The 57671-nt window shown below is 72.4% G+C and carries 43 protein-coding genes and 1 pseudogene (2 of these 44 running past the window's edge); 19 read left to right on the forward strand and 25 right to left on the reverse strand.

Annotated elements, in window-relative coordinates:
* Positions 1–341, forward strand: partial view of a hydrogenase maturation protease gene (locus ACWCV3_RS10225; protein ID WP_451221207.1) — the 3' portion only. The gene continues 139 nt to the left of window position 1, outside the view; the window shows 341 of its 480 coding nt (coding positions 140–480); the start codon falls outside the window, past its left edge; it ends in the stop codon at positions 339–341.
* Between the two features lie 44 nt (positions 342–385).
* The gene (locus ACWCV3_RS10230; protein ID WP_451221210.1) at positions 386–1264 is read left to right on the forward strand and encodes a universal stress protein; all 879 of its coding nucleotides are present in this window, start codon (positions 386–388) and stop codon (positions 1262–1264) included.
* An 87-nt stretch (positions 1265–1351) separates the two neighbouring features.
* On the opposite strand, the gene ACWCV3_RS10235 is transcribed toward ACWCV3_RS10230, so the two are convergent.
* The 11 genes from ACWCV3_RS10235 to ACWCV3_RS10285 form a co-directional block, all read right to left on the reverse strand.
* Positions 1352–2230 carry a universal stress protein gene (locus ACWCV3_RS10235; RefSeq protein WP_451221213.1) on the reverse strand — a complete coding sequence of 293 codons (879 nt, stop codon included), beginning with the start codon at positions 2228–2230 and terminating at the stop codon, positions 1352–1354.
* On the reverse strand, positions 2214–2501 hold the full coding sequence (locus ACWCV3_RS10240; protein WP_451221216.1) for a DUF1918 domain-containing protein: 288 nt from the start codon (positions 2499–2501) through the stop codon (positions 2214–2216). Before ACWCV3_RS10240 ends, ACWCV3_RS10235 begins: the two co-directional genes overlap by 17 nt.
* A 225-nt stretch (positions 2502–2726) precedes the next feature.
* Entirely contained in the window at positions 2727–3371 is a 645-nt protein-coding gene (locus tag ACWCV3_RS10245; protein ID WP_451221219.1) for a V-type ATP synthase subunit D, read from the reverse strand.
* The gene (locus tag ACWCV3_RS10250) at positions 3368–4762 is read right to left on the reverse strand and encodes a V-type ATP synthase subunit B (RefSeq protein WP_451221221.1); all 1395 of its coding nucleotides are present in this window, start codon (positions 4760–4762) and stop codon (positions 3368–3370) included. The genes ACWCV3_RS10245 and ACWCV3_RS10250 overlap by 4 nt, the downstream gene beginning before the upstream one ends.
* On the reverse strand, positions 4759–6555 hold the full coding sequence (locus tag ACWCV3_RS10255; RefSeq protein ID WP_451221224.1) for a V-type ATP synthase subunit A: 1797 nt from the start codon (positions 6553–6555) through the stop codon (positions 4759–4761). The genes ACWCV3_RS10250 and ACWCV3_RS10255 overlap by 4 nt, the downstream gene beginning before the upstream one ends.
* On the reverse strand, positions 6552–7064 hold the full coding sequence (locus tag ACWCV3_RS10260) for a hypothetical protein (RefSeq protein ID WP_451221227.1): 513 nt from the start codon (positions 7062–7064) through the stop codon (positions 6552–6554). Before ACWCV3_RS10260 ends, ACWCV3_RS10255 begins: the two co-directional genes overlap by 4 nt.
* Positions 7061–7288 carry a V-type ATP synthase subunit F gene (locus ACWCV3_RS10265; protein WP_451221230.1) on the reverse strand — a complete coding sequence of 76 codons (228 nt, stop codon included), beginning with the start codon at positions 7286–7288 and terminating at the stop codon, positions 7061–7063. Before ACWCV3_RS10265 ends, ACWCV3_RS10260 begins: the two co-directional genes overlap by 4 nt.
* Before the next feature lie 2 nt (positions 7289–7290).
* Positions 7291–7704, reverse strand: a complete 414-nt coding sequence (locus tag ACWCV3_RS10270) for an ATP synthase subunit C (RefSeq protein WP_451221233.1) — start codon at positions 7702–7704, stop codon at positions 7291–7293.
* Complete coding sequence (locus ACWCV3_RS10275) at positions 7689–9131, reverse strand: V-type ATPase 116kDa subunit family protein (RefSeq protein ID WP_451221235.1); 1443 nt, start codon at positions 9129–9131, stop codon at positions 7689–7691. The genes ACWCV3_RS10270 and ACWCV3_RS10275 overlap by 16 nt, the downstream gene beginning before the upstream one ends.
* Positions 9118–10047 (reverse strand): hypothetical protein, encoded by a 930-nt coding sequence (locus ACWCV3_RS10280; RefSeq protein ID WP_451221238.1) that lies wholly within the window; start codon positions 10045–10047, stop codon positions 9118–9120. Before ACWCV3_RS10280 ends, ACWCV3_RS10275 begins: the two co-directional genes overlap by 14 nt.
* Positions 10044–10481 carry a hypothetical protein gene (locus tag ACWCV3_RS10285; RefSeq protein ID WP_451221241.1) on the reverse strand — a complete coding sequence of 146 codons (438 nt, stop codon included), beginning with the start codon at positions 10479–10481 and terminating at the stop codon, positions 10044–10046. The genes ACWCV3_RS10280 and ACWCV3_RS10285 overlap by 4 nt, the downstream gene beginning before the upstream one ends.
* 170 nt (positions 10482–10651) lie before the next feature.
* On the opposite strand from ACWCV3_RS10285, the gene ACWCV3_RS10290 reads away from it, so the two are divergent.
* Together ACWCV3_RS10290 and ACWCV3_RS10295 are read left to right on the forward strand one after the other, a co-directional pair.
* A complete protein-coding gene (locus tag ACWCV3_RS10290; RefSeq protein WP_451221244.1) occupies positions 10652–11521 on the forward strand; it encodes a CBS domain-containing protein in 870 nt (289 codons plus the stop codon).
* A 221-nt stretch (positions 11522–11742) separates the two neighbouring features.
* A complete protein-coding gene (locus ACWCV3_RS10295; protein ID WP_451221247.1) occupies positions 11743–12648 on the forward strand; it encodes a universal stress protein in 906 nt (301 codons plus the stop codon).
* Between the two features lie 218 nt (positions 12649–12866).
* Here the strand turns inward: ACWCV3_RS10295 and ACWCV3_RS10300 are convergent, their stop codons facing one another.
* From ACWCV3_RS10300 to ACWCV3_RS10310, 3 genes are all read right to left on the reverse strand, one after another.
* A complete protein-coding gene (locus ACWCV3_RS10300; protein WP_451221250.1) occupies positions 12867–23150 on the reverse strand; it encodes a hypothetical protein in 10284 nt (3427 codons plus the stop codon).
* Positions 23151–23186: 36 nt separating this feature from the next.
* A complete protein-coding gene (locus tag ACWCV3_RS10305) occupies positions 23187–23552 on the reverse strand; it encodes a hypothetical protein (RefSeq protein ID WP_451221252.1) in 366 nt (121 codons plus the stop codon).
* An 881-nt stretch (positions 23553–24433) separates the two neighbouring features.
* Entirely contained in the window at positions 24434–27739 is a 3306-nt protein-coding gene (locus tag ACWCV3_RS10310) for a right-handed parallel beta-helix repeat-containing protein (RefSeq protein ID WP_451221255.1), read from the reverse strand.
* Positions 27740–27974: 235 nt separating this feature from the next.
* Here ACWCV3_RS10310 and ACWCV3_RS10315 point away from each other — a divergent pair, with 235 nt between their 5' ends.
* The 5 genes and pseudogenes from ACWCV3_RS10315 to ACWCV3_RS10335 form a co-directional block, all read left to right on the forward strand.
* The gene (locus ACWCV3_RS10315) at positions 27975–29177 is read left to right on the forward strand and encodes a S8 family serine peptidase (RefSeq protein ID WP_451221258.1); all 1203 of its coding nucleotides are present in this window, start codon (positions 27975–27977) and stop codon (positions 29175–29177) included.
* Positions 29178–29346: 169 nt separating this feature from the next.
* Positions 29347–30123 carry a type VII secretion system-associated protein gene (locus ACWCV3_RS10320; protein WP_451221261.1) on the forward strand — a complete coding sequence of 259 codons (777 nt, stop codon included), beginning with the start codon at positions 29347–29349 and terminating at the stop codon, positions 30121–30123.
* Complete coding sequence (locus ACWCV3_RS10325; RefSeq protein ID WP_451221264.1) at positions 30120–33662, forward strand: hypothetical protein; 3543 nt, start codon at positions 30120–30122, stop codon at positions 33660–33662. Before ACWCV3_RS10320 ends, ACWCV3_RS10325 begins: the two co-directional genes overlap by 4 nt.
* A gap of 687 nt (positions 33663–34349) precedes the next feature.
* Positions 34350–35162, forward strand: coding sequence for an RICIN domain-containing protein (locus ACWCV3_RS10330; RefSeq protein ID WP_451221267.1), 813 nt, complete (start codon positions 34350–34352; stop codon positions 35160–35162).
* A 353-nt stretch (positions 35163–35515) separates the two neighbouring features.
* Positions 35516–35737 (forward strand): annotated as a pseudogene (locus ACWCV3_RS10335) (Tn3 family transposase); the annotation flags it as partial.
* A 132-nt stretch (positions 35738–35869) separates the two neighbouring features.
* Here ACWCV3_RS10335 and ACWCV3_RS10340 read toward each other — a convergent pair.
* Positions 35870–36910: a helix-turn-helix transcriptional regulator gene (locus ACWCV3_RS10340; protein ID WP_451221270.1), complete on the reverse strand. Its 1041-nt coding sequence runs from the start codon at positions 36908–36910 to the stop codon at positions 35870–35872.
* 299 nt (positions 36911–37209) lie between these two features.
* On the opposite strand from ACWCV3_RS10340, the gene ACWCV3_RS10345 reads away from it, so the two are divergent.
* The 6 genes from ACWCV3_RS10345 to ACWCV3_RS10370 all read left to right on the forward strand — a co-directional run bounded on the left by ACWCV3_RS10345 (position 37210) and on the right by ACWCV3_RS10370 (position 45221).
* Positions 37210–38583: an ATP-grasp domain-containing protein gene (locus ACWCV3_RS10345; protein WP_451221273.1), complete on the forward strand. Its 1374-nt coding sequence runs from the start codon at positions 37210–37212 to the stop codon at positions 38581–38583.
* Positions 38580–40592 (forward strand): PEP/pyruvate-binding domain-containing protein, encoded by a 2013-nt coding sequence (locus ACWCV3_RS10350; protein ID WP_451221276.1) that lies wholly within the window; start codon positions 38580–38582, stop codon positions 40590–40592. The genes ACWCV3_RS10345 and ACWCV3_RS10350 overlap by 4 nt, the downstream gene beginning before the upstream one ends.
* Positions 40589–41965, forward strand: a complete 1377-nt coding sequence (locus tag ACWCV3_RS10355; protein ID WP_451221279.1) for an MFS transporter — start codon at positions 40589–40591, stop codon at positions 41963–41965. The genes ACWCV3_RS10350 and ACWCV3_RS10355 overlap by 4 nt, the downstream gene beginning before the upstream one ends.
* 421 nt (positions 41966–42386) lie before the next feature.
* Complete coding sequence (locus tag ACWCV3_RS10360; protein ID WP_451221282.1) at positions 42387–44027, forward strand: M4 family metallopeptidase; 1641 nt, start codon at positions 42387–42389, stop codon at positions 44025–44027.
* Between the two features lie 229 nt (positions 44028–44256).
* Positions 44257–44433 (forward strand): hypothetical protein, encoded by a 177-nt coding sequence (locus ACWCV3_RS10365; protein ID WP_451221285.1) that lies wholly within the window; start codon positions 44257–44259, stop codon positions 44431–44433.
* Positions 44434–44468: 35 nt separating this feature from the next.
* A complete protein-coding gene (locus ACWCV3_RS10370; protein WP_451221288.1) occupies positions 44469–45221 on the forward strand; it encodes a hypothetical protein in 753 nt (250 codons plus the stop codon).
* 15 nt (positions 45222–45236) lie between these two features.
* On the opposite strand, the gene ACWCV3_RS10375 is transcribed toward ACWCV3_RS10370, so the two are convergent.
* The 4 genes from ACWCV3_RS10375 to ACWCV3_RS10390 all read right to left on the reverse strand — a co-directional run bounded on the left by ACWCV3_RS10375 (position 45237) and on the right by ACWCV3_RS10390 (position 49644).
* Positions 45237–45809, reverse strand: a complete 573-nt coding sequence (locus ACWCV3_RS10375) for a hypothetical protein (protein WP_451221506.1) — start codon at positions 45807–45809, stop codon at positions 45237–45239.
* Positions 45810–46386: 577 nt separating this feature from the next.
* Positions 46387–47493 carry a PP2C family protein-serine/threonine phosphatase gene (locus ACWCV3_RS10380; protein WP_451221291.1) on the reverse strand — a complete coding sequence of 369 codons (1107 nt, stop codon included), beginning with the start codon at positions 47491–47493 and terminating at the stop codon, positions 46387–46389.
* An 880-nt stretch (positions 47494–48373) separates the two neighbouring features.
* The gene (locus tag ACWCV3_RS10385; protein ID WP_451221294.1) at positions 48374–49222 is read right to left on the reverse strand and encodes an NmrA family NAD(P)-binding protein; all 849 of its coding nucleotides are present in this window, start codon (positions 49220–49222) and stop codon (positions 48374–48376) included.
* The gene (locus tag ACWCV3_RS10390) at positions 49219–49644 is read right to left on the reverse strand and encodes a nuclear transport factor 2 family protein (RefSeq protein WP_451221297.1); all 426 of its coding nucleotides are present in this window, start codon (positions 49642–49644) and stop codon (positions 49219–49221) included. Before ACWCV3_RS10390 ends, ACWCV3_RS10385 begins: the two co-directional genes overlap by 4 nt.
* Before the next feature lie 89 nt (positions 49645–49733).
* Here ACWCV3_RS10390 and ACWCV3_RS10395 point away from each other — a divergent pair, with 89 nt between their 5' ends.
* Complete coding sequence (locus ACWCV3_RS10395; protein WP_451221300.1) at positions 49734–50324, forward strand: TetR/AcrR family transcriptional regulator; 591 nt, start codon at positions 49734–49736, stop codon at positions 50322–50324.
* Here the strand turns inward: ACWCV3_RS10395 and ACWCV3_RS10400 are convergent.
* The gene (locus ACWCV3_RS10400) at positions 50293–50691 is read right to left on the reverse strand and encodes a transposase (protein WP_451221303.1); all 399 of its coding nucleotides are present in this window, start codon (positions 50689–50691) and stop codon (positions 50293–50295) included. The two genes, ACWCV3_RS10395 and ACWCV3_RS10400, sit on opposite strands and share 32 nt — an antisense overlap.
* 247 nt (positions 50692–50938) lie before the next feature.
* On the opposite strand from ACWCV3_RS10400, the gene ACWCV3_RS10405 reads away from it, so the two are divergent.
* A complete protein-coding gene (locus ACWCV3_RS10405; RefSeq protein ID WP_451221306.1) occupies positions 50939–51544 on the forward strand; it encodes a hypothetical protein in 606 nt (201 codons plus the stop codon).
* Positions 51545–51911: 367 nt separating this feature from the next.
* Here the strand turns inward: ACWCV3_RS10405 and ACWCV3_RS10410 are convergent, their stop codons facing one another.
* On the reverse strand, positions 51912–52166 hold the full coding sequence (locus tag ACWCV3_RS10410; protein WP_451221309.1) for a transposase: 255 nt from the start codon (positions 52164–52166) through the stop codon (positions 51912–51914).
* Positions 52167–52277: 111 nt separating this feature from the next.
* Positions 52278–52649: a hypothetical protein gene (locus ACWCV3_RS10415; protein ID WP_451221312.1), complete on the reverse strand. Its 372-nt coding sequence runs from the start codon at positions 52647–52649 to the stop codon at positions 52278–52280.
* A gap of 453 nt (positions 52650–53102) precedes the next feature.
* Here ACWCV3_RS10415 and ACWCV3_RS10420 point away from each other — a divergent pair, with 453 nt between their 5' ends.
* Complete coding sequence (locus ACWCV3_RS10420) at positions 53103–54524, forward strand: cation:proton antiporter (protein ID WP_451221315.1); 1422 nt, start codon at positions 53103–53105, stop codon at positions 54522–54524.
* A 139-nt stretch (positions 54525–54663) separates the two neighbouring features.
* Here ACWCV3_RS10420 and ACWCV3_RS10425 read toward each other — a convergent pair whose 3' ends face one another.
* The 3 genes from ACWCV3_RS10425 to ACWCV3_RS10435 all read right to left on the reverse strand — a co-directional run bounded on the left by ACWCV3_RS10425 (position 54664) and on the right by ACWCV3_RS10435 (position 57358).
* Entirely contained in the window at positions 54664–54849 is a 186-nt protein-coding gene (locus ACWCV3_RS10425; protein ID WP_451221318.1) for a helix-turn-helix domain-containing protein, read from the reverse strand.
* 40 nt (positions 54850–54889) lie between these two features.
* Positions 54890–55297: a hypothetical protein gene (locus ACWCV3_RS10430; RefSeq protein WP_451221321.1), complete on the reverse strand. Its 408-nt coding sequence runs from the start codon at positions 55295–55297 to the stop codon at positions 54890–54892.
* 108 nt (positions 55298–55405) lie between these two features.
* Entirely contained in the window at positions 55406–57358 is a 1953-nt protein-coding gene (locus ACWCV3_RS10435) for an amino acid transporter (RefSeq protein ID WP_451221324.1), read from the reverse strand.
* 309 nt (positions 57359–57667) lie between these two features.
* Here ACWCV3_RS10435 and ACWCV3_RS10440 point away from each other — a divergent pair, with 309 nt between their 5' ends.
* On the forward strand, positions 57668–57671 hold the 5' end (the start) of the coding sequence (locus ACWCV3_RS10440) for an ATP-binding protein (protein WP_451221327.1). 2492 nt of this gene lie beyond the right edge of the window; the window shows 4 of its 2496 coding nt (coding positions 1–4); its start codon is at positions 57668–57670; its stop codon lies beyond the right edge, outside the window.

Raw genomic sequence — 57671 nt, forward strand, 5'->3', positions numbered from 1 at the left:
GGATGGTCGACCTGTGGCGCGGTGCCGACACGGTGGTCGTGGTGGAAGCGCTCCGCGCACGGCCGAGCCGGCCGGGAGAGCTGCACACCCTCACCGCGGCGGAAGCGGCCGCCCGGACAGCGGGTGCGGCGAGTACGCACGCGCTCGGCCTCGGGGAGTGCCTCGCCCTGGCGGAGGCCCTCGACCAGCTGCCGCCGAGCCTGGTGGTGCACGCCATGGAGGTGGCCGACGTCGAACTCGGCGCGCGCCTGAGCGAGGCGGTACGGGCGGCGCTCCCGGAACTGGCCGACCGGGTCGCCGCCTCCGTGCGGCAGGCGTACGGGCCGGATGACGGGCGGTAGCGGGACCTCAGGTACCCCGGCACCCGGGAAAGGCGGTGGGGACGATGACACTCCCTCTGGTGGTGGGCGTCGACGGATCGGAGGTGTCTCTGGCGGCGGTCGACTGGGCCGTGGACGAGGCCGTGCGCCACGGTGCTCAGATGAGGCTCGTGTACGCCTCCCTGTGGGAGCGCTACGAGGCGGGCCCTCCTCCGGTGGGCCCGGGGCGCTCCTCCGAGCGGCTGCCGGCCGAGCACGTCGTCGCCTCGGCGGCCGATCGCGCCGTACGGCGCAACCCGGATGTCGAGGTCACCACCGCCGTCCTCCCGGAGGAGCCGGTCACCGCCCTCGTTCACGAGGGCGGCCAAGCGTCCGCGCTGGTGACGGGTTCGCGTGGCCGGGGCGAGGTGAAGGGACTGCTTCTCGGGTCGGTCGGTCTGGCCGTGTCGGCTCGGGCGCACTGCCCGGTGATCGTCGTCCGGGGTGATCCGGCTGGGCTCGCCGGCACGCGTGCGCGGATCCTGCTGGGCGTCGGCGACGCCGACGACACGAGTACCGAGGCCGTGCGGTTCGCGTTCCGGGAGGCCGAGGTGCGCGGCTGTGTCCTCGACGTGGTCCATGCCTGGCGCAGGCCCGCCTTCGACAGGCACGGCAACCGGACACGCGCCGAAGGGCCGGCGGACCCGTACGACGGGAGTGCCCCAGCGGTCGTGGACGCCCGGCTCAGGGCCGCGATCGCCGAGCGCCCACATGTCCGGACGCGCCCGGCGACGCCGGAGGGACCGGCCGCCAGGGTCCTCGTGGACCGGTCGGCCGCCGCCGACCTGGTGATCGTCGGGGCCCGGCGCCGGACGGGCGCCTTGGGTCTGCGGCTCGGCCGCGTGAGCCACGCACTCCTGCACCATGCCCGGTGTCCGGTCGCGATCGTGCCCGAACGGCGGTGACGTCGGCCGGCTCGCCGCCGTCCAGCCAGGTGGCGCCCGACGGGGGCAGCCCTGCGTGAGCGAGCGGGTTCCCCTCGTACCCCGGGTTCACTCGCGGGTCGGTACGGCGATGACGGGGCAGCGGGCGTGGTTCAGCACGCCCTGGCTGACCGAGCCCAGCAGCATGCCGGTGAACCCGCCGCGGCCCCGGGTCCCCACCACCAGGCCCAACGCGTGCGCCGAGGCGTCGGTGAGCACCTGGACGGGGTGCCCGGCGAGCACCTCGTGGTGCAGGTCCACCTCGGGAAAGCGGTCCTTGCGTCCCGCCACGATCTCCGAGAGGAGCCGCCGGCACTCCTGCTGCGGCTGGTGCCCCTCGAAGACCCTCAGCGGCCCGGGCTCCAGGACGAGCAGAGCCCGCAGCCGGGCGCCGCGCAGGGCCGCCTCCTCGAACGCCACGTCGACCACGGCGGCGGAGTGCTCACCGCCGTCCACGCCTACGACGAAGAACGCCGGCTCCTCGGTGACATGTTCCGGCTCGGGGACGACCACCAGGGGACAGTGCGTACGGGCCATCACCGGCAGGGCGACCGACGCGGAGCCGAACACCTCCTGCTTCCGGCTCAGGTGCCGCGATCCCAGTACGACGGCGGTGGCGTCGCGGCTCTGCTCGCGCAGCACCCACACCGGGTCGCCCTCCGCGAGCAGCGCGTCGACCTCGAGCCGCGGGTGCCGGGCCGAGACGAAGTCCACGGCCTGCCCCAGCACCTGCCGGCCCGTCTCGTGCAGAGCCTCGTTCCACTCCTCCCAGGACGGCGGGACTTCCCGCCCCCGGTAGCCCCGCGTGGGCACGCCCTCCACGTGGACCGCGCGCAACGGCAGCCGTCTGCGCACGGCCTCGTCCGCCGCCCAGGCCAGAGCCATCCGGTGGACGGGATCCGGATCGACACCCACCACGATCGGCCGTCCATCACCGGGCCCGGACATGCCCGCCTCCGCTCGCCAGGTGCCGGACACACGCATCGGAGCCCGGGGAGTACGGGGCCACCCGTCCGCCCTCGGCCCATCGCACGTCGTAGGGCGGGCTCCCGTGGTGATGGTGGAGTCCGACGATCCCGCCGTGCCGTGCGACGGCCCCGGCCGTGGTCCCGCTCGCCACGATCTCGTCGCCCGTTCGGGCGCGCACCCAGGCGCCCGCGACCCCTGGGCCTGCGTACGTGACGGCCTGCGTCCTCCTCGCTGGTGCCGGAGCGGACATCGCCCTACCTCCTTGTGCGCGGTGGCGCGGAAGAATGCCGCCGCCACTTCCATGGAAGGCGCGGGCGGCGCCTGGCTGCCAGGGGCCATTGGTCCCCACCGGAGGCCTGCCGACCCCTGCGCCCCGGCACGGTCCGGCCGTCGTCTTCGACGAGCCGGTGAGGCGCGGGGCGCAGCGTGCCGCCCTGGACGCCACGGCCGTCCGGTGCCAGGTATGGTTCAGCAGCTACGTCGACGAGCCGGGCCCGTGGGACCGGTCCGCGCGATCGGCGGCCCAGCGGCGCCGGACCGCTTCCTCGTGCTCCACCTCCTCCAACGCCAGTTCCACAGCACTCAGTTCGGCCTGAAGACGCGGGATCCAGTGTCTGCGCAGGGCACGGACGCGCCGCCGTGTCCGTTCGGCCTCGGCGGCCAGCAGATCGGCGGCTGCCTGACGAGCGGCGAGCTCCGCCGCCGCGCGGACCGCGGCGCGGTAGGCCGTTTCGGCGTGAGCGAGCGCGGTGTTGGAGGGGGTCGGTTCCGCCGGGGAGCGTACCGGCGTCGTGCACTCCACCGCCGCCGGGTGGCGTACGCCCATCAGCGCGGCCCACCGGACCTCGACGCGAGCTTTGTCAGCGGGCGCCGCCTCGGCCAGAGCGCCTTCGCCTGAGAGCAGCACCCCGCGCAACAGCCAGGTCTCCGCGTCGGCCAGCTTCTCCTCCCAGACCCGGCGCGCGTCCTCGGCGGCCCGGCGTGCCGTCGCTTCGCGGTCCAGCAGGAGCCGGAGCTTGCGTTCGAGCAGGCCCGCTCCGCGAAGCGCCGTGGCGAGACCGCGGCGCAACCGGAGGCGCCCGGCGCGCCCGGTCGCGACGCCGCGTTTCCTCGGACTCATCCCCGCTCCTCGTGCCGGGATGGAGCGTGGGCGTCGAGCAGGTCGGCCGGAAGCATGCCGAGTTGGCTGCGCGGCAGGGTCAGCAGCACCTCCCAGGCCCGGTCCAGGGAATCGCCCAAGGAGCGGTTCTCGTGGGCGGACTGTGCCAGAAAGCGGTCCCGGAAGGCGTCCTGGAGGTCCAGGTGGCGCAGATCGGTCGGACTGAGCGCGGCGCGGCCGATCAGGTCGGCCAGTTCCGCGACCTGCCGGGACCGGGCCAGCGCTGCGATCAGCTGTGCGGCGACGGCCGGATGATCGGCGCGGGTGCGTCCCGCCCCGGTTCCCCTGCGCATCAGGCGCGACAGCGAGGCCAGCGGATCGACGGGCGGGTAGGTGCCGGTCGCCTGTACGTCGGCGGACAGTACGATCTGTCCTTCGGTGATGTAGCCGGTGAGGTCGGGGACGGGGTGCGTGATGTCGCCCGCCGGCATGGTGAGGACCGGCAGGACGGTCACCGACCCCGGGCGGTCCCTGATTCTGCCGCAGCGTTCGTAGAGAGAGGCCAGATCGCTGTAGAGGTAGCCGGGGTAGGCACGCCGTGCCGGTATCTCGCCACGTGCGGCGGACACCTCGCGCAGCGCCTCCGAGTAGGCCGTCATGTCCGTCATCACCACCAGAACGTGGCGGCCCCGGGCGAACGCCAGGTGCTCGGCGACGGTCAGGGCGAGTCGCGGAGTGAGCAGCCGCTCGATCACCGGGTCGTCGGCGGTGTTGAGGAACAGGACGAGTTCTCGTGCCGCGGAACGCGCGGCCAGCCCGTCGCGGACGAACGCCGTGTCGGCGTGGGTGAGCCCCAGTCCGGCGAACACGACGGCGAACGGCTCACCCCCACAGGTCGCCTGGGCCGCGATCTGCACGGCCAGTTCCAGGTGCGGCAGCCCGGCGGCCGAGAACACCGGCAGTTTCTGCCCCCGCACCAGCGTCGTCAGTACATCCACCGCGCCGACCCCGGTGAGCACCGCCTCGCTCGGCGGTTCCCGGCGGACCGGATTGATCGGCACGCCGCCGACCGCCTCGTACGACCCGCCGAGCACCGGTGGTCCGCCGTCGGCCGGTTCGCCGCGCCCGTTGCACACCCGCCCCAGCCACCCGGAGCCGACCTGCATCCGCATCGGCGACCCCGAGAACGCGACACGGGTGCCGGCGCGGTTCATGCCGGCCGTGTCCTCCAGTACCTGCACGACCGCGAGGTCGCGGTCCACCTCCAGGACCAGTCCGTGGCGCCGTTCACCGGAGGCCAGCACGATCGTGGCGGACTCGTCCCAGCCCACCCCGCTCACCCCTTCGACCACCACGAGCGGACCACGCAGTTCGCGCACGCCCGTGTACTCGACCTCCACCGGGCCGCTCACGCCGTCTCCCGGAGCCGGGCCAGCACGGTGTCGCGAGCCGCGGTCACGGGGGCTGTCTCCGCGGGGCCCGCCACCTCGCGTGCCCGCAGCAACGGGCCGAAGTCGACCGCCTCGACTACCTCGGCCCGGGTGCCTGCGTCCACCACCTCCAGGCAACGGTCGATCACGGCCAGCACGGCATCCACCAGAGCGGCCGTCTTCGCCGGGGCGCTGTAGGTGTCGGCCGGGGACAGCGCGCTCTGCTGGATCACGGCCTCGCGCAGCAGCCGTCCGGCGAGCACACTGATCCGTTCCCCGGGCGGCAGGGCGGTGATCCCGACCAGCTCGACGAGGGCGGCCAGCCGGTCCGCCTCCGCCAGCTGACGTGCGACGCGTGCGCGGCGCTCGGCCCACCCGGGGTCACCGGCGCGGGCGTGTGCGACCGACAGCGCGGACGCGTCCCGGGAGAACGACTCCGACCAGGACACGGCCGGATAGTGCCGTGCGTAGGCGAGATCGCGGTCCAGGCTCCACAGGCACCGCACGAACCGTTCGGTGTGCGCGGTGACGGGCTCGGTGCGGTCGCCCCCCGGTGGGGACACGGCCCCGATGACCGTGACGGACCCCGTCGTGCCGCCCAGCGTACGAACGGCCGCCGCCCGCTCGTAGAACGCGGCCAGTCGGGAGGCGAGCGAAGCCGGGTACCCCTCCTCGGCGGGCAGTTCGCCCATGCGGGACGCGAACTCGCGCAGCGCCTCCGCCCACCGGGAGGTCGAGTCGGCGATGAGGACGACGTCGAGGCCCATGTCGCGGAAGTACTCCGCCACGGTCGCGCCCGTGTGGACACTCGCCTCGCGTGCCATCATCGGCATGTTCGAGGTGTTCGCGATCGTCACGGTCCGCTCCGCCAGCCGGCCACCGGTCCGTGGGTCGGCCAGCTCCGCCAACTCCTCGATGACGTCCGCCATCTCGTTGCCGCGCTCGCCGCAGCCGACGTACACGATCACGTCCGCGTCGCACCACTTGGCGATCTGCTGGAGCAGCATGGTCTTGCCGGTGCCGAAACCGCCGGGGACGGCGGCCGTGCTGCCGCGGGCCACGGGGAAGAGCAGGTCGACGGCACGCTGCCCGGTGTTCAGCGGCGCGTCCGCCGGAAGGCGCCGCCCGACCGGCCGCGGCTTGCGCACCGGCCACGACTGAGCCATGCGCACTTCCTCCCCGCCCACGACGGCGAGCGGGGTGTTCGACGCGTACGCGCCCGCCGACGCGATCCGTGTCACCTCGCCCGACAGGTCCGGGGGCACCAGAAGCCGCAACGGGGCACCGGCGCCGATGTCGCCGAGGACGTCACCCGGCCCTACCGGTTCCCCTCGCATCACCCGGGGTGTGAACGGCCACACGGCCGCCTCGGTGGCCGTCGGCCCGCTCGTCGTCAGAAGATCTCCCGCACCCGCAAGTGGGCGCAGAAGGCCGTCGAACACGCCACCGAGCAGATCCGGGCCCAGCCGCACCGCCAGCGGCCGCCCCTGGGGCTCCGCCGGGTGTCCGGGTGCCAACCCGCCGGTGTACTCGTAAGCCTGGACGGAGGCGGTGTCCCCGTGGATGGCGACCACCTCGCCCAGCAGGCCGGCGCGGCCCAGCAGGACGAGATCGTGCATGGCGACCGTGGGCGGGCAGGCGATCTCCACGAGGGAGGCGGCCACCCGGACGACGCGGAGGCGGTCACCCCTGCCGGAGGCCGGGGCATCGGCTTCGGCGCGGGCACGTGCGGCCGCGCCGGTCCGGTCCGGTCCTGGGCCGCCAGGAGTGATCACGGCGGCCACCAGAGGGTCTCGGCCCGCTGCCCCAACCGGGCCAGGGCGCCGTCGGCAAGGGTGTCCGCGGACAGATCGACCCGGCGGCCGGGCACTTCTGCCGTCACCCCGCCCTGCTCGGCGGCCCTGACGTCAGCCTCCGCACCCAGCGTGGCCCGTGCCAGGTCCGCGAGGTGTGACCGGGCGAGTGCACCCTGCCGGTTCAGCGCCCGCCGTACGCCCGCGCGGATCCCGCTCCTGAGCGCCGAGTAGACCTCGGCGCGCATCGCGAGTTCCGTCTCCCAGGCGTCCTGTGCGGCCCGCAGCCTTTCCCGGTCGGCCTCCTCGGCACCGTCCGCCTCGCCGAGCCGGCGGGCCCGCGCGAGCACGGTCTCCGCCGCGGTGCGGGCCGCGAGCAGGGTGTCCGCCGCGTCGGCGCGCGCATGGTCCAGGGTGGCGTCGGCAGCGGCTCGTGCCGCACGCAGCAGCTGGGCGCGGACGGGGTCCAGCTCGTCGACCGGCCCGGTCACGCGGGCATCACCACCGTCAGCGGACGGGCCGGGGCCGGCGCCGTCACCGCGTCCCCCAGTGCATCGGCGGCCTCGGCGGTGAGGATCACCAGGCCGACCGTGCCGGGCAGCGTCCGCCAGGCCCTGCGAACGGCGTCCGGGTCCTCCGCCACGACAACACCGACCCCGGCCAGCGCGAGTCCGCACACGCCGGTCCGCGCGCCGATGGCGGCCACCGTACCCATCGTCAGGCCTTTCCGATCAGCAGGATCGCGACGACGAGCCCGTAGACGGCGATGCCCTCCGCGAGTCCGACGATCACCATCGCCCGGCCGAACATCTCCGGTCGCTCGCTCAGCGCGGCCAGCGCCGCGGCCCCCGTGTAGGCGACCGCTATCGCTGCTCCTATCGACGCGCCGGCCACCGCGATGGCCGCACCGATCAAGGCGGATCCGTTGACACCACCGGACGAGGCGGCCCGAGCCGAAGCCTGCGCGGGCCCTGTCAGCGCCGTGCCGAGGACGACCAGGGCGCCCCCCAGCAGGGCGAGGTCCGTGGCCAGGAGCCAGCGGAAGGCGTGTCTGATCCGGCGCCGCCGCAGCAGTCGGACGGCACCGAGCACCAGGACCAGGAGCGGCAGGACGATCAGCCAGGTGAGCATGGGATCACCTTCGCAGCGGAGTCGGCAGGTTCGGCCGGGGGAACATGCCACGGACGGAACGGACGGCCCTCGGTCTCGAAGAGCCGGGAGAAGAGTTCGTAGAACTCCAGCCGCAGGGCCTGCACGCCCGCCACCACAGCCTCCAGACCGAGGGAGACGGCCGTGCCCGCGCCGAACAGCACAGCGGCGCCCGCGACACCGGCGGCGCCGCCCCCCGACAGAGCCGTGGTGCCGCGCCACACGAGGTCGGCGAGCGCGGCGTGGGTGAGGCCGAACGCCGCGAGCCGGGCGAACGACAGGGTGTTGGTGCCGGTGCGCACGACGACGTCGAACAGCCGTACCACCGTCTCGGCCACTCCGGCGCCACCGCCCGCCGTGGCCCGGAACAGGCCGGACGCCACCAGCGCCAGCCCGGCCGCCGCGCACGCGGCCCCGGCCGGCACCAGGGCCCCCCGGTGCGCGAACAGGCCTGCCACGGCCAGCGCCAGCCCCAGATAGAACAGCAGGCCGGCACAGCCGGATGCCTCGTACAGACCCACGGCCCAGCCGTTCTCCCGTACGCGGTTCACCGCGCCCGCGGCATGGGCGAGCACCAGCAGCCCCGCCCCGAGGACGACCGAGGCGGCCAGCAGCCGAGCGGGCTCCTCCAGCGGGTTCAGCCAGAGCACCGGCAGCAGCCCGGTCGGCCCGAAGAACTCGCCGTAGACGGCGCCCGCGACCATGGCGGCGACTCCCGCGCCCGCCAGGAACGGCCACAGCCGGGCCAGACGCGCCAAGGGCCGGGGCCGCCCCAGGCGCAGCGCGAGCGCGCCGAGCACCAGCAGCGCACCGTGCCCCACGTCACCGAACATGATCCCGAACATCACGACATAGGTCAGGCCCGCCGGCCACGAGGGGTCGAGATCCGCGTAGGCCGGTGTGCCGTAAGCCGACACCAGGGGGGTGAAGGAGGCGGCCCGGCCCGGGCGCAGCAGCGTCGGCGGATCCGTGCCGCGCGGCAGGGGCAACGGCAGCAGCGCGCCGCCCGCCGCGGCCAGTCGGTCCGCGACCCGCGGTACCTCGTCGACGGGGCACCATCCGGCCAGCGCGGCCACCTCCCCCTGACGTACGGCGCCCTGCGCCCGCTCCTCCAGCTGGGCCTCCCCGGTGAGCAGGGCGACCCGGCGCCCGTGGTCGGGCATGTCGAGGTCGGGTGGTCCGACGGCCAGCAGAGCCGGGGCGGCGGTCTCGGACCCGGACGCCGTTCCCTGCCCACGCAGCCGCTGCAACCGCACGGCCGCCGCCCCCGGAGGCGCCTCCTCGGCGCGGTCCAGCTCCACGCAGCCTTCCTCGGCGATCCGCACCAGCGCGTCCCGCAGGCCCGCCTGGGGTACGACCACCGCCACGCGGCGCATCCGGACCGGTGTCATCGCCTCAGGCCAGGGCATCGAAGGCCCCTCCGGGCCGTCCACCCCGTGCCGCGGACTCCAGCGCGGCCCGCACCAGCCAGGCGTCCGCGGACAGCACGCCGACCGCGCCGACGACGACCGCGGGCCCGTACCGGCCCTGCCGCAGCATCGCCGCGCCCTCGGCCTGCACCGTGCGCCACCAGCGGGCCTCTGCCCGCCACAGCTCACCGGGCTCGTCGACGTCCGCCAGGACCCACCGGGCGGCCGAGGGGACGCTGTCGCGGAACTCCCGGTAGGACGAGGCGCCCGGCGCCCGAGTCCCGAGCAGTCGCGCCGCACCGAGACGCGCGGACTCCGTGAGGGAGCGGCGGTGCACGAAGAGTTCCCGCGCGGTCAGCAGGACCGCACGTCCCTGAGCCCAGCGACGCGCGGGCGGGACGGACACGGCGGTCCGCCGCGCCGCGGCCATGCGCATGCCGGTGACCAGGGCCCACGGGGTGTCACCGCCCGGGTCGCCCCAGGGGGAGGCGGCGAGCGCCGCCCGAAGTTCCGCGGGCGTCCCGGCACGCTCCAGGACGCGCCAAGCCGTCTCCAGGGCGCCCAGCCGGTACGGCTCCGGTGCCTCGGTGCGCCCGCCTTCCCGTGCCGGCAGCCGGGACAGCACGTTGGCGATCTCGAATCCCGACGCGAGCGGAACCATCAGGCGGGCGCCGCCGCGCGGCAGCCATCCGGCCAGCACCCGCATATGCCACAGGAGGCCGGCGGCCACAGCCCGCTGAGCGGCGGAAAGGCCCGCGGTCGTCCGCGTGCAGCGCGCGTACGGCGTCGTGGCGAGGCACCGCAGGGCGTCCTCGAGCGTCGGACCGCGCGCGATCTCACGTGCCCCCTCGGTGCCCGGATACCGTGCGACGAGGGCTCGCGCCCGTACCGCCCCGGCGACCCAGCCGGCACTCACGGCTCCTTCACCGTCCCGCTCGCCGGTCTCATGGCATCGGCCACGGCGAGGTCCACCAGGTGCGGCATGCGTTCCCCTGCCCGCTCGCGGATCGCCGAGGCCGTGCGGTCCCCGGCCGCCCGCACCGCGGCGGCCTCCTGCCCGGCCGCCCGGAGGAGGGGCTCCGCGGCCTGCCGGCGGATCACCGGAGCCTGCTCCCGCGCGTCCGCCTCGATCTGTTCCGCTTCGCGTACGGCGTTCAGGCGAAGGGCCCGCGCCGCCTCCTCCGCGCCGTCCCGGATCCGCGCCACCTGCTGCTGAACGTCAGTCAGCCGAGCAAGGGCGGGCTCCAGTTCCGCGGCGCGCTCAGCCGAGCGGTCGGCAGGCACGCCGGTCGCGGACGCCCCCGGCGTCCCCGCCGGACGAAACCGCTCCAGGAAGTCCCTCAGCGTCATCGGCAGCCTCCTGCCGGTCTGTCGGTGCTCCTCCAGTTTCACCGTTCCCGGCCCACCCCGCACCGGATAGGGACCCTACGTCGTGCCACCAGGGCCGTTCGGCCTCTTCGCCCGGGCGCCCGGAACGCGAGACTGGGAGAGGGGCGACTCGACAGAGTCTGGAGGCCGCTGTGAACGCGCACGAGAACCTCCGCGCGGGCGCCGACGCCCGGCAGGGTGTGACCGCACGTGCCTGGAGTCCGGGCGAGACCGCTCGACAGGACATGCTGCTCCGCTACCTGGCCGCGGTCGCCTCGGCAGCGGCCGAGCACTCCGGCGGTACGGCCGCGCGCACGCACACCGAGGAGAGGGCACCCTCGGCCGGCACGCCCGCGCCCCGGCCGGACCTCCCGCAGGAACCCGTCACGCCACTGGTCCGGGACGTGATGGACGTGCCCGCCGCCACCCTCCGCGAGGACCAGGCGTATCGCGACATCGCCCGGCTGCTCGCCCGCGAGCAGGTGGGCGCGCTCCCGGTCGTGGACGCCGAGGACCATGTCGTCGGCGTCGTCTCGGAGTCCGATCTGCTGGCCAAAGTCGCGTTCGAGGCCTCCGGCCACCGGCCCGGACGCGTCGGCAGACTGCGGGAACGGCGGATGCACGACAAGGCTCGCGGCGAGACGGCCGCCGACCTGATGACGAGTCCCGCGATCACGGTACTGCCGGGCACGACGGTGGCCGAGGCCGCCTGGCTCGCCGCCTTGTCCCGGGTGAAGCGCATGCCCGTCACCGACCGCGACGGCCGACTCGTGGGCGTCGTGCGGCGTGACGCGTTGTTGCAGGCGCTGATGCGGGATGATTCCGGTATCCGGGCGGAAGCCCAGGCCCGGCTCGAAGCCTGCTGTCCGCCGGCCGACCGGGAGGGTGTGGCCGTCACCGTGCACGACGGGGTCGTGGAGCTGACCGGGAGACTGCCGTCGGTGACGATGGCCCGGCTGGTGGCCGAGGTCGAGGAGATCGCCGACGTCGTAGAGGTGAAGAACCTGCTCAGTGCCGACTGAGTTCGCGAGGACGGCCGCCCGGACCCGTCGCCGCACCTATGAGTTCCGCCGGCGGCCGTGAGGGTGCCGTCAGGGGCCACGCCACGCGGGGGCGGGTGTCCTGTGCGGTCAACGGGCCACGCGGGGTCGGTCGGGACATGATGGGGCCGGGTGGCCCCTGACTGCCTCGGCACCACCGCACCACGCTGGTGTCGGAACCCTCGTCCCGGGAGGTGGAGATCATGCCCCGTACCGTCACCGTGGGTGTCGACGACTCGCCCGAGAGCCGGGCCGCGGCCGAGTGGGCGGCGCGAGAGGCGCTGCTGCGCGGTCTGCCCCTGAAGATCATGTACATCTCGGAGCCGACTCCCAGGTTCGTGGCCAGGACACCGCTGCTGGACCCCGACGCCTACCGCCAGTGGGCGGAGCGGATGACGAGCGAGTCCGCCGACGGCATCCGGCTTCGCCACCCGGGCATCGAGGTGATCACCGAGCAGCTGACCGGGACCCCGGCCGACATCCTGTGCGAGGCGGCGGGTTTCGCCGAGCTGCTGGTCCTCGGCTCGCGGGGCCTCGGCGGGCTGGAGGGGTTCTTGGTGGGCTCGGTGAGCCTGGGCGTGGTCGCCCGCGCCGAGCGGCCGGTGGTGCTGGTACGGGCGGGAGAGCACGCCGCCGACGAGCACGAGAGGCACCCGGCGGGCATGCGGTCCGCTGCGGCACCCTTCCGGCCCGTCGTGCTGGGGCTCGACACCGACCGGATGGACGACACCTTGCTGGAGTTCGCCTTCGACGCCGCGGCACGGCGCGAAACCACCCTGCGGGTCGTCCACGCCTGGCCCGAGCCCCCGGCCTCCTTCCACCACTTCGCCCGCGACGCCGAACTCAACGACTCCCTCGAACGCGGGCAGGCCGCTCTCCTGAGCAAGGTGCTGCGGCCTTGGCGGCAGAGGTTCCCCGACGTCGAGGTGATCGAGGCGAGCCGGTGCGGAAGCGCCGCTCAGGTCCTCGTCAACGACTCCCGTGACGCCTCCCTCGTGGTGGTCGGCCGACACATCCGCACCGGGTCGTTCGGTACCCGGATCGGCCATGTCGTCCATTCCGCCCTGCACCACGTCGCCGCGCCCGTCGCGGTCGTCGCCCACAGCTGACCTCCGCTCCGGAGCACGGTCAGCCGTGAGCGCGTCAGCCGCACAAGCGCCGGCGGGGCGCGCGGCCGAGAGCTGACCGACCGTCAGCCGGGTGGCGCAGGCTCGGCGTCAGTCCGCCCCGGGCCCGGACGCCCACCCGCCCGGGCTCAGGCGAGCCGGACGCGAAGCTTCTCGATCGGCTCCCCGGCGGCAACGCGTCAGCCCGCACTCGTGGACGATCACGGTCGGCTCGGACAGGAGGACATCCGGCCCGACGAGGCCGTAAGCGATGCTGAAGTGCAAGACTGCTCCGTGAATGTGGGGGACTTGCCCCGGTGCGCACGGAGGAGCCGGTGCTGCTCAGGGGTCAGGTCGACCTCCCCAACGGGGATCTTGTCACCGAGCAGGGCCGCGTGGGTGGCCTGGGACAGAGTGGGCGTCACTCCGATGATGCCGAGTTCCGTGAGCGTGACCAGTCCCTCCACCGGTGTCACGGGCGGGGGAACCGGGGCCCCGGACGTGGTGGCCGCGCCGGAAGTGCGTGGAGGGGCCGGCGGGTCCTGTTCCGGCTCCGGCTCACCGGTCACCGGCATGCGCCTCGGACCGTCTGACCTGGCCCCGGTCCTCGGCACGCCGGAGACGGACCCGACCGTCCCGTCCGCCGGATCGGCCCCTTCCCCCGTGGGCTGTGCCGGCCCACCTGACTTCGCGGAGGGCGCCTTGGTCTCCCCACCGGACTCGTCCGTCACCTCCACCACCGCCTTCGGTACCGCGAGCTGGTAGTGGCGGCCGACCAGGCTCAGCACGACACGCGGCCTCGGCCCTCCTGCCCGTACGCCCAGGGAGCCCGCCAGGTGTCCGGTCGGGTCGGACGGGCCCGGCCCGAAGTCCTGGAAGCGCCCCTCGCCGTCGACGACCGTGATGTCCACGTCGAACGTCCGGGCGGCCAGCACCGGCAGCAGGTCCGCGGCCCCGTGGTCCCAGCCCGCCTCGCCCTGCGCGTCCCCCGGGCGCATCAGCTGGGCGACGGCCAGCGCGGCGCGGGCCTCGGGGCCCAAGCTCACGGAGTGCGGCATCAGACCGCTCAGTCCGTCGAACTCGCGTCCTTCGGGGGTCCCTTCGCCCAGCGGTCCGGACCCGCGCAGCCCCGCCCCGGTTGCTTCGGCGTCGCTGAACGTGTCGGTCTCGTCCGGGGCGACGGAGTCGAGCAGGTCCGCGTCCGACGGGTCCGTGAGCCGGGCTGCGAGCGCCCGCCGCGTCGTGTCCACCGCTGCTCGCCGGTCCGCGATGTCCACCCCCAGATCGGTGAGCAGGTACGGCGCGGTCCTGCTCAGCCCCTCCACGAGGGCGTGCAGGAAGGCGTCCCCGTCCTTCGGCACGTCGTGCAACGCATACGTGACGTGATCGGGCGAGATCAGCCGGGCGCCGTCACCGCTGCCGGCCCTTGTGTACACCGCCGGCCGGGGCGCGGCCTGCGGCCGGGGCGGCCGAGGAGCGGCGGTCGGCTTCCGGTGGCTCACGGCCGGCGGCCTGGGCCGTCCCGTGAGACGGGCCAGACCCTCGGCTGTCGCCGCCTCCTGGTGCCAGCGGGTGAGCTGGTCGGTGGCCGCACGCACCCGGTGGTACTCGGCTGCCGCGGTCTCCGCCGTCGTCCTCAGCGCGTCGAGAAGAGCGCGCCGGTCGTCGAAGGCGCTGACGGCGGCATCGCGCCGGGCGGTGGCCGCCGCGACCCGGCGCGCCGCCGCGGCCACCGCCTCCTCCGCCTTCACCACCTCACGGCCGGCCTCCTCCGCGGGTCCCCGCAGGACGGCGGCCCGGGCCTCGACGGACCGCAGTTCCTCCTCGGCCGCGGCAAGCGACCGCCGGCCCTCGGCGATCTGCTCCCGCAGCAACTCCGCCCAGCCGTCGTGAGCGGCCTCACCGGCGGACTCCACAGCCGCCGCGAGGTCGCCCCGTGCCGCTTCGACCTGGTTGCGCACCTCGTCCCGGCGGGCTGTCGCCGCGGCCAGGGCGTCGCGGGGCGCCCGGGCGGCCCGGAGGGCTGCCTCCAGGCGCCGACCCTCACCCTCGGCGGATGCCTGCGCGTCCGCGAAGGCGATCCGCGTGGCGTCCCGCTCCTCCTTCAGGCCGATCGCCGGGCGCCGTTTCTTCCAGTACGCCTTGTCCGCGTCGACCCACACCTTGCTCGCCGCGGCGACGGCGTCCCACGCGGCGGACACCCGGGCGGGGAAGTTCGTGTCGTCGATCAGCCCGAGTTCCCTGGCGACGTCGTCCCTGACCCAGGCCAGGGCGTACGCCTGGGAGCTCACGGCCTTCGGCCCGGGCCGGACGTGGCCGAAGGTCCCGCCGACGAAGCGGCCCACCCGGGTGTCCTTGATACCCCGTCGTACGTCGGCGACGCTCAGCCACGAGGTGGGGACGGCGAACAGGAACACCCGCCCCGTCTTGGGCTTGGTGTTGACGGAGGTCAACTGGTCCGCCGAGGAGGGCAGAGCCTCACCCTCGGCGGCGTACGGCCCCGTGCCCGAACCGCCCAGCTGGTGGAGGCCCGTCTTGTCGGAGCTGATGAGCACGCCCGCCCCGAGCGCCGAGTCCTGGGTGTTCTCCCCGCCCACGGACGCCGCGGCACCTGCCCCGGTCCGCCGGAGTACCTCCATCTTCTTGCCGTCGGCGACGGTCAGCAGCCGGGCACGGCTGAAGTCGGGCTTGGCGTACAGGTCGAGCTGAGCCCGCTCGTCGCCGGCGATGTTCTTCTCGCTCAGCCCCGGGACGCCGTAACCCTGCGGGCTGGTCGCCCGGTGGAAGTACGCCGTCAGAGCGGCGTTGCCGGTCGCGTCTTCCAGCGCCTGGGCCGATCCGGTGCCCAGCCGGGTCAGCCCGGTGTCCCCGGCCCGGCGCGGCGCGTCGGGCCCGTCCACGGAGAACCCCGCGTCGTAGGAGAGAGCGAGCGCGTAGGTGTTCGCGACCTGGATGTCGGCGAGACCGACTATACGGCGCACGTCGAAGCCGTTCTCGGGGAAGTGGAAGGGCTTCAGCGCACCGTCCCCGTGCGGTGTTTCGGGCCCCGGCGCGTACGTCGGGGGTTCCTGCCGGGGTGCGGCGAGTCCGGTCAGTCCGGGCGCCTCCAGCAGTCCGTCGTCCGGACCGGTCTCGGGCACCATCAGACTCATCGGGACGTGCTCGCGCAGCGTCCCGGCGGGGCCCTCCTCGGTGAGGACCTGCTTCCCGCGGAACCGGTCGAACCCGGCTCGCACCGCGCCCCGTTGTCCGGAGGGCGGATCGTCGGCCTCCAGCGTGATCCGCAGGGTGTAGGGCGTCGCGATCTCCGCGTACGGTTCTGTCGAGGCCACCCGGAACGCGGTCGAAGTCGATTCGGTACGGCTCTCGCCGCTGGTCTTCCGCCCGGAGCCGGTCTCCGCGAATGCGGGGCCCGCGGCCACCGCCGTGGCGTTCTCCGTGTGGACCGCCTCACCGACGAGGTATCCGAACTCGGCGCCCGTCGTGGACTCCGCGACCTCGGTGACGGTCTCGATCGCCCGCCGGTTCTCCTCCATCTCCACACTGTGGTCCAGCATCGTGAACTCGGCTTTTCCCGGCACGAGTTGAACCCTGATCCGGACGAGCCGCCTCCCCAGGCGGACGCTGTGCCAGCCCCACGCCCCGGTGCGGGCCGGGACCGACGTCCCGCCGCCCGTCATCTCCTTGTCCAGGGCGCGCATGACCCGGGACGAGACCAGGGTGCGTACGCGTTCCAGGCCCGCGTCGTCGAGACCGAGCTTGGCCACCCGCCGCTCGAACGCGGCCAGTACTGCGGACGGGTCCAGCGCGTTGACGGCGTACGTACCGAAACCGTTGTCCCCGAGCCATGGTTGCGGGGCCCAGCGCTCACGGGTGTAACGCGGCACCTCCCCCATGCCGTCGTCGATCAGCCCCACCAGGTGCGCGCTCTTCTCCGGCACGTGGGCCAGCCAGCCGTCGGGCACACTCGCCATCCGCCCGGCCGCCGAGGCCAGCCAGCCGGGAACGAGGGGCCGGCCCACGGCGGCGGAGCCCAGCAGGCTGGACGCCAGCGCCAGCCAGTGCTCGGCGGTGCCCGACACCAGCACCTGGTGGCCGAAGCCCTTGCGGTTCATGTCATGGACGAAAGAGCGGCTCACCGTCCTGCTCCTCTGCTCGGACCGCGACCAGGGGCTGGCGACCAGCCCGTACGTGCCCAGCAGCCCGGGCCCGGCCGCGTGGGAGCGGGCGTAGACCAGCTGTCCGCCGGTGAAGAAGGTACGGGCCCTGGTGAGCTTCCCCGCCGACTGGCCGCTGCCGCCGAGCACCATCTCCGTGTCCATCGGCACCGCTCCGGTCAGCGCCCGGATGCCGTCCACCGCCATGAGGTGCCGGAAGGTCGCCCAGAGGGTGGCGTAGGGGCCCTTGCCCATCAGCCCCGACGCACTCCAGCCCAGCGGCCCGGAACTCTGGTCGAAGTTGGCCGTCAGGTACTGGGCCTGGAAAGCCCGGAGCACGGCTTCCCGGGTGGGCGCCCCCTCCTCGGTGAGCTGCCATGCCCCGCCCGACCCGGAGGTCATGACCTGACCGAGCGCCGCAAGGAGTGCGGGGGAGGCAACCACACCGACGGTCAGAAACGGATGGTTCTGCAGCTCCCGGAACATCCGCGAGCCCCGGCCGTCCGGTGTGACCGGGCCCGCTTCGCCCACCAGGTCGGCGGCGCGCACCAGGCTGCCGGGCCGGGACAGGTCGCCCAGGGCCAGCGCTCGTGCCCGCTCGGGCCGCAGGACACGCACCGGCTGCGTGGCAACGGCCGCGTACGGGTCGGCCGTCCCTCCGCCGTGCGGGTTCACGGCGGGGGCGTGCGAACCGGGGATGCTGATGAGCACCTGCCCCCTCCGTGGTCCGCCACCGACCGCGCGCCCACCGGACGTGGTGCCGATGAGCACGTCCCTCGGCTGCCGGAAGACGAACGGCTGGGTCCCCAGAAGTCCCAGCGTCGCGGTCCCGCGCAGCAGGCCGCGGAAGCGCCAGTACCCGCCGCGGTCCACGGTGAGCGAAAGGTCGTAGCGGTACAGGTGCGAAGGTCCGGCAGTCACCGCCATCGGCTCGTATGCGACCGTCGCACCGAAACCGGTCTCCTCGTCGGCCTGCCATCCCGCGCGCACACCCGCACTCGGCCCGCCGGCGTTGTGCGGGGCACCGATGTCGTCAGCCAACGGGTCACGAAACGCGATCAGCCCCTCGACCCCCAACTCCCCGAGGCGCTTGGCGCCCTTCTGCCCGTCCACCCGCTCCACACCGACCGAGCTGTAGCGCAGCCTGAAGTCGTCCTGTATGCCGACGAAACGACGGTTGGTCAGCTCCCCCCGCAGCCATATGTACCGGTGGCCCTGCCCTATCCGGCCGGGTTCCTCGAAACGGACCCGGATCCCGGTGGTGGTCAGCGCCTCCAGGTTCCCGGCCATGCTCCGGTGCGACAGCGCGGCGAGCACCTCGAGGGTGTTGGCCAGTGCCGTGCGATACGCGTCGTCGCTGCGCCACAGTGAGGACACCGGAGGAGCGCCGGCGTCCGCCCCCGACGGGCCCAGCAGGGCCGCCGTCCGCTCCCGCCAGGTCCTGCGCTCCGGGGGCGCCAACTGGTCGAGCCGTGCGACGAGTCCGGGACAGGCCGCCGCGAGCGCCGTCAGCACCTCGTCGGCGAACGTGTCCAGAAGGGTGCGGGGCTGTCCCGCCGGGCCCGGCTCGCCCGTCCTCCTACCGTCGGCGAAGGTGAACTCCTCGACCCGGTGCATGCCCAGGGTGGGCGGCCGGTCCCGGGTCAGGTACGCGGGGGCGAACGGCTCGGGCACCCCTGCCCGCAGCGCCCGCCGCAGTCCGTCGTCCCACCCGGCCAGCCGCCGCGCCTCCGTGCGGGTCATCCTGTCGACGCTCCATGTGTGGAACCGCCCTGCCCGTCCGGTGCTGCCGCTGAGCTGGACGTGGACCGTCTTGCGCACCAGGTACAGACCGGTGGGATCGCCCTTGACCTGGCCGGCCGACTTGACCGCGCCCGAGCCGCCGAGTCCCGCGGTGCGCGACACGGAGAAGAGATAGCGGAACGCCCCGCCGAACTGGAGCCGGAGGTTCAGGACACCGTCCGCCAGGTCGAAGAGGTTGAAGGCCGGGCCCGCGGCCCCGTCGATGCCGATCGCCGCCGTCTTCTGAAGACTGCGCTCGTTGCGCACCGACAGGGTGTTGATGTCGCGTATCTCGGCGTCGGCGGTCTCGGTGATCAGTGTCGCCCGCCCCGGTACGACGTCGACGACGAACACACCGAGAGGCGTACGGGCCTTGTCGTCGGCGAACAGCGGGACGGTGGTGACGCGGCCTCTGGACAGGACCTGACTCTGCCGTTGAAAACTCAACGAGGAGAAGAAAGAGTTGAGTTCACCGTAGGCGGTGCTGCCCGGCGTCACTCCGATCTCGGCAGCGGCCCAGTCCCGCATCCGTGAGACGGGCCCGAACCCCTCCGTCCGCACCAGCCGGTAGGACGATTGCCGGTCGAGCTCCAGGGAGCGGGGGATCCGCCCGGGGGCGGCCTTCGTCTTCGTCACGCTGTCCGGCAGCCGTACGGACAGCCCGTCCCGCATCGCGAATCCGTAGACGGCGGGCGAGGTGTCGGTCACGGTCCGGCCCTGTGCGTCGGTCACCCGCAGCTCGTAGTACACGTGGTCGAGGTAGACCCGGGAGCCGTCCAGCGAGCGGGTCTCCGTCTGGGTCGTGCCCTGCTCGGTCTGCCCGTACGCCACCCGGTCGGTCCAGCCCAGCCGTAGACCTATCCGTCCGAAGCCGCTGAACGCCACCGCCCCCACCGGTCCGACGGGCCCGCCCAGGGCCAGCTGGGTCACCGACTGCATGGTCTTGCTCTGCCCCGCCGCCCCGACCGACCGGTGCATCCCGTCCACCTTCACAGGGCTGCCGTACGTATCGGTGTACTGCTCCCACTCCCCGTAGTGGCGTACGGTGAGCGCCAGCATGCGCACACTGCCGTCCTCGGCCGTATAGGGAAAGACACGTCCGTCCCCGGCCAGCGTCTTGGGCTCGTGCGTCAACGCGTACGCGACGTCGTCCATCAGTGCGGATCCGGCTGGGCGGCCCTTCTTCGACGGTGCCGGACGAACGGTGTCGCCGTCCTGCGACAACACGCGGCCGATCTCTGCCAGTGCCTGCTGCTCGCCGCGCAGGACGACGTCGCTGTGCCCGAAGGTCATGCCGCCCAGAACCAGGGGGAGCGGAACGTCGGACGGCGCGTCCGTGAGGAGTTCCACGACGTCGTCGATGTAGGCGGGCATCCGGGTGCCGTTGCCGAAGTCGACCGGCTCCCGCCGCCCGCCGAGCGGCCGGGGCATGTCCCGGTCCAGGACGGGTGGCCTGGTGCCGGGCAGGACGGGGGCGTAGGGTTCCGCACCGGCCGCGGCTGGCCGCACGGCGGACGGGGCGCCGGCGACGGCCGGGGCGCCGGCGACGGCCGGGGTGAGGGCCGCGGTGGAGGCGGCGGGGGCTGGGCCCGGGGCCGGGGCCGCGGCCGGTGCCGAGGGTGTGGAGCCGGTGGTGGTGGGCCGGACAGCCGGCGGGTCCCCGATGTGTGCCGCGATCAAATCCAGGTGACGCCCACGCAGGCCGTCCTGGGCGAGCCCTTCGGGTGCGGGACGCCGGTAGTCCCCCATAAGGCTTCCCCGGACGTCCGGGCGGTGAGGTGCGACGGCGTGCCGGGACTCGTCGCGCAGACCGAGCATGTGCGCGATCTCGTGCGCGTAGTCGACGGCATCCCCGTCCGCCCACCACTGGGACCGCGTCATCTGCCGGTCGCGGCCGACGAGGCGGACGTTGAGACCGTACGGGTGCGGATCGTGCTCGACCTGCTCCACGCTCACATGCAGCAGGTCGCCGTTCGGCAGCCGGTGACCGGGAGCGTTGAACAGCGCCTCGACCCCGTCGAGGACCTTGTCCCACACGCCCTGCGGCAGCCCGCCGGAACCGCCGACGCCGACCTGAACCGTCAGGTCGGCGAAAAGTTCGCCGCCTGCCTCGAAACGTCGCACGTCGAACTTCGACTGCACCACGAACTGGGTCGTGTGGCCGGGCCGTCGCGGGTCGGGAGGCGTCGACAGCGGATCGACCCAGGTGGACGAGCGTGTGTCCGGTACCGCGCCGGCACGCGCCGCCTCCCAGGCGGGTGACCCTGGGACTCCGGGCCCGTCGGACCCGGCCACGCGGGCCATGCCGACGACCTCCGGACCGTCCGGTGCCCCGGCCCCCGTTGGCTCCTGCTGCTCGGCGGACCGGATGCCCGGCGACGACGGTGCGGTAGGGGCCGACGAAGGAGCGGATGCGCCCGGGCCGGATACGGGTGCGGCGGCCTGCGGAGCCGTGGACGACGTGGGAACGGGGGAGGGCGGGCCCGGCGCGCCCGCGGCCGATGCGGGTGGATCCGGCGGCGGCGGTGCCACGACCGCGGCGGCTTCCGGGAACTCGGGCGGTGCGTGTGCCGGAGCGCGGTCAGGTCCGTACGCCGCCGTCGGGACACCGGCGGTCCCCGGAGCGTCGGTTCCGGCGCGGGCGGTGTGGGAGGCGGGGGCCCCGCTGCCGGTGGTCCCGGAACGGGCTGCCTCGGAACCCATGGCCTCGAAGCGGGCCGGGAGCTCCTGACCGGGGCCATCGGCCGGACCCGTCCGGTTTGCGTCGGGGGCTCTGCCCACGGGCGAAGCGGAAGCGGGCGGGAGCGAACCTGCCGGGGATGACAAGGCCGGGGCAGATGGGGCCGGTGAGACGACGGGAGAGGACGGCGCCGCCGTGCGCGGCACGGTGGTCACCTGTCCCGACGGCTCGCCGCCGAACACGACGTCTGCGCCCTCACCGTTCAGCTCTCTCGCCTCGGCCGACCACTCCGGGCCCGCGACTGCCGCGCCTCGCCCGGCAGCAGGTGGCCGTGCCGCCTCCGGGGCCGACGGTATGCCGGCGTCCACCGGCCACGAAGCGGGCGCATCTGCCTCGGAGTCCCCCGCCGTCCCTGTCGCCTGACCCGAGGTGGCCGGGACAAGCGGCGGCAGCTCGGTCCGCTGCGCGGCCGGACCTGAACCCGGCACTCGACCCCCCTGCGGAGCCGTGTCCCACATTGCGCTTCGGGCGCCGCCCGACTGCACCGGGGCCGGGGCCGGGGCTGTGACGGGCGTCGGGCCCGGCCCGCGGGCCGTCTGCGGATACGCCGACGGGGGCGAGGACATCGCCGCGGGTGGCGTGGACGCCGTGGCGACCGTGGGTGTGGTGGCTGCCGTGGCAGGCCCGGCCGGGGCCGGCGGTGGGGTGCCCGCCAGGGACTGGAAGGCAGGCGGCGCCATCGGTGAAGACATCGGGGCAGCCACGGGCACGGTGGCCGCGGACACCGTGGGCAGGGGCAGACCGTTCCCTCTGACGGTGCCGGGACCCACTCCGGGCCCGGCGGACGGCGGCACCGTACGCGTGCCCGGCGCACCGCCACCGTCGGCAGCGCCCGTTCGCGGCGGATCGTTGAGCTCGCCGGGAGCCACCGCCGGGGCGAGGAACTTGTTGTTCAGCCGGAGTGCCGCTCCGCCGATCGCCGACTCGGCGTACATGCCGAACACCCCACTGGTGCCGGACCCCACGAAAGCCTCCCAGGTGAACTCCCACGTCCCGTCGAAGGCTCCGGTGACCAGTACCTCCGCAAGGCTTTCACCGAGACCCGAGACGACGAAGGCCGCGGGGACGTCGTAGACGTCGTTGAGTCCCCCGGAGACGGCGGGATGCCACTTCGTGACGTCTGTGTTCGGATGGCCGACGGAGGGGCCGCCACCGTTCCTGAACCAGTTCCTGAACGTGTTCGAGGCGCGTCCCAGGACGCTCTCGAATACATCCCCGAGAGCACCGAACGCCGCAGCCTCACCGACATCGCGCCAGTCGACGCCCGGCGGTTTGCGACCCGGCGGGTTGATCGCGATCTGGGCGAGCTTGACCGTCAGCGTCCGGATCGCCTCAGCGAAGGCCTCGCTGAGCGCGGGCGCGAGATGGGTCATCCGCAGCAGCCGGTCGATGATCATCAACAGGGCCAGCCGGCTGCGGGCCCGCGCCAGCGCCATCTGGGAGACCGACGTACCGCCGGTGAAGAAAGCCAAGGCGGCCAGCACGGTGAGCTCGATCAGGAGCATGACGACCTCGGCGATGATCTCCCACTTCGACTCCTGGATCTTCATCGAGTAGTCGATCTGACCGCGCGCCATGTCATCCAGCTGGTCGACGAATCCCTGCAGCCGGTCGGTGCCTCCGTCGTTCGTCAGCAGGGACAGACCCTGGGTGTAGCCGCGTGCGACGTCCTGCGGAAGCGCCCGGCCGGCGTTGCGGACCGACTGGTTCACGGCGTCACGCAGTTCCAGCACGCGTTTCGCCAGGTCGAGGTAGAGCTCTCGGCTGTCCCAGGCCAGGTTCTCCCTGGCCTGTACCGGCATCTCACCGAGCAGGACCCAGAGCATCTTCCTGACGTCATCAGGAAAATCGATCTCCCGCACTCAGTGCTTCCCCTGCCCACCAGTGGCCTCGGGGCGCTCGTGGACTCTTCTCCCGTGGGCCTCGATCCGGTCGGTGGCGTCGGAGCGGGTGCTCTCGATGTTCTCCAGATTGGTGAGCGTCGCCGAGACCAGCGCGTCCAGTGCCTCGTACAGTTCCTGGACGATGTCCGCGCAGTACGTGTTGTTCCGCTGGTACTGCGGACGCACCTGGCGAGCGAAGTCGTCCGTCCAGCCGGGCCACGGCGTGTAGGCGCTCTCGTGGTGCCGGAAGTCCTGGACCATTCGCCTCGCCAGAGCGGGCAGGCTCTTCATCTCCTCGATACTGCGCCGCAGACCGCTCGGATCCGCCTCGTACACCGCGCTCACGCCCGGCGCCCCCTCCGGGACACCGGCGCCCCGGGCCGCCCACCATCATGGAGGCCACCCGGACAACCTGCTGCGCGACCGGTGCCCGACCGGCCGTGGGTGGGCAGGCACGGCATCGTGAGATCGACCGTCCGTGTGCACGCACGGACGGTCAGGCGGTGTGGTCCGGCCAGCTGTCTGACGGTCATGGGCCCTCTCCTCCCGGAGCCGTGTGCGCCCGGACAGACATCGCCGACCGAGGTGCAGGTGAAACGGATCGTAAGCAGACAAGCCCCCCTCCGGCGGCTTCCCGGGCGGTGTGCGGGCCGACCCTCGGCCAGGATTCACGGGCGCGCCCCGGGCCGTTGTCCGGCCGTTCATCACTCCCGGCCCATGCTTGAGTCGCACCCCTGTCTGCTCACCCCTGCACGCGGTTCTCCGCAGAGCACGCGCCCGCTGCGCCCCGGCACCCCTCGGGACGGCCGACGACCGGCGTGCTCCGGCCGAGGCCGGCCGGGCGTCATCCCCGCACTGCGGAACCAGCCGCACCACCCAGACCGACGCTCACTCCCACATGTGCCGCGACCGCTCGAACACTCAGCTTCGCCGCCATGTCCTGGGCGATCACCTCAGCTGCGGCGTGCAAGATCCTCTGGCGCGTTCCCTTGCCACGCTCTTCTCCTGCTCCTCGGGCCCCCTCGGCGGGCCGGCTTGCGTCCCGCGATTCGGCATCGCCCGAACACCTGAGCCCGCTCACGCCGCCGCGCACGGTCGGGTCTCCGGCCGCGGCCCTACCCCGTGCTTCGGGGCGAGAGGTGGCGCCCGCACCCGCCGGCCCCGGCGGCGAACCGTGCCGGTGTGGGATCGGACCGCTCCCGCACCGGCAGGCACAGCCCGGCCCGTCAGCGGGGTAGCGCCGCCACCTCCGGGGGCAGGTCCTCCGCAACCAGCAGCCGCAGGTCGTCCAGGCCTGGCGCGGACATCGCGCTGATCCGTCCCGCCTGGCGGGTCATCATCCCCTCCAGGATCTGGCGAGCCGTACGCGCGTTGCCGAAGGAATGGTCGCGCGGCAGGGCGTCCAGATAGCCGCGCAGTGCGGCCATCGCCTCCGGGGAGCAGTCGTAGCCGTAATCGGTGGCCTGCTTGGACAGGATCTCCAGCAGGTCGTCCGTCGAGTAGTTCTCGAACTCCACCGTCCGCGAGAACCGCGAGGCCAGGCCCGGGTTGGAGTCGAGGAAGCGGCGCATCTCCCGGGTGTAGCCGGCGGCGATGACGACGACCTCGTCGCGGTGGTCCTCCATCAGTTTCAGCAGGGTGTCGACGGCCTCCCGGCCGAAGTCCGATGTCGCGCCCTCCGGGGTGAGCGTGTACGCCTCGTCGACGAACAGCACGCCCCCCAGGGCCCGCTCGAACGCCTCCTTGGTGAGCTGGGCCGTGTGGCCCACGTAGCGGCCGACCAGGTCGGCGCGGGCGACCTCGACCAGCTGGCCCTTGGGCAGGACGCCGAGGGAGCGCAGCAGATCCGCGTACAGGCGCGCGATGGTGGTCTTACCCGTACCGGGTGGCCCCGAGAAAATGAGGTGGTTGCTGATCCTCGGGGTGGGCAGCCCGGCGGCCTTGCGCTGTTTCGCCGCCCTGAGCATGTTCACCAGAGCGGACACCTCGTTCTTGACTGCCGTGAGGCCGATCATGGCGTGCAGCTCGGCGAGCAGTTCCTCGGAGCCGGGACCGTTGTCGGCCGGGGTGCTCTCCGTCGCCACGTCCTCGGGCAGCAGGAGAGTGAGGTCGCTCTCCGCCGGGTTCGTCATGGAGGCGAGGCGGGAGGCCTGCCGGTCCACCATCTCCTCGAACACCCGCCGTGCGGCACGGCCGTTGCCGAACGTGGCGTCGCGCGGCATGCGTGCGTAGTGCAGGGCGAGCGCGTCCAGGGTCCGGGGGTCGAGTGCGTAGCGGTGCCCCGCGCACATGTTCTCGGTGATCGTCACCAGTTCGTCGACCGAGTAGTTGGCGAACTCGATGGTGCGGGTGAAGCGGGAGGCCAGGCCGGGGTTGGAGGAGAGGAACGAGTTCATCTCGTCCGTGTAGCCGGCGGCGATGACGGCCACGTCCTCGCGGTGGTCCTCCATCAGCTTCAGCAGCGTGTCGACCGCCTCCCGGCCGAAGTCGGCGCCGGAGCCCTTGCTGTCGGAGAGCAGTGTGTACGCCTCGTCGATGAACAGCACCCCGCCGAGGGCCTTGTTGAACGCCTCGGTCGTCTTGATGGCCGTGCCGCCGATGACCTGCGCGACCAGGTCGGCCCGGGAGACCTCCACCAGGTGCCCGGAGCGCAGGACGCCCAGATCCGCCAGGATCCCTCCGTACAGCCGGGCCACCGTGGTCTTACCGGTGCCGGGCGGACCCGAGAAGACCAGGTGGCGGCTCATCTGGGGGACGGGCATGCCCAGCTGGGCGCGGCGCTGGTTCAGCTGGTTGAGGTTGACGAGGGTCCGGACCTGGCTCTTCACCTCGGTCAGGCCGACCAGCGACTCCAGCTCCTCCAGCGGCCCCTCGGGCTCCTTGGCCGCGTCGCCGGACCCGCCGGTCGCCACGTCCGGCGGGAGGGTGTCGCCCCACGCGTCCGGGGCCACGTTGCCGGTGCTGTTGAGGTTCTCGACCGTGAGCCGTTCGTTCACCCTCGTCTGTCTGAGGCCCGCGCCGCGGTTGTCGCGGACGGCACAGTCCGTGACGGTGACGGGCTCGGCGGTGTCGATCCGTACGCCGTCGCCGACGCTGCCGATGACCTGGGAGGAGGTGAGGGTGGCGCGGGCGCCGTTGGCGAGGAGCACCCCGTGGGCACCGCAGTCGGTGATGTGGACCCGCAGCGCGAAGAGCTCGCCGCCGTCGTCCACCATGACTCCGCCGGCCGTGGGCGACTCGATACGGCAGTCCCGGAGGGTGGCGCGGCCCTCAGGGCCGACGGAGACGGTGGCATCGGCCGCCGCCCGCATGACCGTGTCGCGGATGTCGGGGTTGCCGCCCGAGACGACGCGTACCGCGGAGCCGCCCGCCCGGTCGATCTCGCAGTGCTCCAGCCTGCCGCGCCCGTCCTCGGCGACCTCGACGCCGTGGCCGCCCGGCGAGGTGATCCGCGCGCGGCGCAGCAGTGGATCGGCGCCGGCGTGTATCCGTATGCCGGTGCCGGCCGCGTCCTTGACCAGCAGGTCGTCGAATTCCGCCGCCGACTCCTCCTCCAGCAGCACGGCGCCGCTCGCGTCCGCGCAGTCGCGTACCGCGCAGCCGGTCAGGAAGGGCGCGCTGGAGCTGACCACGCGGATGGCGGGCGCCGCGGAGGTGTCGAACTCGCAGTCCTGGAAGGTGCCCCTGGACCGCTCGGTGACGGTGAGGCCACTGCCCTTGGTGCGTGAGGTACGGCAGTGCAGGAACTCGGGGTCGGCGCTCGCGGCCAGCATGATGCCGGGGCCCTTGGTGTCGCTGACCGTGACGCGCTCCAGCACCGGGCGGCCGGAGCTGGTGATGTAGACACCGACCGACGTGTCGTGCACGGAGGTGCGCACGACCCGGGTGCCGCTGCGGCCCTCCAGGGCGATGGACGGCTTGTCCGTGCCGGAGATGTCGCAGTCCTCGACCAGGCCCTGCGCCTCGTCGGAGGTCAGCACGCCGTTGGCGCGGGCGTCGCGGATCCGGCAGTCCCGTACGGTCGCCCGGGCCTCCGCGCCGATGACGACGCCGGAGGTGCCGAGGTTCTCGATGAGACAGCCCGCGATGATGCTGCCGGTGGGCGCGGAGTCCACGACACCGGCGCCCTTGGGGTTGCTGACCCGGCAGTCGCGCATGGCCACCGAACCCGACTCGCGGGCCAGGACGGCGGTCCAGCCGGAGCCGATGACCGTGCAGCCGTCCATCGCGACCTGGCCGCGCGGCGCGTCGACCACGGGCAGGTCCTCGCTCCCGCCCCGCAGGGTCAGGTCGGTGAGCATGACGGCGTCGGCTACGAGGACGACGGCGGTGCCCCGGCGGGGGCAGATGTCGACACTGCCGGGCTCGCCGTCGGCGACGATGGTGACCCGGGTCCTGACCGTGAGGTTCTCCGGGTAGCGACCGGGTTGGACCCGGATCACCGCACCCGTGCGTGCCATGTCCAGGGCATCACCGATCGTTCGGAAACTGTCCGATTGTCCAGATCCGACTCTGAGCAACTGCCGTGACACGCTCGCTCCTTCTCCTTGTGGTGCCGCCGTCGCGCGCCTCTCCCACCGAGGGGACCGACAGGGGACTGTTCCGCGTCCGGGGTACGTACGGCTGTGCGCACGCGACGAAGGCTACGGGACCGGTGCGGCGATGTTCCAGGAGGGACCGATGAGTTGGGCCGGTAGCGCGCGAACGTCCCGTTACGTCGGCCGAGGTCACGGCCCGCTCGGCACACCGTCGGAGACGACGCCTATCATGCGCGCCATGCCCCCTGCCCTAGTTGCTCACCACAGCCGCCGCCCCTGGGCCCCGGCTGTGACCATTCCCCTGCTGGTGACCGCGATCGCGACTTCGCTGGGCGTCGTCGGGGCCGCGCCCGCCGCCGCCGACCCCGTGGGGCTGCCGGTCGTGCGCTCCGTCCTGGCGGAGGGCGAAACCTGCGCCTCGGTGTCCAGCGAGAAGGCCACGGCCGAGCCCTGGGCGCTGGGCGCTCTGGGCGCGGCCCGCGCCCGGCCGCTCTCCCAGGGGGAGGGGACGACGGTCGCGGTCGTGGACACGGGGGTGGCCGAGGCGGCGCCCGCGCTGTCGGGGCGGGTGACTGCGATCGGACCGGCCGGCGAGGACTGCGTCGGGCACGGCACGTTCGCGGCCGGCCTGATCGCGGCGACGCCCGGCGACGACGGGGGTCCCTCGGGGCTGGCGCCGCGGGCCCGGATCCTGGCCGTACGGGGCACGGGTGAGCGCGGCGGGAGCACGGTGGGCCAGGTCGCCGACGCGATCCGCCTGGCGGCGGACGAGGGCGCCGGCGTCATCTACGTCGCCGCGGCCCTGGACAGCGGCAAGGCGCAGCTGACGGAGGCGGTCGCGTACGCGAGGGCCAAGGACGCGCTGGTGGTGGCTCCGCTGGCGCCGGACGCGCTGGAGCGGAACGCGGAGCCGGCGCCCTGGTACTGGCCGGCGGCGGCGCCGGGCGTGCTGGCCGTGACGGACTACGGCCCCGACGGCGGCCGGCCGTCCGACGCCCCTCTGGTGAGCGGCGCGGACCTGGCAGCGCCCGGTGACGCGGTGGTGAGCATCGGCCCGAAGGGGCCGGGCCACTTCATCGGCTCGGGCGCCTCGTTCGCCGCCGCGCACGTCGCGGGGGCGGCGGCACTGGTGCGGGCGCGCTATCCGGAGCTGAAGGCCGCGGAGGTCTCGCGCCGCCTGACCGAGGCGGCGTATCCGGCGGCGCCGCCGCGGCTCGACCCGTACGGCGCGCTGACGGCCGTCCTGACGGACGCCAGGGGCACGGCGCCCCGGCCGGAACGGGCGGTGGTCCCGGCCCCGCCCGCGACACAGCCGCGCACCCGGGCTCTGGTGGTGGCGGGCGTGGGCGCAGGGCTGGTGCTCCTGGTGGCGGCGGGCGCCGTGGTCATCCCGCGCGGCCGGGCTCGGAACTGGCGCCCGGCGGGCAGCTGACGGGCCGCGGGGGTGCCGCCCGTACGACGGCCTCCGGGGCTCCGGGACCGGGCGGCGGTCGGCGGCGTGGGGGCGGCCGACGGCCCGGTGCGGGCGCCCCCGCCCCCCCCCCGGGCCGCCCCCCCCCCCCCCCCCCACGACCGGGACGCTGCCCGAACCGCCTCCCGAAGTGGTCGAGGCGGCCCGCGGCCTGCCGGGCCGCTTGCTGAGCGTTCCCGACGCGGCCTGGAAGGGGGAGGGCACACCACCGGACTGGGCGGTCCCCGGCCGGTGGCGTACGGACGCCACCGGCACGATCGTGGCCTGGGAGGACAACGAGCGGTACCGCCCCTCCCCGGAGGCGCTCGGCTGGCCCAGGGCCACCGATCCCGTCGAATCCGCGATCCAGCGCGCCGTCACCGGCTACGGTCCTGCCGAAGAGGTCCTCCGTACGCTGGCTGCCGCTCAGGTCGCGGTGCTCGTCGGACCCGACGGCGAGCCGGCCGTCCTGCGGTCGGCCCAGGGCGAACCCGTCGTTCCCGTCTTCACCAGCCCCGCCTACCACCGTGCCGTCGGGACGTTAGCCGCGCGGCTGGTCCCGGTGGCGGACGTGGTGGAAAAACTGCCCGAGGGGCACTCCCTCTACGTGAACCCGACCGGACCGGCCGGGATGGTCATGGAGACCGAGGCGCTGGCCGAGGAGATCGCGGCCCAAGAGCGCGGCGAGAACCGTACGGTCAGCGCGGACGCGCCGGGTGCGGCGGGGACCCCGCGCATCCACGTGGTGCGGGTGGGAGACCCGGCGGCCCGGGCGGCGGACGAGGAGGCGGCCACCGCCGCTTCTGCCGCGGCCCCGGGTGCGGACACCCACGCGGCGGAAAACGGCTCCGGCCGCGTCGACGTGTCCGAGGTGCCCGACGCCCCTGAGGCGGCGGAGCCCGCGGCCGGAAAGGGGCCCCGGGAGTGATAAGCCGACGCAGCCCCTTCGCGCGGCGCCGCGGCGACCGGTCCTCCCCGGCCGGGCGCCGGACTGCCGACGTCCGGCCCGCCGACGACGGGCCGGACGCCACGGCGGCGGAAGGCCTTCTGGTCGAGGACCACGACGGCCTCCTGCTGCTCCGGACGCCGTCGGACGACACGCTCACCCCCGCCGATGTCGCCGACCTGGCACGCGCCACGCGCACGGACGACGGGACCGTGACCGTCATCGCGGGCGCCGAAGGCATGGACTCCGCCGCCTTCTGGCCGAGACTGAGCGAGGTGCTGGACTCGCTGAGCGAGTCCGGCGCCGACACCGTACGGCTCGTGATGGCCGGTGCCGGGCGGGACGCCAAGGACCGGCCCGGCACCGCGCGCCGGATCGCCGACGCCTGGGGGGTTGAGGTCAAGGCCCCGGACGGAGCGCCGCTCGTCGTACCAGGCGGCTCGCTCTTCGTCCCTCCCGCCCCCTCCGCAGCCGGGAGACCGGCGGAGGGCGGCTGGTGGCGGTTCGCCCCGGGCGCGGAGCCCGAACCACTGGGCCCGCGCAGCCCGGAGCCCTCCTGGCAGCCCGCGCTGCGCGACGTGCCGTCGGGCACGGCGGGCGGCAGCGTGGTGGAGCACATCCCCGCCGGCCTGCTGGTACGCCCCGCCGGGGCCCTGGCGACCCAGCCCGGCGACCTGTACCACGCGGTTCCGGTCGATCCCCGGCGCCCGGCCGTGGTGGTCGGTGTGGCCTACGGCGAGGACGTGTCGGCCGAGGAGGTCGCCGAGGTACTGGCGGCCCTGCCGGAGGAGGCCAGATCCGGCGTGCGGCTCGCGCCCGGCGGGCGGCGTGACGTGCTGCGGCTGGCGCAGTCGGTGTGCGACCGGCTGGAGACGGACGTGGAGGTGATGACCGGGCTGCCGCTCGTCGCGGCGGCAGGTCCGCTGGGTTCGTACTCCGTACGGTCGGTCCTGGCCGCGCCGGACGGTACGCCGACGTGGCTGCCGTTCGTGGACGCCGTGGTGTGCCGGCCGCCGGACGGCGAAGGCCGGGCCCGGCCGCCCCTGTTGCTGCGCTGGAGCCCCCCGTTGCAGGGGCCCGCGCGCCCTGAGGCGGGCGTGACCGGCCTGACGGACCATTGGCAGGTCACTGTCACCAGGGCGGGCCTCTGGGTCGGCCGGCGTGGCGGACCCGCCATGTCCCCCACGGCACGTCAGGTGGACGCGAGCGGCCCCGTGATCGAGCTGGGCATGCCGGGCGAGCCCCTGGACGCATCACTGTCGCCTGCGCTGTTGCGCCTGCTGGGCGCACTGACACCGGCCCTGCGCGAGCGCGCGACGCTCCATGTGCACGGCGTGCCCCACGACGGCGGGCGCAGCTTGCGCCAGCTGGCGGCACAGCACCGGCTGCGCACCCTGCGCTACGCCGCTCCCGCCCCGGCCCGGGCCCGGTCGAGGCTCACGGCCCAGGCCCAGGCCCAGGCCCAGGCGCTGCCCGCCCGGACGGCGGCACCGCCCCCGCCGGTGCCGATGCGGCCCGCTGCGACGGGGACCGGCCCGGCCGGTGCTGCCGCGTCGGCGGGCCGACCGGAGCCGGGCCAGGGCACCCGGACACAGTCCGCGCAACCGAGTCTGCCGAGCCGGCCTGCGCAGGCGGGACCGCTGCGATCGGACCGGACCGGGCAGCCCGCGCAGTCGGGGCGACCGAGCTTGCCGTCGCGGCCGTTGCCGGCCTCGCAGCAGGGGCACACTGCCGGAATCGGACCTGGCCTGCCGGCGGAAGGCGCTGGACGGGCCGCACGGGCCGAACGCGCTCGCCAGCTCCGGGAAGCGATCGCGGGCGCGACCGAGCCGCCGGGCGCCGGGGCGCCCGGCCCTGGCCCCGGCGCGGTCACGGCTGGGGGATCCGGCGGCCCTCGGGCGCTCTGGGACCCCACCGCGGAGCCGGGCCGATCCGGTGACGCGCCGGGCCGGGCCGGCGCAACCGGGCGGAGGGGTGCGCCCGTCGAGGCCGCCGGTCCCGCCGCGGTGGACGGGCCTGTGCGGGCGGGCGGCAGAGGCCCGTCCGCCGGCATGGGAACGGACGAGGCCGTCGGGACGGACGACGGCCTGGCGGTGACCGGTGGTCCGGCGCAGCCTGACGGTCCGGTGCGGAACGACAGGCCCGACGCGCCCGGCGACTCCCCGGCCAGTGGCCTCGGTGGTGGTGACAGCCCGGCTGTGGGCAGCCCTGCGGAAGACACTCGAGCCGGCCACAGCCCTGCGGAAGGAACATCGGCGGAGGGCACCCCGTCGGGAAGGACCCCGTCGGAGGACACCCCCGTGCCGGAGGACGGCGCGAGCCCGGCCGTCGAGGGAGCACGGGCAGCCGAGGAGGAACCGCCCGCGGAACTTGCAGGGGACTCGCTCCGGGATGAACTGGAGGCCTCTGACCGGCCCGATGTCGTACTCCCGCCCACACCGATGCGTGCGCAATCCGGGACACCGGCTGACCCGGAACCCGCCACGCCCCCCGCCTCGCCGGGGGCCACGGTCTCCCGAGACGTGACGCCCGCGAAGCCGGACGCCCCAGCAGAACAGGGCGGAACACGAACGACGAAGGGCGCTGACCGCGAACCGGACGAATCCCGCCGAGCGGGGGATTCCGGTGCCGCAACAGCTCCTGTTCGCCCGCAGGTGACGGACATACCCGGCACGCCGGGCGCCGCGGAGGAAGCGGAAGCCGAGGCCGACGCTGCCGGGATCGATGAGGTGTACCTCCCGCCGACCCCGCTTTCGCCCGTGCCGTTCGACCCCGGCCACCGCAGCTCCGAAGCGGAACGCACCGCCTTCCGTACGCTCGCGGAGGGGATGTGGGACCGGCACGGTGCGGCCGTCGCCCGATCCCTGGCCCGGATGCCCGCGCTGCGCGGCAAGGAGCAGGAGGCGGCGCGCGCCGATCTGATCGCGCTGCGGATGTACCTGCATGTTTCCGAAGGCCCCCTCAGTCACGGGGCGTTGACTCGGGCCCTGCGCGAGTATGAACCGGACATGCTGCCTTACGGTGCCTGTGTGGCCTCGGCTCTGAACCGGCTCCCGTCCTACCGAGGTGCGGTCCTGCGCGGCACGGGCAGTGATCCGTCCGCCGAGGGCCAAGGCGCCTCCGCTCTTCCCCGCCCCGGGACACTGCTGCGCGACGCGGCCCTCCTGAGTACCACCCCGTTCGACCCCGGCACGCCGGCCATGCCGGGCGGTGGTTACGTCATCTGGTCGGTGGCGGGCCGTCGTGTACGGCAGTTGGCCGACCACGGTCGGGGGCCGGATGAGGTGGTCTTCGCCCCGGGGACCCTTTTCCGGGTACTGGACGTCCGTCGCGACGGCCAGGCCGTACAGCTCTATCTGCGTGAACTGACCGGTCCTGCCGCGGCGGCCAGGCCCGATCCCGATGTGGATCGATCCGTACTCGCCCGGCTCGACGATGTCGTGCGCGGGCGCTCGGCGACACCTGCGGCCACCGGCCATTGGCCGGAGCGCTGCGCGGGTCCCGTGGGTGCCGGGCCGTGACACAACACCGAACCCAGACATGAGTAAGGAAATTGCATGGCGCGTGAGCATGATCCTTCCCACCGTGTACCGCCCCCGTCGGGTACATCCGCCGGCGCGGGAGACCCCGGGAGAGCCGGGAGCGCACCGGTGTCGGTCCGCCGGGCGGTGACGATGCGCGGGGCGACCGGCGACCCCGGTGGCGCTCTCGCTCCGGGCGGTGGACCGCGTGGCCGCACGAGCACGCCGTCCACCGCGGCCGGACCGGACGCGACAGCCCGCGCGGAAAGCCGGGCGGGCAACGACCCGGCGAACCAGGACCCCGGCACCAGCGAGCCGGGGAACGATGGAGCCCGGAAGCGGGCGACGGAGCGGCCGGGTGCCGCCGCGGCCACCGCTACCGCTACAGCGATAGGCATCGGTGCTCCGGAGCCGTCAGCCGGGGACATGCCTGAACCAGGTGTGTCCACGCCCGACTCCGGCGCCACCCGGTCTTCTTCGGCCTCCTCGACGGGTACGGCTGCTTCGGCGGCCTCCGCGTCGACACCGTCCGCCGATTCCTCCGTCCCGGCCGCGGGGCCGGCGACCGTCAGCACCGCGGGCACGTCCCCGGACGCCGCGACGGCCGTGTCAGTGGCCGGCAGCGGTGGCGCGGGGGCGAGTGGCCACCCGGGCGACGAACCACCCGGCAGCCGTCCCAAGAAGCCGATGCTTGCGGCGGCGGCGATCGTCGGCGCGGTACTGATCGCGGTCCCGTTCCTCGTGGCCGGGCAGGACGAACGCAAGCCCGAGCGGTCCCGGACGGAGAACGCCGCCGGGACGATCCTGGTCACCGAACGCTCCGCTGCTCCGGAGACCTACACGAGCAAGTCACCGACGCCCTCCGTCAAGCCGAGCAAGAAGAAGGAGAAGAAGCAGAGGAAGGAGAAAAACCAGCCGCCGCCCGTTCCCGTGGTCCGCAAGGAGACGCCCGCACCGTCACCGAGCGCCTCCTCGACCAAGAAGAAGGCCGCGGCCGTGGAGCTGACCCCGGCCGAAAAGCTCCGCCGGTGGGCCAACAGCCGCTCCGGAGTGCAGAACACCGTCATCAAGAACGCGGCGACCGGCCAGTGCGTGGACATTGCGGGCTACGGTCCGGGTAAGATCAATGATCCCGTCAACCAGTTCCCGTGCAACAACACGGCTGCCGACAACCAGCTGTGGAGTCTGGACATCGTCAGCAGGAACGGCGGGCCCCAGAACGCCCCGCTCTTCCTGATCCGCAACAGCAAGGACGGATTCTGCCTGGACCTGGGCTACTACAAGGCGAGGTCGGCGGGTACGAAGGTCGGCGAATTCCACTGCACCGCGACCGCTGACAACCAGCTCTGGTGGCTCGACCCCCGCGGGGACGGGACGAACTGGATCCGCAACGCCGTCAGCAACGACCTGTGCCTGCGCCCGACCGGTGGTGCGGCCGCGCGCAACGACGCCCCGCTGGAAATCGCCGACTGCGGTTCCGGTGACCACTGGATCGTCTGAGTATCGCTCGGACGGACGACACGTCCCCGTTCCCTCGGTGCACTCGACCGCACCGAGGGAACGGGGACGTTCCCCTTCCCGGCACCCGCCCGCCCTCCTCGAGAGACGAGCAGCCACGCCCACGTCGTCCAGCGGTGACGGACGTTCGAGAGGAAGGCGCGGAGTCGAGGACAGCGCGCGACAGACCGACGAGGTTCTGACCGTCCGGAGGCTCGAGCACCTTCTGATGCAGCTCGACGTCGCCGTACTGAAGGGATGGACCGCCGCCAAGAACACCCCTCGTGCACGTCGACCAGGAGTACCCGCGGACCGGCGCCATCGCCGTCCACGCCGGGATCCCGATCGAAGCACGCCCGGCTCCGCCGGAGGCGGCGTTCGCCGAGTACGGGCGGATCGCGAAGACCGAGTACCTGCTGCGCGTGGTGGACCCGGTGGACGACACCTGCCGGTGGCAGACGGACCGGCAGCTCACGGTGCAGGAGTCCCGCCACAAGCCGGCGAGGGACGTGTGTCATGGCAGGCTCGGGACCGTACACCAGGGGTACCGCGACGGGATGGAGGACCAGCGTGGCGCGGGGCCCCACCGGGGGCGGCCGGGCGTCACCGCACGCGGCGCACGCCGGCCGCCCCGTAGCGTCCACGCCCACGGCGGGCCTCCTCCCGCCGGAAGCCGGGGCCCGGACACGGCGTGTTACGGCCGGTGCCGGTCACGGCGGGCCGGGGACGCGCGCCCCTGCGGGGGCCTGGGGCGGCCACATCTGGGGGGAGAGGAGGCCCAGGACGTAGGCACGGGCGACGAGCGCGGGGCGGGTCGGTGCTTCGAGGAGCTGGCGCAGCCGGCTCAGGTGGTAGTCCAGGGTCTGACGCGAGAGGCGCAGCTCTGCGGCGATACCGGTGTTGGTGCGCCCGGCGGCGAGCAGGGTGACGATACGGAGCTGGGCGGGCGTCAGAGTGGGCTGGGTCCGCTGACGCCGGCTCAGACGGGTGGCGACGGCCCACACGCCGGTGACGCCCGGCGCCGGTGTGCTGACGGTGGTCAGATGGATACGGGCCCGGCGCTGCCCGCCCTCCCCGTCGACCAGCACCGCCAGCGCGCGGGCGCTCTTGCGCCGTCCGCTGATCAGGTCCTTCCACGCCCGGAACAGATCGGCGTGTTCGCGTGTGTCGGCGAGAAGCGAGTCGGCGCGCATGCCGGCCAGATCGGAGAGCCGGACACCGAGGACCTCCGCCGCCGCTACGCCGGCCTCGCTCACCCGTCCGTCCCGTGTCAGTCTGACGCAGGCCAGTCCGCTGTGGTCGCGCAGCGCGCGTAAGTCCGCCTCGGCGTGGTGCCGTTGGTCCGTCGCCCGGACGTAGTCGGTCACGTCCACGTAGATGCCGGCGACGCAGCGTCCGGTGCTCCAGGTGGCAGGGAAGCGGTAGCCCGCCGCGTGGGCGAGAGACCCGTCGGGGCGCCGGTAGGTGAGGGTGTGCCGCACGGACCTGCCGTCGGCCAGCACCTCCTGGTCCATGGCGAGGAAGCGGTCCACGTCGGCCGGTTCGTCCAGGTCGGACAGATGGCGGCCTATCACCGCGTCACGGGTCGTCCCGTACAGATGGGCGTACGCGTGGTTGGCCCATACATAGCGGCCCGTGCCGTCGCGCATGAACGCGGCGGCCGGGGCGAGTTCGGCCAGGGCGCCGAACGGGTTGTGATCGGGCGGACCCCCCGGGTGAACCGGCCACGTCCTGGACTCCGTCTCGCTCACGGCCCAACTCCTTCAACGCTGCACTTTGTGACCTGCGGTGATGCCTCGTGTGTAAGCCGTAGCACCCGGAGGTGACGGGGACGGCGGCCGTCCTCACTGCCTGCACCGCTTGTCCGCTAGCGCATCACCGAACCTTCACGATGCGCAAACCGCCTTTCCGAATAGGGCGTTTGCCTGAGCGGCGAACCCGCGGCCCCGGGTAACCGGCGGGTCCGGAGTGGTTCGCTTGAAAGGAGGCGGACGGCAGGCATGAGTGCTGTGGGCGTCGACTGCCGCGACTTCGAAGGAGACGGAACCGCATGAGCCAGGTGCTGTACGTGCACGCCAAGGGCGGCCCCCCGGTGGGCCATGCGCTGGAACGGGTGGCGGCGAGGTCCACGGTGAACCTCCTGCTGCTGAGCGGGCTGCCGGAGGGGACGGAGGAGGACGCGGCGCGGCTGTGCGCCTCCGTGACCGTGCCGTCCGGGGCGGAGGAGCGGGATCTGGTCGAGCTGATCACCGCCCGGGCCCGCGAAGTGGGGGCGGACGCGATCCTCACCTTCTCCGAGTACGCGGTGGTCGCGGTGGCCGAGGCGTGCCGACGGCTCGGTCTGCGGGGTGCCGGGGACGCCGTCGGTCTCGCCCGCGACAAGCGGCTGATGCGCGCGGCCTGGGATCGGCACGGCGTGCCGCAGCCCAGGTTCCGCGCCGTCACGAGCCTCGCCGAACTCGAGGCCGCGACTCATGATTTGTCATGTCCCTTGCTACTCAAGTCGGCCTGGAGCGCGGGATCGACCGCACACCAGATCATCGACAGCCCCGAGCGGGCGCGTCAGGCCTGGAGCCGGTCGGGACAGGTGATGGCGGAGTCCGCGCTGCTCGGGTTCGCCGAACTGCATGTGCGAGGGGCCTCCGAGGACTTCATCGTCGAGGAGATCGTCACCGGACGGGCCGAGGAGTGGTTCGACGGCCCCGGCTGGGGTGACTACGTGAGCGTCGAAGGCGCCGTCGTCGACGGCGAGTTCAGGCCGGTGTGCCTCACCGGGCGAATGCCGACGGTGCCACCGTTCACCGAACGCGCCGGCATCACGCCGGCCGCCGTCGACAGCGCGGCGCAGGAGCGGATCGTGCGGCTCGCGCGGCAGGCCGTGGACGCGCTGGGGCTGGAGAACTGCGGCACCCACACGGAGATCAAACTCGGCTCGGACGGCCGGATGTGGGTCATCGAGACCGCGGCCCGGTTCGGTGGCGCGATGACCGTGCCGCAGATCGAAGAGGTCTTCGGCCTCGATCTCATCGGGATGTTCACCGACCAGATGCTCGGCCGTCCACCCGCCTGGCCCACCCGTGCGCTGACCCCCGCGGACGCCGGGCGCGCGGCGGGGTCGCTGGTGGTGCTCGCGGTCAACGGTGACGGCACCCCGTGGGCGCGGCGGGGGCTGTGGGACTCCTCGACGGTGGTCCGCGAGGCCCCGATCGCCGCCGGTAGCACGCTGTCCGTCGTCCGGGAGAGCTCCCTGCCGGACGGCTCGCCGGTCCCGGTCTACGATCCCGCGGGCGGCGCCAACACCATGGCCGGACTGTGCCTGCTGTCGGCCGACCGGCCGCAGACCGTCGTACGCGACTTCACCGCCCTGGTGGACGCGCTGCCGGCCATCCTGTCGGCGGACGCCGCGGAGGAGGTCCGCGCATGACGCTCGCACAGGACACGGCGCCCGTCCCCGAGGCGGCGGCCGACGGCACCGTCGTCGGGGCCAACCTGTCGCTGCCGCTCTTCCGCACGCTGTCCGGCGTGCTCGCCGGACACCCGTACCTGAAGGTGGTGGTGGACCGGGTCGAGGACACCTGGCATGTGCTGGACACCCGGGTGCACCCCTTCCACGTCGACTACATCGCCGCGCACGTAATCGGCATGACACCGCAGCAGCTCGACGCGGAGCTGGACGCCTTCAACGCCTCGGTGTACATGGCGCCCGACCGCCGCTTCCTGCTGGGAGTCCTCTCCCTGCACAGCGACGAGGACGCCGACGGCACCGAACGCCCCTTCCTCGTGCTGGAGACGACAGAGGCGGACACCATGCACGGCGCCCTGCTCCAGGACTTCTACGACTACGTGCGGCACCGCGTGGACGGACGCCTCCCGCTGCTCCTCAAGCCCGCGAACCACGGCCAGGAACACGAGCTCGCCGAGGTCAGCGACGCCCGCCTCCCGCGCATCCTGAGCCAGGAACTCTTCGGCAACCGCACCCGGACCTGCCTCAACCCGGGGGCGGCGCGGGGACGTCTGCGGTACTTCCGCAGCCAGCGGGAGTACCGGGCGGGCGCCGCGGACCTCGGCTGGTCGGACATCGTCGCCATGGCGGGCCTGCCCGACGACGTGCCCCGGGTGGCGGGCTTCATCAACACGGCCGCCACGACACCGCTTTCGCACACCAACGTGCTGGCCTCCGGCTGGGGCATCCCGAACGCGATCATGCGCGACCTGGACGCTCTCGTGGAGCGGCAGGACCTGGACGGCACGTGGGTGGACTACCGCGTGCGGGAAGACATCATCACCCTGGAACGGCTGGACCGCGCTCCGGAGCTGGAGCGGCCGGTCTGGGACGCCCAGCGCATCCACATCGAGCCCCCGCTCATCGGGGACGCGCCGATCATGGAACTGCACCGGCTGCGCGCCGACGACCGCGACAGCTACGGCACCAAGGCCGCCAACCTCGGCGAGCTGCACCACGTCCTGGACAGCCGGTCCGCGGACCTGACCGCCTTCTACGCCCGCCCGCGCCCGCCACGGCCGGACCTGCTCGCCCATCTGGGGGCACGGCTCGGCGAGCCGGGAGCGCCCCTGGAACAGCTCCGTTCCGCGGCCCTCGAACGCGTGGCCGGGACGGTCCGGGCCCCGCGGGGTGTCGCGCTGCCGTTCCATCTGCACCATCTCTATCTGACCTCGTCGCCCGCTCTCCAGCAGGGCATCGGCAAACTGAAGATGGCGCTCGAACTCGACGCCACCGACATGATCGACTCGCTCGCACTGGACCTCCAGCACCTGATGCGGAGCACCCCGGTGCCCGACGAGGTGGTGCGAGCCATCACCGGGTCGGTCCCGCGACTGCTGGCCGACGGCCGCCGTCTCGTGGTGCGCTCCTCCTCCAACGCCGAGGACCTGCCGGGGTTCTCGGCAGCGGGCATCTACGACTCGGTGACGACCGTGCGCGGCGAACAGCAGCTGATGTCCGCCGTCGTCCACGTCTGGGCCTCACTGCTCTCGCCGCGCAGCGTGCGGATGCGTCACCAGGTCGGCATCCCGCTCGACGACACCTACATGGGGGTGATCATCCAGGAGTACGCGCCGGCCGAGCTCGGCGGCGTCCTGGTCACCTGCAACCCCACCCGCCGTGAGGACTTCCGCAACGTGTACCTCAACTGCACCGCCGGTTCGCCCGAGCGGGTGGTGGACGGCACGATGCTGCCGCACCAGTACCTGTACAACACGGTCGAAGGCGGCGGACGTACGGTCGCCGTCGGATCCTCGGGCACCGACCTGACGGCGGAGACACGGGCGGTGCTGGCCCGACTCGCTCTGACAGGGCGGCTGTTGCAGTCCCACTTCAGCCAGGGCGACCCGGACGACCCCCTGGACATCGAGTGGCTCATGACCGACGAGGGGGCGTTCCAGCTGGTCCAGGTCCGCCCGTACGCCCGATGAGGCGCCGGACGTCCACCCCGTGGCGCCGAGCGCCCCAGGAGGACCTGACCCCGGCGGCCCGGCGGATCATCCGCCTCAACAACGGGTTCCAGCTGCTGTTCAACCTCCTGTGGTGGATGCCCGTCTTCTACGCGTACCAGCGGGACGCGGGCCTGTCCGACGGCCAGATCTTCGGCATCCAGAGCATCTACTACATCGCCTTCTGCCTCTTCGAGATCCCCACCGGACTCGTCGCGGACCGCATCGGCGCCCGCAACTGCCTGTGGGCGGGCGCCGCGGTCATGACCGCGGCGAACCTGATGCCGGTCTTCTCGCCCTCCTACACCGGCTTCCTCCTCCACTTCCTGGCCATCGCCGCCGGCCGCTCCCTGGCCTCGGGGGCCGCCAGCGCCTGCCTGTACGACGGGCTGCGAGCGGAAGGGGCGGGCTCCCACTACCTCCGTGCGGAGGGCACCGCGCGTGCTCTGGGGCTGGCCGCCAAGGTGGTCTGCTGGCCGTTCGTCGGACTGCTGATGGCGCTGGCGACTCCGTCCCCGTACGTGCTGAGCGCGGTGAGCGCGGCGGGCTCGCTGGGGTGCGCCCTCGCGCTGCCACGAACCGCCCGGCGCGACACGGGGAAGACGACGGATGGTTCCGGGCAGCGCGGCCCGGCGCTGCTGCGCGACACCGGGGCCGCGCTGCGGACGCTCAGGTCGTCGCCCTGGCTGGCCCTGCTCATGGCCCAGGGCGTCGGTGTCTTCACACTGTCGCGGATCTGCCAGGTCAATCTCTTCCAGCCGGTGCTGCTGCACCACGGCATCGCCGAGAGCGGCCACGGCACGGTACTCGCGGCGATGACGGTCGCCGAGGCGATCGCCTCAGCGCGCCCCCAGTGGCTGGCATCCCGGCTCTCTCCCACGGCCTGGGTCTCGCTGCTGAGCGTGGCGCTCGCGGCCGCTCTGGCGGGCACCGTCGTCGGCGGTCCGTGGGCCGTGGCCGGGCTGCTGTGCGTGTTCGCCGCGATCACCGGCTTCTGCTACCCGGTTCAGCGCAAGCTCATCAACGACGCGATCCCCGAACACGCCCCGCGTGCCACCCTGCTGTCGGTGGAGAGCATCGTGGACCGCGGAGTGTGTGCCCTGGCCGCGGTGGCCGCGGGCGCCTATCTGGCGGCGGACCGGCTCGACACGCTGCTGTGGCAGTCCGCCGCCGTCACGTGCGTGGTGGTCCTGGTCCTGCACATGGCGCTGCGCCGCGCGCACCGGACACGGCGGGCGCAGCGCGCGGCGGGCGGGGCCGACGGCATCGAGCCGGAACCCCGAAGGACGGGGTGGCTCCCGGTTCGCGGACCGGTCGCCCTGCCGGCCGACGAGGGCACGGCCCCCGGGCCCTGAGCCGGAGTTCGAAACCGCCTGGGAGCGCGACAGGAGGCTGTGACGCGCGATGTGACTCCCGGGGCGCGCGTCCGGGGCCGCCAGGGGCTCCGGACGCGCGGCAGCCTTTTCCCCTCGTTGTGATCAATGTCTTTTCAACGAGTTCGCACAGCGTCCACAGGTGTAAAGGGCTGTGAGCCGCGCATGGAGGCCGCGTGGGGTTGTTGTCATTAGTTACCCGGGCGTATGGCGCGAGCGCGGCCACCTGGGGTTGTCTCGGGTCAGCACCACCAACTGAACGCCCCGTCAGGAGAATTGATGAGCCGTGGACCCCCGGTCGTGGATTGTCATGTCCCTGCCTTTCAGGGTGTGACCTCCATGTAGCTCGCACCGGACCGTCTCTGCACGGCCGGTCAAATCCCCCCACGGAAGCGGAGCTCGCATGACCTCCCGCAACACACGTCACCACACCGTCCTCGCGGCGGCCATCGCCACCGCCACCGCGGCCGCCCTGATGGGCACCGCGCTCACGGCCTCGGCCGCCCCCCGGCCCACCGCCGGCTCCGGGCGACCCGCCGCCGCGCCCGTCGCGCTGTCGGCCGCCGCCCGCACCGCCCTCCTCCGGACCGCACAGGCCGGACTCGCCCGTACCGCCGAGGAAACAGGCCTCGGCGCGAAGGAGAAGCTGGTCGTCAAGGACGTCGTCAAGGACGCCGACGGCACCGTGCACACCCGCTACGAGCGCACCTACGAAGGTCTCCCGGTGCTCGGCGGCGACCTGATCGTGCACACCTCCGAGTCCGGCAGGACCCAGGGCGTGACCAGAGCGTCGAAGGCGACGCTGAAGCTCGCGACCCTCACACCGCGGATCGCGGCGGCAACGGCACAGAAGCAGGCGCTGGGCGTCGCGAAGGACAAGGGAGCGGCGAAGGCCACCACCGACCGCGCCCCGCGCAAGGTCGTCTGGGCGGCGGCCGGCAAGCCGGTGCTCGCCTACGAGACCGTGATAGGCGGCTTCCAGGACGACGGCACACCGAACCAGCTGCACGTCGTCACCGACGCGGCCACGGGAAAGAAGCTCTTCCAGTACCAGGGCATCGAGACCGGAGTCGGAAACACCCACTACAGCGGCAAGGTCGACCTGACCACGGCGCAGTCGGGCTCGTCGTACACCCTCACCGACGACTCCCGCGGCGGCCACAAGACGTACGACCTCGACCACAAGCAGGACGGCACCGGCACCCTGTTCTCCCAGGACAACGACACCTGGGGCGACGGCCAGACCACGAACGCCGCGACCGCCGGCGCGGACGCCGCCTACGGCGCGCAGGCGACATGGGACTTCTACAAGGACACCTTCGGCCGCAGCGGCATCAAGAACGACGGCAAGGGCGCCTACTCCCGCGTGCACTACGGCAACGCCTACGTGAACGCGTTCTGGGACGACAGCTGCTTCTGCATGACCTACGGCGACGGCACCAACGACAGCGACCCGCTGACCTCCCTGGATGTCGCCGGCCACGAGATGAGCCACGGCGTCACCTCCAACACCGCCGGGCTGGAGTACTCCGGTGAGTCGGGCGGCCTCAACGAGGCCACCAGCGACATCATGGGCACCGGCGTCGAGTTCGCCGCGAACAACAGCGCGGACCCCGGTGACTACCTCATCGGCGAGAAGATCGACATCAACGGCGACGGCACCCCGCTGCGCTACATGGACAAGCCCAGCAAGGACGGCGGGTCCGCCGACTACTGGACCTCGTCCGTCGGCGGCGAGGACGTCCACTACTCGTCCGGTGTCGCCAACCACTTCTTCTACCTCCTGTCCGAGGGCAGTGGTGCGAAGACCGTCGGCGGCGTCGACTACGACTCGCCGACCAAGGACGGCTCCACGGTGACCGGCATCGGCAGGGACAAGGCCCTCCAGATCTGGTACAAGGCGCTGACCAGCTACTTCACCTCCACCACCGACTACGCCGACGCCCGCAAGGGCACCCTGTCGGCTGCGACGGACCTCTATGGCGCCGACAGTGCCGAGTACAAGGCGGTCGAGGCCGCCTGGACCGGGGTCGACGTGCACTGAGCCGACCTGCTCCCACGCCGGTGAGGGGTGGCACCACAGGACCACGGTCCAGGTGCCATCCCTCCGCCGCTGCCCCGGCGTCCGGCAGCCCGGTCACCCCGTCGCCGGCCCTCGACGGTGTTGCGCTGCCGGCAGGTCTCGCGGTCGAAGGCCGATGGCCTGCACAGAGCCGCGACGGCGATGTACTGACGCAACCAGGAACGCGCCGACGGTCACGACCACCCTCGGCGTGTACATCGGGCTGTTCGCCGTGGTGGGCCTGCCCGGTGGCGTCTACTACGCCGGGGTGCTCGGGATGGTCCAGCAGCGGGTCCCCGCCGGCCATCTGGGCCGGGCGCTCGGCTCCTTCTGCACCGCGTCCAACGGCGCGCAGGCCATCGGCATGGCCCCCGGCGTTCGTGGTTGATGTGGCCTGGGCGGTGTTGTGAGCCGCCCGGGACGATGCGCTTCGCGAAGTGCGCCGAGGAGTGGAAGGCCGGCCGGCGGTACCTGGCCGATGCTTCGGTGCGGCACCTGAACTCGCTCCTGGAACACCACCTCAACCCGGCGCTCGGCAGCCGGCGTACGAACTCGTTCGACCACAAGGTGGTGGATCACTTCATCCGCACGATGGAGCGCTTGAAGACCGGGATGGCGACCCAGGCCAACGCCTTCGACGAGCTTCGCGCAATCGTCCTCGACGCTCACCGGTTGGGCATCTACACGGACAACCCGCTGCTCGGAGTGAAGCCGCCGCAGTACGGCCCGGCTCGCGCGGTCGTCCCGTCCACCGAGCAACGCGGTGCGATACGCACGGCCGGGGACGGCGCCTTCCTGCTGGTGGTCGACCTGATGAGCGGCTGCGGCCTGCGCAGCGGGGAGGCGGCCGCGGTGAACCTCGACAACCTCGTGGCCGACGATGTCCACCGAGTCAGCGAACAGGTCATCATGTCGACCATGAGCTGTGGACCGCTCAGGACCGGAAGGTGGGGGAGTACCGCGATGTGCCCCTGCCCGCTCGTATCAGGTGAGAACACACACCGAAGGGCGCAACACCGCAAGGGGGCTGCGTGTGCAGGCGGCGGGCGGGCGCGCGGACACTGGATGCCGCGCGCCGCGCGTCCGTACCGGCAGGGCCGTGGCGGAGACGGCCGCCACGCACACAGGTCAAACTGGGACCCCGGCCCAATTCCGGCGGGCCGGGGCTCACAGTAGGTGCTCGGTTACGGCCTAGTAGTCGTCGTGGTGGCGCTTGACGACACGGAAGCTCGCCACGACACCCTTGTCGATGTCGATGCCCTCGACGCAGCCCGGGTGCACGCCGTAGCTGGAGCTGTGCGGGCCGACGGTGGCGACGGGAGCGCCGTTGTCGCAGACGGCCCCGCGGAAGACCTCGACGGCCTTACGGCTTTCGTTGCGGATGTTCAGCGACTTCGCGCCCAGGCCGCTGACGACCGTGATGCAGTCACCGGGGTGCGTGGAGTAGGACCGCTCGTTGATCTGGATGCGGCCCTTGTAGTCGCCCCCGCCCTGGTTGTCGTCGTCGTCCCAGTCGTTGCCCTCGTTGCCCTCGTTGCCCTTGCCCTCGTTGCCCTTGCTGTTGGTGTTGTTGTTGCTGCTGTTGCCGCCCGCGTTGCCCTTGGCGGTCCCGCCCTGCCCGTTGCCGCCGTTCACGGCGGCAACAGCGGCCGGGGCCTCCTGGGGCACCGAAGCAGGCGCGGCCGAGGCGTACGTGATACCGGTCGCGGCCATAGCCGCGGCAGCCGACACAGCAACGGCGATGACGGTGGAACGAAGCTTCATCTCACGATCTCCTGTCGCACAGAGAGGCGCCGGCCCGTCGGACCGGCTTGTTGATGAACTTACCCATGGCCGACATGTCCGGCATGTCCAAAGATCGAGGCTCAGTTCCGAACGGGGTAATTTCTCGCTCGCGTCAAAAAATGATGGAACGTCATATTGTCTACGCATAAGGCGGATTAGCATACGAGTAGGCTTTCCGGGTGGTGTTCTGACGCCTCCTCGCTTGCGTTGTTCGGCGCGTCGCTGCGGACTTGCCGAACTGGACCGTGCTACAGGCTGTCGGTGCGGAGCCCGCCGCAGCGGCCGGTCGTCGTCCACGACGCACCGGGCCAGACGCAGCCTTCCGGCCGGAGTCAGCGGCGCATGACGGTGGGACACGACGACCTCCATGCGGTGAGTTCCCAGACAGCTCCGACCACACCGGAGGTCTTCACCATGTTCGAGAGCCACCGGCCGGTGCCGCCCCTCGCCGCGTTGTCGCCGGTTGCCATGGCTCCGCCATGACGCCCCCCCTCCGCCTCGCCAGGCACGGCACCGGCCCCCGCTCCCTGATCCGGCCCGATCCGAACGAAAGACCCTAGTCGGCGGGACGCTGGACGACGACCATGGCGGCGTCGTCGTCCAGGTGTCCGCCGACGTGGTGCAGCAGATCGCTCCGGAAGCGGAGGAGGAAGGCCTCGGGATCGTCCTCGGTCCAGCCGGCGATGCGCTCGGCGAGCGGGTAGAAGGTGCCGGCGGGATCGCGGGCCTCGGTGACACCGTCGGTGTAGAGCAGCAGGAGGTCTCCCGGCAGGAACGAGAAGCTCTCCACGTGGTAGCTCGGACCGGTCAGGTCGCCCAGTCCCAGTGGAGGCGCGGGATGGGGGGCGGTCATCGTCCGCGGCCGGCCCTCGCGCAGGACGATGGGCGGAGGGTGCCCGCAGGAGATCATCTGCACCGGGCCCTCCCGGTCGGGGATGTCCAGGACGGTCGCGGTGATGAACGCCTCCCCGTAGCTGCCCGCTTCCCCCGGCTCCATCAGGTCCCAGCACACGCTCCGGTCGAGGTAGGCCACCAACTGGCTCAGACCCGCGTCGCGGTGGGCCGCGACGCGGAACGCCCCGAGCAGCAGTGCCGCGTCACTGACCGCGGTCATCCCCTTGCCCCGTACGTCGCCGACGATCAGGCGGGTGCTGGAAGTGGTGCGCGCGACCGCGTACAGGTCACCGCCGATCCTCGCCTCGGCCTCCGCGGCGAGATAGAGGGAGGCCGCGCGCAGCGGACCGAGCCGGCCGGGCAGCGGTGGCAGCACCACACGCTGGGCGGTCTCCGACACGTACCGCACCTGCGTCAGCTCCTTGGCGCGACGCTCCCGCACCACGCAGAAGACGACCAGGCTCACCCCCACCACCACCAGGGCGATCACCTGTGCCTGGTGGTTGGCGGACAGCAGCCCGCCGGGATCGCGCAGCACCCCGATGACCGTCTGCGCGATCACCGCCAGCGTGGCCACCAGTCCGACCGTCCAGGGTCCGCCGAACAAGGGGGTGATCGCCGGAGCGGCGACGAGCAGCGGCCCCAGGTGGATGTGGGGCGGCACCAGGACGTCGGTCACGGACACGGCGAGGATCCACGCGATCGGGATGGTGATAAGCGCCCGGCTCGTCCGCACCGGCCGATCGTCTCCGTCGGAACTTTGCGGCATGCCTTTTCTCTACACCGGCTGTACTTGATCCGGCCCGACCGGCGCGCGGTCGTCCGCTGGTGAGCCCCCACGAGCCCGGGCACCGTCCGCACCGCACCCTCCGGGAGCGTGCGTCCACCCGTTCCGGCGGCCGGAGGTTCCTCCCGGACCGAGGTGGCGGCCGGTCCCCCGTTCCGACCGGCCGGTCCGGTGATCCCGGCACCGACGGCGGGCGGGAGCGGCTCACCGCGTACGCGCGACGCGCACGGCTCGATTTGCGGCGCCCGGAAGCCCGGACGCCAGGCCATTCTGGTGAGGGGGACGCGGCAGGGGCGTGATCAGGACGACGGCCGTATCGCCTGCCTTCCACGGTCGCACGCCTGGGCCGGGCGGCGACCGGTCGCCGCCCGGGCAGGTCGACCTTCGACTTCCCGGTGCTGTCCACCGGGCCCACCCCGTAGGTGGCAGCCCGGAGGATTGCCGGTGCTTGCGCCAGATCCAAGCACTTCGCACTGACAACGCTCCCAGCCTCTGAGTCTGGCTACGACAGGGAGTCGTCCATTGATCCGAAACGGTTTGGGTTCTGTGTCGTCGGTGGGGTGTGAGCGATCTGGCGGGGGACGCGCGGCATCTGTCGCCGTCGCCGCAGGAGGCACTGCGGCTGCGGGCGGCGTCAGTGGGCCGAGTGCCTCACCTATGCATAGCGCAGAGCCGTCTCCCCGCTCGTGTGTACACGAGCCCTACGGCCACTTCGACTCACCTCCAACAGCCAGGCGTCGTAGTAGCCGGAGGTGACCCAGGAGGCGGTTTTCTACGACTTCTCCAATGTCCGAGCCGCCGTAGACGGCCAGGCCAAGATTACGCAGGGGGTCAGACCCGAACTGCTGATCGCCCTGGAACATCAGCCGCTGGATCGCATCTCCCTCTCAAGGAGGGCTCGGAAGGTGCGCGGGGGCCGACCGGTGAGGCGCTGGACGGTGTCGGTGACGCGGTCCTCCGCCCCTCCGGCGATGGCACGGTCCATGTCGGTCAGCATTGCGGCGAACTCGACCGGCACCTCCGCTGTGAGGCGATCGCGCATCTGCTCGTACGACAGACGGTGGTGGACCACGGGCCGGCCGGTGACCTCGGCGATGATCGCGGCGATGTCGTCGTAGCTGAGTGCCTCGGGTCCGGTGAGGAGGAGATCGGTGTCGGGAGCTTGCTCGTCGGTCAGCGCGCGGACGGCGACGGCCGCGATGTCCTCGGCGTCGACGAAACCGACCCGGCCGCTTTCGGCCGCGGTCCAGATGATGCCCTCGTCGCGGATGCTGCGCGCGTGCGCGTGCGTGCCGGTGAAGTTCTGCATGAACCACGAAGGCCGTAGGACCGCCCACTGTGCGAACAGATCGGGCAGGGTCCGGTGCACCGTTCCCAGCGCCGGACTGTCCTCGGTGATGGCCGAGGAGCTCAGCAGCACGGCGCGGCGCACACCGGCGGTGCGAGCCTGGTGGAGGAACGGCAGCATGGTCGCCGCGGGGTCGGAGTCGCCCAGGGGCGGGATGAGGTAGAGGCGGTCGACGCCGTCGAGTGCTGCCGCGTGGGTGGCGGGGTCGTACCAGTCGAAGGAGACCGGTTCCGCGGCGGCGACCGGCGCCGCCCGGCGGCTGGCGGCTCTGACGCGGTGGCCCGCGGCCGACAACTGCGCTGCGGTGCGGCTTCCGGTGGTGCCGGTAGCGCCGATGACCAGTGTGGTGCCGGTGGTGGTCATCGGTTGCTCCCGGTGAAGTCGGCGGCGGGCTCTTGGACGGCGAGGGGGTTCCAGTAGTCGCGGTAGGAAGTGATGTGCCCGTCCTGGACGGTCACGACGGCGATGTAGGTCATGTCGAAGGCCGCGTCGCTCTCCACCAGGCGGCCGACGCCGCGCATCTCGATCACGATGGTCTGGGGATCGGTGGTCTGGTGGATCCGCAGGTCGGGGAAGTCGTGCAGGTCGATGTGGTCGGGATAGTGGCGCATGTAGGCGGCGATGGCCTCCTTGCCCTCCAGGCGCCGGGGCCAGCCGTCGGGGGCGAAGGGGAACTCCATGAGGCCGTCCTCGGCCCACAGGGCGACCCACGCGGGTATGTCCTTGTCGAGCAGCAGTCGCAGGCTGTGGCGGTACAGATCCGCCGGGGAGGTCGGTGCGGCCATGGGTATCCTCCAAGTCATAGAATACGGACCTCGGGTCCACTTCAACGATATGGACCACGGGTCCGTTTTGCAAATGGAAGGAGAGCGCCATGCCCGAACGTCAGTCGTCTCGCAAGGACGCCGTCCGCAACCGGGAGGCCGTGCTCGCCGCCGCCGACGCCCTCTTCACCCGCCGCGAGAGTCCCGAGGACGTCACCATGGCCGACGTAGCGGCCGCGGCCGGCGTCGGCAAGGGCACCCTCTTCCGGGCCTTCGGCGATCGCGCCGGGCTGCTCCGCGCGCTGTACGAGGCGCGGCTCGAACCGATCAGGCAGGCCGTCGAGACCGGCCCACCACCCCTGGGGCCCGCGACCCCACCGCGGGATCGCGTACCCGCCCTGCTCGATGCCGTCCTGTGCTTCAAACTCGACAACCGGCGCCTCGCGCTGGCCCTGGAGGGAGGCGGGAGCAGCAGCCCGTACCGGGCGGAGCACTACCAGCGGTGGCACAACCTGCTCCAAGCCGTACTGGAGCAGATCCCCAGCGTGGCCAACAGCAGCTTCACCGCCCACGCCCTGCTCGCCGCGACGCGAGCCGACCTCGTCGAGCACCTGGCCGGAGAAGAGCGCATTCCGCGGGAAGAAATGCAGGCACAGTTCGCGAACTTCGTCACTCAAGTCCTGACCTCCGGCTCACCGTAAGGGGTGACCCCCGAGGGATGATCGAGGATCGGCGAGTCCTTGATCGGCGGGGCCTCTCGTAAACGGTCCTCTGCCCGAGCAAGATCGGAAACGGGCCGCCGGACCGCCGCCGGACCTCTTTCTCCTCGGTGGTCAGCAGGTCGTCCCGCTCGCCGGCGTCGGCCTCGGCCTGGCGGATCCAGTTACGCAGGGCCTCATGATGCACGCCGAGCTCCTCGGCCATACGGCGGATCACAGGCTTCGGCTCGGCAGTCCGGTACATCCGGACCGCACGCTCACGCAACTCCAGCGGGTATTTCCTCGGGGCAGGCATCGTCTGGGCTCCTCTCGTGAGACCCATCTGACTGACTGTCACCTTTCCCCGCATCTCGGGGGAACCTCAAAGCATGCCTTCGATGTCGACGGAAGACGGTCGGCGGGCGTATGCCCGTGTCGGCCGGTCCGGTGGAGGGCGTGACCGGTCCTGAGCGTGCGTAACCCGGATATCGTCCGCGCGTCCCGTGTACCGTCAAGCCACCCGCCGATCCTCGCGGTCATCCCCGCAGGCACGAGCTGCGTGCCACCGGTTCGGAGTTGGCTTTTGTCGATGTCGCCATCGGAACAGGAGCACGTTCATGCGTCTCTACGCCCAAAGCCCAGCGCGTCGGGGTCGTCAGCTGATCGCGGATCTGATCGCTCTGCTCCTGATCGCGAGCACGGTGAAGTTCGCCCTGGTCGTCCGTGACGCGATCCTGACGTTGGCCGAGCCGGGGCGGAAAGCCGAGAGCGCGGGCGACAGTCTTGCCTCCAGTCTCGACGACGCGGGCAACGCGGCCTCGAAGGTCCCGTTCGTCGGTGACTCGTTGCAGAAGCCGCTCAACTCCGCGGCCGAGGCCGGCACGAGTCTCTCCGCCGCCGGACAGTCGTTGCAGGACACCGTGGGTCATGTCGCCACGCTCACGACGATCGCCCTGATCGTCCTTCCGACCGCCGTGATCCTGCTGTTGTGGCTCGTTCCACGGCTGCGGTGGATCCGGCGGAGCGCCACCACTCGTCGCCTTTTCGATGCTCCCGGTGGCGCCGACCTCCTCGCGCTGCGTGCGCTCACCGGGCCGCAGCGGCCGCTGGTCGCGCTTGCCACGCCGCCGGGCGGCCTGGCCGATGCCTGGCGTCGCGGGGACCCTGACGTCATCGCCGACCTGTCGACGCTGACGTTGCGACGCGCGGGTCTTCGACCCTGACCGGGGGCGGCGAGCAAGAGGCGGAGGCGGTCGCACCTGTGCACCTGGTCCCTGGAACATCATCCAGGACGCCGTCGGGACTCGGTCGGCGTCACCGGCCAGAACGTCTCCTGCGTGGCCGCCAGGCACGGTCCTACCTCGCTTACGTCGCCCACGCTCTGCCCGCCCGCGGCTGGACCACCCCCGACGCCCTCGGCGTACTTCACCGCCTGCCACGCAATAGGCAGCACAGCGGAGAGCTACACCCTTTGTCGGGGTTCGGCGGGCGCGTTGCTCCTGGACCGGATTCGCTGTCCAGCTGACGAGGGAGTCGTGGAATCCACCGAGACCGGCCAGTTGAGGTCCTCATCGGCGCCGGCTGGGGCCATCAGCGGGTGAAAACCCCCTCGCAGGTGCCGTCGACCGCCCACATCCTCAGCCTGTGGCAGACATCCTGCCAGTGCCGTACCTCTCGGGCCGACGCACCCACGGCCTGGAGCGTGAAGGCGATCGCGTTGATCACTTCCCGGTGATCACACACGCGACCACCCCAATGCGGCGTCCGGTTCGGGAGCAACGACGCGATTCGCGCCCACTGCACACCACTCAACGGCACACCCGCACCAACGACCAACTGATCCACACAAAACTGCCGAGGTGTCGAGCGCGGTCGTCGGTTCCCCGCGTGCAGCCACCTCCGGTGAGCAGGCGGTGGACCAGCTGACCGTCGTGTGGCTGCAACGCCGGGGACCGGCTACTTGAGTTCCGCGACAGCGGCCAAGGCGAGCGTGCGCGCGGCCTTGGACCGGTCGGTCTTCTTCGCCTTGGAGTCGCTCAGGGTTTTGGCCGCCTGCGTGAGGGTCTTCTTGCTCGGCTTCTTCGCGGGCGTCTGGGAGAGCGCGCTGGCCGCGGCCTTCTTCTCCGTCTTGCTCGCGCTCCGCGCCGCGACGGTCTTCCCGGCTCCGGTGGCGGCCTTGCTCTTGGTCTTGCCCGATGTGCTCTTCTTGCCGGGTGCCTGTGACAGGGCACTGGCCGCGGCAGCCTTGGACGATCCGGACTTGCCCTTCTTCGTGGCCTTGGCGGCGGCCGAGGCGGCCTTGGGCTTCGTGTTCTTCTGCGTTGCCATGTGCGTCTCCACTCTCCTGTCGTCACCAGGTGTGCGACCTTGGTGCTCCGCCTACCCCAACCACCGCTAAATGCACGGGGCATGGGCATTAACTGATCACTTCCGTGCCGCAGCCCTGGTGCGATCCCTCGGGTGGGTGTCGGTGGTGGTGAGAGTCGGTCCAGCCGGCCCCAGGGGGTGGTGTCGCGCGGCTGGTCAGCGGGTGTTTGCAGGTGGCTGGCCCGCCGTCATGAGATGAGAGGTTGACGGGTGGGATCGCTGTCGTAGGGCTTTATCGCATAACGGCTGATGGCGTCTCAGCATCGAGTAGTCCCGCGGGCGCCGGGCGAACCGTCGTACCCCAGAAGATCGGGGGCACATGCTCCAGGCGGTACCGGCGGCGCACGATCCTCTCGTACGGAATGGACCGCGACGTTCCGACCACTGGGCGACCACACGGCAGGGGATGACGCGGTGACGATGTCCGACGGGGTGTTCATGGCGCTGGGGGCCGGCGCGCTGCTTGCTGCGGCCCTGCCCCGGCTGGTCGCCGGCCGCCCGCTGTCGATGCCTCTGGTGTTCCTGCTGTGCGGGATCGCCGTGTACCTGCTGCCGCTCCCGCTGCCCCGCATCGACCTGATGGCGGACCATGGGATCACCGAGCACCTCACCGAGACATGCGTGATCATCGCTCTGATGGGTGCCGGTCTGGCGCTCGACAGGCCGGTGGGACTGCACCGTTGGGGGACTACCTGGCGGCTGCTGGGGATCACGATGCCGCTGACCGTGCTGGCGACCGCCGCCGTCGCCTGGTACTGGCTCAACTGGCCGCCGGCGGCCGCGCTGCTGCTCGCCGCGGTCCTCGCCCCGACCGACCCGGTGCTCGCCGCGGAGGTCCGCGTGGGCGAGCCGACGGAGGAGGAGCACGACGAGGACGAGGTGCGGTTCGCCCTCACCAGCGAGGCAGGACTCAACGACGGGCTCGCGTTCCCGCTCACGTACGCGGCCGTCGCGTTGGCCGCCGCGGCTGGTGCGGGATGGTCCGCGGACTGGGTCGGCGGGTGGGCGGCCGAGGACGTCGCGTACAGAGGGGTGACCGGCGTCCTGTCCGGACTGCTGGTCGGACGCGGACTCGGCTGGCTGTTCTTCCGCACCGGTTCGCCCGTTCTGCGGCTGTCCCGTCACCGGGAGGGGTTCGTGGCACTCGCCGCGACCTTCCTCGCGTACGGGCTCACCGAGCTCCTCGGCGGCTACGGCTTCCTGGCGGTGTTCACCACCGCATGCGCGATCCGGGCCGCGGAGCGCGCGCACGGCTTCCAGAACGTCCTGCACGACTTCGTCGAGCAGATCGAGCGGCTGCTGACGGCCGCGATCCTCTTCCTCCTTGGTGCGTTCATCGCCCAGGGTGGCTTGGCCGCGCTGACCTGGCGGGGCTCCGCCACCGCTCTGGTGCTGCTGTTCGTGATCCGCCCGATGGCCGGCTGGGTCGGGCTGACCGGCTCTCGCATCCGGGGGCGGGAGCGCTGGGTGATCGCCGGGTACGGCATCCGCGGCATCGGCTCGCTCTACTACCTCGCCTACGCGCTCAACCAGCAGGAGTTCCCCGTCCCGCCGCGCGAGATATGGGCCGTGGTCACCTTCACCGTGCTGGCCTCCGTGGGGCTGTACGGGATCACTGCGGGACCTGTCGTCGGCCGCCTCGACCGGCTCCGGGACAGAGGTGACACGCCGGACGCGGCGAGCGAGAAGCGCGAGGCCGCCGAGGCCCGGACAAGCGCTCGCAAAGACGGCGCGAACGGGGGCGGGACCTCCGGCGGCAGCGACGGCCCCGCCGAGGACCCGACCCCGCGCACCCGGACCTGGCTGCGACGGGAAGCCGAGGACCGGATTGGGTGACCTGCAAGCGGGCCTCCTGGAAATACACGCGGCCGACCACCCCGGGAGCCGAGCTTCGCTTAGGTGCTGGACATGGACCTCGCGGCCTGAGCTGCCGGGGCCTGAACGCTTCTGCGTCCAGGCCCCGGTCCCTACGTGCTCAGCCGAGCCTCTGCCGCTGAGCCCAGGCATCGACTTCGGAGACCTTGAACTGCAGTTTCGCGCTGGGGCCATGCCCAAACTTGTAAGGCTTCAATCCGAGTTTGGGGGCGTCCCTGTAGACCCACGTGATCGACATGTTCAGGTACTCGGCCGCCTGACGGGCATTCATGAAACCTGCGGGCATTGATGTTCCTTCAGGTCGCGCTGCACAACGCCTTGAGTCTTCAAGTCAGCCCAGGGCTTGGTGAAGCCAGGGTCAAGGGATTCGCGGCGAGCGTCCGGGTGTCGATCTGCAGCCGGTTGCCAAGGGTGTCCTGCAGGATCAGATGGGACGAGACTGCGTCGTAATACCGGACGGCACTCAGCGCGTTCGTGTGCACGGTGGTCCGGCGCCACGGGGTGCGGACCACCAGACGGCCGGGGCCGGCGCTCACCCGTGGTGGCAGGAGGATGACGAACACGACGGCCGACAGGGGGAGCCACAGCATGATGCGTACAGGAGTCAGGCTTCCCGCGTTCCAGTCGACCATGAGGGTCATGACGCAGAACACCAAGCCGCCGCTCACCGCGAGCCGGGCGCTGCCCCGCCAGTGGCGATCGCCGACCTTGGGTGGCGTTTCACTCCGTCGCATGCCTCGACGCTAAACCGTCGGGGGCGAGTCGACTGCCGTCACTGACGAGCCCCTAGCGCCGTACGGGCCAATCCTGACGCGATCCTGATCCGCTCGCCGGCGTCTGTCTCAGCCGGTGTGCACGCGCGGGCGCCGGGCCCGGTCCGGTTCGGCCTCGCGCAGTACCTCTCGGGTGACCGGGGCGACCTCGCCCTGGCCGAAGAGGAAGAAGCGTAGGAAGTTGGCGAAGGGGGTGCCCTCGGTCCACTCGAAGTACATGCCCGGGATGCTGCCGGTCGAGTCGCGGACGTGGAGGAGGAGGGCGGCCAGTCCGTTCGGGATGGAGGAGGACTCCAGGGTCAGGACCCGGTAGCGGTCGTGGAGGACTTCTCCCCGCACGGTCAGGACCGACTCGAACTCGGACGGGTCGGTGACCGTCACCTCGACGAAGACGAAGTCCTCCTGATCCGGGAGGTCGTTGTCCTGGCGGATCTGCTCGATCTTGTCGCGGTACTCGGCCTTGTCGCGCCGATCGGGCTCGTTGGCGATGAAGCGTATCTTCCGGCTGGCCATGTCCCGGATGAACCGTTCCGCCATGGCATCCAGCTCGACGTGCGTGACGCGCAGTTCGAAGGCGCGTGCCAGCCGGGAAAGCAGGGAGACCAGGATGATGCCGGCGATGAAGCAGGCGCCGATCTTGACCCCGTCCGGGCGCTCGATGCAGTTGACAACGGTCGTGTACAGGAACACCGCAGAGATGACCGCGAAGGCGATGGCCCAGCCGCGCTGGCCGGCCTTGCGGGCCGCGATCGTCACCGCGATGGCGGCCGAGCTGATCAGGACGAGGACACCGGTGGCGTACGCGCCGCCCTGGGCGTCGACGTCGGCGTCGAAGATCCAGGTGACCAGGAAGCCGATCAGCGTGAAGATGATCACCATGGGGCGTACGGCGCGGGCCCAGTGCGGGGCCATGCCGTAGCGGGGGAGGTATCGGGGCATCAGGTTCAGCAGGCCGGCCATGGCGGAGGCGCCGGCGAACCACAGGATGGCGATGGTCGAGACGTCGTAGACCGTGCCGAAGGCGCCGCCCAGGTACTGGTGCGCGAGGAAGGCGAGGGCACGGCCGTTGGCCTGGCCGCCGGACTCGAACTCCCGCTGTGGGATCAGCAGAGTGGTGATGAAGCTGGTCAGGATCAGGAAGACGCTCATGATGACGGCGGCTGTGGTGAGGAGCTTCTTGGCGCCCCGGATGCGGCCCTCGGGGTGCTCCTCCGTGTCGCTGTCGTCGCCCTTGACATGCGGCATCACCGCCACGCCCGTCTCGAAGCCGGACAGGCCGAGGGCGAGCTTGGGGAAGACGATCAGTGCTACGCCGACCATGGCGAAGACGTTGCCGTGTTCCGCGGTCAGGGCGCTGGACCAGTCCGTGACGACATGCCGCTCGGTGAAGATGTGGCCCAGGCCGACGACCACGACGACGACGTTCAGCACGAGGTAGACGCCCACGAGGGCGACCGCGACACCGATCGCCTCCAGGAAGCCCTTGAGGAACACGGCGCCCAGCAGGGCCACCAGTAGGAGGGTGATGAGCATCTGCTTGTCGTGCAGGGTGCTGTTCAGGTGGGGGTTCTCGACCAGGTGGGTCGAGGCGTCGGCCGCCGACAGGGTGATGGTGATCAGGAAGTCGGTGGCGGCGAACCCCAGCAGCGTGAGGACGAAGAGCTTGCCCTGCCAGAAGGAGAGCAGCCGCTCCAGCATCGCGATCGAGCCCTCGCCGCGCGGGCTCTCCTCGGCCACCCGGCGATAGACAGGGAGAGCGCCGGCCAGGGTGACGACCACCAACACGATGGTCGCGATCGGCGAGAGCAGCCCGGCCGCGAGTGCCGCGATGCCGGGCTGGTAGCCGAGGGTGGAGAAGTAGTCGACACCCGTGAGGCACATGACCCGGTACCAGGGCTGGCCCTTGTGCTCCGGCGTGGACTTGGTGGCGGGCTCCTGCGTGACACGGGTCCTGCCCATGTCGGACAGGCCCTCGAGCATCCACGCGCGCATCCGTTGCTGCGGGCGTTCAGTGGTGGCCATCTGCGTGCTCCTGGTGCGCGGCTCGGTGAGGCGGTCGGGCCATCACGCGGACGGCGGCACCAGCGTAGGCAGAGCGGAGACCCCGAGCCGACGGAAGTGTGCCTTGAACGCGTCAAGGCTGCGTTAAGGGCGGTCGAGGCGCCGTGTCCGGGCGACGAGGGTGACCGCAAAGGCGGTGTCAAGGTCTCCGGGTCCGCCGACAAGGATGCGCTAACAGCTGTGCCGGCCGCCCCAGGAGGCGGCTTTTTTGGGAAGAGGAGCCCTCGCGTGCAGAGGGGGCGAGCCAGTGAACGGAGCGCGTCGGCGGCGATGA

The organism is Streptomyces sp. NPDC001781 (assembly GCF_053596035.1).

Coding starts and splice junctions, on each gene's coding strand:
- ACWCV3_RS10230 (WP_451221210.1), top strand. CDS start 386: ATGACACTCCCTCTGGTGGTGGGCGTCGACGGATCGGAGGTGTCTCTG.
- ACWCV3_RS10235 (WP_451221213.1), bottom strand. CDS start 2,230: ATGTCCGGGCCCGGTGATGGACGGCCGATCGTGGTGGGTGTCGATCCG.
- ACWCV3_RS10240 (WP_451221216.1), bottom strand. CDS start 2,501: ATGTCCGCTCCGGCACCAGCGAGGAGGACGCAGGCCGTCACGTACGCA.
- ACWCV3_RS10245 (WP_451221219.1), bottom strand. CDS start 3,371: ATGAGTCCGAGGAAACGCGGCGTCGCGACCGGGCGCGCCGGGCGCCTC.
- ACWCV3_RS10265 (WP_451221230.1), bottom strand. CDS start 7,288: ATGGGTACGGTGGCCGCCATCGGCGCGCGGACCGGCGTGTGCGGACTC.
- ACWCV3_RS10270 (WP_451221233.1), bottom strand. CDS start 7,704: ATGCTCACCTGGCTGATCGTCCTGCCGCTCCTGGTCCTGGTGCTCGGT.
- ACWCV3_RS10275 (WP_451221235.1), bottom strand. CDS start 9,131: ATGCCCTGGCCTGAGGCGATGACACCGGTCCGGATGCGCCGCGTGGCG.
- ACWCV3_RS10285 (WP_451221241.1), bottom strand. CDS start 10,481: ATGACGCTGAGGGACTTCCTGGAGCGGTTTCGTCCGGCGGGGACGCCG.
- ACWCV3_RS10295 (WP_451221247.1), top strand. CDS start 11,743: ATGCCCCGTACCGTCACCGTGGGTGTCGACGACTCGCCCGAGAGCCGG.
- ACWCV3_RS10300 (WP_451221250.1), bottom strand. CDS start 23,150: ATGCTCTGGGTCCTGCTCGGTGAGATGCCGGTACAGGCCAGGGAGAAC.
- ACWCV3_RS10315 (WP_451221258.1), top strand. CDS start 27,975: ATGCGCGCCATGCCCCCTGCCCTAGTTGCTCACCACAGCCGCCGCCCC.
- ACWCV3_RS10330 (WP_451221267.1), top strand. CDS start 34,350: ATGCTTGCGGCGGCGGCGATCGTCGGCGCGGTACTGATCGCGGTCCCG.
- ACWCV3_RS10345 (WP_451221273.1), top strand. CDS start 37,210: ATGAGCCAGGTGCTGTACGTGCACGCCAAGGGCGGCCCCCCGGTGGGC.
- ACWCV3_RS10350 (WP_451221276.1), top strand. CDS start 38,580: ATGACGCTCGCACAGGACACGGCGCCCGTCCCCGAGGCGGCGGCCGAC.
- ACWCV3_RS10355 (WP_451221279.1), top strand. CDS start 40,589: ATGAGGCGCCGGACGTCCACCCCGTGGCGCCGAGCGCCCCAGGAGGAC.
- ACWCV3_RS10360 (WP_451221282.1), top strand. CDS start 42,387: ATGACCTCCCGCAACACACGTCACCACACCGTCCTCGCGGCGGCCATC.
- ACWCV3_RS10370 (WP_451221288.1), top strand. CDS start 44,469: ATGCGCTTCGCGAAGTGCGCCGAGGAGTGGAAGGCCGGCCGGCGGTAC.
- ACWCV3_RS10375 (WP_451221506.1), bottom strand. CDS start 45,809: ATGAAGCTTCGTTCCACCGTCATCGCCGTTGCTGTGTCGGCTGCCGCG.
- ACWCV3_RS10380 (WP_451221291.1), bottom strand. CDS start 47,493: ATGCCGCAAAGTTCCGACGGAGACGATCGGCCGGTGCGGACGAGCCGG.
- ACWCV3_RS10385 (WP_451221294.1), bottom strand. CDS start 49,222: ATGACCACCACCGGCACCACACTGGTCATCGGCGCTACCGGCACCACC.
- ACWCV3_RS10390 (WP_451221297.1), bottom strand. CDS start 49,644: ATGGCCGCACCGACCTCCCCGGCGGATCTGTACCGCCACAGCCTGCGA.
- ACWCV3_RS10395 (WP_451221300.1), top strand. CDS start 49,734: ATGCCCGAACGTCAGTCGTCTCGCAAGGACGCCGTCCGCAACCGGGAG.
- ACWCV3_RS10400 (WP_451221303.1), bottom strand. CDS start 50,691: ATGCGGGGAAAGGTGACAGTCAGTCAGATGGGTCTCACGAGAGGAGCC.
- ACWCV3_RS10405 (WP_451221306.1), top strand. CDS start 50,939: ATGCGTCTCTACGCCCAAAGCCCAGCGCGTCGGGGTCGTCAGCTGATC.
- ACWCV3_RS10415 (WP_451221312.1), bottom strand. CDS start 52,649: ATGGCAACGCAGAAGAACACGAAGCCCAAGGCCGCCTCGGCCGCCGCC.
- ACWCV3_RS10425 (WP_451221318.1), bottom strand. CDS start 54,849: ATGCCCGCAGGTTTCATGAATGCCCGTCAGGCGGCCGAGTACCTGAAC.
- ACWCV3_RS10430 (WP_451221321.1), bottom strand. CDS start 55,297: ATGCGACGGAGTGAAACGCCACCCAAGGTCGGCGATCGCCACTGGCGG.
- ACWCV3_RS10435 (WP_451221324.1), bottom strand. CDS start 57,358: ATGGCCACCACTGAACGCCCGCAGCAACGGATGCGCGCGTGGATGCTC.